This is a genomic window from Anaeromyxobacter sp. SG17, assembly GCF_022690695.1.
In the GTDB taxonomy this organism is placed as follows: Bacteria; Myxococcota; Myxococcia; order Myxococcales; family Anaeromyxobacteraceae; genus Anaeromyxobacter; species Anaeromyxobacter soli.
The window spans coordinates 1-55382 of sequence record NZ_JALCYX010000004.1 but is presented as its reverse complement, the minus strand read 5'-3'; the positions used below and the strand labels follow the sequence as shown (position 1 = coordinate 55382).

Genomic DNA, 55382 nt, shown 5'->3' with positions numbered 1-55382 from the left:
CGGACGAGCGCGCTGCGGACGACGAGCAGGGTGTCGGCGCCCGGGGTGAGGGTGACGAGCGCGGCGATGCCGGTGAACGCGAGGACGCGGGCGTCGAGCATCCCTCTGCCATACACCGGCGACCTCGAGCGGGGAAACCCCGCCGCGCGCGGCGCTCGCGCCGGTTAGACTCGCCTTCTGTTTCCAGGCTTCCTACCGAGGAGCGCCCATGTCCGGCGTACCGATGACCGCAGCGATCCAGGGCCTCACCTGCCAGCTCGCCCACGGCCCTTCCGGCTCGAGCCTCACCACCGTGCCGCCCCGCGACAACGGCGGCGACGGCTCGAGCTTCTCGCCGACGGACCTCGTGGGCGCGGCGCTCGCCGCGTGCGCCCTCAGCACGATGGCGCTCGTGGCAAAGCGCGAGGGGCTCGCGTGGGGCGACGCCCGCGCCGCGGTGGAGAAGCGCATGACGCCCCCGCCGCGGCGCATCGGCGAGCTCGTGCTCGTCATCGACATGCCTCGGGAGGCGCGCCCCGAGGAGCGGGCGCGGCTCGAGGAGATCGCGCGCACCTGCCCGGTGGCGCGGAGCCTCCACCCGGACGTGAAGGTGCCGATGGAGTTCCGGTACCCGGCCGGCGACGGCCCCGTCCGCTGAAGCTGGACGAGGCCGTCCCGGGCGAGCGGGCGCGTCAGTACGCGACGACGCCGTACGGCGCGAGCAGCCCCGAGCTGGCGTCCACCTCGAAGAGGACGAAGCGCCGGGTGCCGTCCCTGGAGAAGAACGCGAACCGGCCGTGCGCGAGGAAGCCCTTGCCGCCCACGCCGACGCGCGGGAACGCGACGGTGTCCTGCCTCGCGAGGAAGTCGTCGCCGAAGACGCGGAGCTCCGTATCGCCCGCCGGCTGCGGAGGATACGTCCACGAGTCGACGGCGGGGATGGCGAGGACCTGGCCCGCGGCGAGCGAGTGGTCCACCCAGCGCACGCGCGTGGTGGCCTCCAGCGCGCCGGCGTAGGTCATGTCCGCGCCCGACGTCGAGCCGGTCGTCGTGTTCGAGTGGAAGGTGTTCCCGCAGGCGGTGAAGATCCGCAGCCCGTCCTCGGAGATCCAGAGGTCGCCGCACATGGCGTAGTCGCCGTGGTACGGCGAGTCGTAGAGGTACTTCGCGGTGCCCGCGGCGATGTCGTACTTCTCGATGTCCGCGGGGGAGAGGCCGTTGTCGGCGCCGTAGATGAACGTTCCCCCGGGGTGCAGCTTCGCCTTGGTGCCGGCACGGATGGACCAGCTCGAGCTCAGCGTCTCGGCTCCGGTCGAGACGTTCAGGCAGTGGATCTCGACCCACTGATCGACGCGCGGGAAGGCGTAGACGAAGCCGTTCCCCGCGAGCACCACGTCGAGGACGTCCGAGGTGGTGGGGATGACCTTCTCCACCGCGAGCGGCGCGGGGGAGAGCCGCACGTACGAGACGTAGCCGTTGTGGCCGACGGCGGCGTGGAGCCCGTCCGGCGAGACGCTCACCGAGGTGGGCGCGAGCGAGAGATCCACGGACTGCTCGGTCCCTGCGACCGGATCGGCGACGTAGAGGCGGTTGGGCGTGGTGCCCACCGTCACCACCCGATCGAGCGGCCGCGAGTACTCGGCGTCCACGACCGAGTGGCCCAGCAGCCAGACCTTCTTGTGCACCGTGACCTGGACGGCGTCGGCGGCCACGCTCTGGAGCGAGCCGTCGCTCACGAGGAGCGAGAAGGCGTAGACGCCCTCCGCGTCGAAGGTGACGGTCGGGGCGCACGCGGTCGGATCGGAGAGCACGGCGGCGCTGCCGGTCGGGCGCGCGGTGAGGGTCCAGGCGCAGGTGAACGTGTCGCCGTCCGGGTCTGACGAGGCCGCGGCGGAGAGGGCCAGCGTGGCGTCTTCGTTCGACTCCAGGTCCGGGCCGGCGTTCGCCACGGGGGCGTGGTTGCGCACCGTGATGGTCACGTCGTCGAAGGAGGACACCACGCCGTCGCTCACCGTCAGCCGGACCACGTAGGTACCGAAGACGTCGGGGGTGAGCGAGGTGGTGGCGGCGGCCTGGGCGGACAGGGCGGCCGCGCTGCCGATCGGCCGCGTCACGAGGGTCCACCCGAGGACGAGGGGATCGCCGTCGGGGTCGTAGCTCGCCGAGCCTGAGAGCGACAGCTCGAGGCCGCGGCTGCCCTCGCGGTCCGCGCCGGCGCTGGCGACCGGCGCCTGGTTCTCGCAGGTAATGGTCACCTCGTCGTTCACGGGCGGGTTCACGCCGTCCGAGACCTGCAGGCGCACGACGTACGCGCCCGGGACGTCCGCCGTGAACTGGGTGACGTCGGAGGTGGGGCTCTGCAGGCGCGCGCTGCTCCCCGCCGGCCGCGAGACCATCGTCCAGAGGTGCGCGATCGGGAACCCCTCGGGGTCCACGCTCGCCGAGCCGTCGAGCGTGACGACGGCGTTCTTGCCGACCGAGCGATCGAAGCCGGCCTGCGCGATCGGCGGCTGGTTCCCCGGGACGACGGGGGCGGGCTTGCTGTCGCTGCTGCTGCAGGCGACGAGCGTGCAGAGCGCGAGGGCGGCGGCGCCGCGACACGTGACGTTCATGTTCTCTCCCAGGGGATGCGCGGCTCAACGCGTCGGGCGTTCCGCGCACGGACGGTTGCTTTCGACCGCCCGTGCATCGTAGCCGAGCCGGTCCGGGCTCGGCGAGCAAACGGCTCCGCGCGCGGAGCGCACGCGATCCCACCCGGACCCACCGGCGCGCACCCTCCGGAGCTCCCGGCGCGCCGGGGACGTCAGCTCGCCCGGCGTCCGCCGGAGGCCTGCGTCCGCTCGATGACCTCGGCGGTGTCCATCGCGATCATGAGCTCCTCGTTCGTCGCGACGACGGCCGCCATGGGCCGCGTGGTCCGCGTGATCCGGCCGCACAGCGCCTTGCCATGGGACGCGTTCGCGTCGGGGTCGAGCACGAGGCCGGTGAAGGCGAGCAGCTCGACCACCTGGGCGCGCACCTGCGCGGCGTTCTCGCCGATGCCCCCCGTGAAGACGAGCGCATCGAGCCGGCCGAGCGCCACGGTCATCCCCGCCGCCGCCTTCGCGACGGAGTGGCAGAACTTGTCGATGGCGAGCGCGGCGCGGGCGTGCCCGCCTTCGGCGGCGCGCTGCAGGGTCAGCATGTCCGCGCTGAGCCCCGAGAGGCCGAGCAGGCCGGAGCTCTTGTTCAGCTCGTCCATCACGTGGTCGGCGTCGCACCCGAGCGACGTCTTCATGTGCGCGATGATCGACGGGTCGATGGAGCCGCTGCGCGTGTCCATGACCACGCCGTCGAGCGGCGTGAGCCCCATCGTCGTGTCGAGGCTCTTGCCGTTGCGGACCGCCGCGAGGGAGCAGCCGTTGCCGAGGTGCGCGGTGACGATCGCGTGGTCGTCCGGATCCAGGCCGAGCTGCGACACCGCCCGCAGCGACACGTAGTGGTGGCTCGTGCCGTGGAACCCGTAGCGCCTCACCTCGTGCTGCTCGAACCACTCGTAGGGGACCGCGTAGAGGTACGCGCGCGGCGGCATCGTCTGGTGGAACGCGGTGTCGAACACCGCGACCTGCGGCACCCCCGGGAAGAGCTGCTGCGCGAGGCGGATGCCGAGCAGGTTGGGCGGGTTGTGGAGAGGTCCGAGGTGGACGCACTCCTCGATCTTGGCGACGACCTCCGGGGTGATGAACCTCGACCCCGAGAACCTCGCCCCCCCATGCACGACCCGGTGTCCGATGCCGAGCATCCGGTCGGCGAGCCCCACCTCGCGCAGGACGTCCACCACCGCGCGCAGGGCCGCCTCGTGGTCGCCGCCGGCGAGAGGCCGCGACCGCTTGCGCCCCTCGTGCTGGAGCTCGAGCATCGCCTGAGAAGTCCCCAGGTGCTGCGCCGTCCCCGAGACGTGCTCGTGGCCGTTCGACGAGTGGACGACGGCGAACCTCACAGAGGTGCTGCCGCAGTTCAGGACGAGTACGTTCACCGGCTCTCCATGGGCGTGGCGAGGCGCCACAGTCGCACCCCGGGACGCCGCTTCGCAAGCCACGTCGGCGCGCTCCGTACGGCTGGAATGACACTGCGGGCTGCGTGCTCGGGTCGGAATCACGGCGTCGCGCAGTCTCTGCGCGACTCATGCGTCGCGGTTATCGTCGCCATAGCCAGAATGACTTTTCCTTATCGGGCGCTGGTCGCTATGTTGCGCCTGTCGCGGGTGGACCCGCGCCGAGGAGAACGGTCGCCATGAACGTCGAGGACCTGCTGATCGCGTACGAGCCCGCGATCGTGGACGAGGCTGTGCACGCGACCGAGGAGAACGAGCGCTACGGGCGCGACGGCGACGAGGCGACGCGGCGGCGCATCGAGGAGCTCTATCACCGGCTGACCGCCGCCGTGCGCGCGCGTGACGTGAGCGAGCTGCTCGCCTACGTGCGGCGGATCGCGCGCGAGCGGTCCGCGGCGGGCTTCGAGCTCTCCGACGTCCAGGCTGCGTTCGACGCGCTCGAGGAGGCGATCTGGCACGGGGCGGTCGTCGAGCTGCCCGCCTACGACCTTCCGTTCGGACACGGCCTCGTCTTCACCGCGCTCGCGCACGGCAAGGAGACGCTGCGGCACGCCTTCGACCCCGCCGCCCCGCACGTCCCGGCGCCCTTCCCCGACCTCACGCCGCTCTACAAGGGCACCGAGGCGGTCCTCGCGCCCTGCCCCGCGGAGGAGATGGTCTTCGCCGCCTGAGCCTCCCGGCTCCGACGGCGAGACGCTCGGGCGGCCTACGCGGCGGGAGCGCCGTCGAGCCGCGCCGCCACGTACACCCCCTCGTACGTACCGCCGACCCCCGACTGCGAGTGAATGGCGCCGCGGACGCGCACGCGCGCCTTCCGCCGCCGCGCGAGCGTCGCGAGGAAGCGCTCCCAGTCGGCGGAGCCCGGCAGGGACGCCGTCGCGGTGAAGTCGCCGTCGACGGGCTCGTCGAAGTCCACCTCGCTGCGCTGGATGACGAGGCGCGCCTCGATGCCGCGCTCGCGGAGGGCGAGGTGCAGCAGCGTCCAGCCCGCGAGGATGGCGAGCGCCGAGAGGCTGCCGCCGAACGCGGTGCTCCGGTGGTTCAGGTTCGGCGCGAGCGGCGCCGCGAGGCGGACGGAGGTCCGGTCGTACGCCTCGACCACGGCCCCGAGGTGGCGCGTGAGGGGGATGTGGTCGTGCAGGTAACGCGTGGTCTCGTCGAGGGTCATGAGCGAGCTCGGAAGCGCGGCGGGCCTCCAGCATAGCGCGCGCCGCGCCCGGTCGCCGCTCAGGCCGCTTTCGCGCCAGCGAGCGAGCGGATCCAGCTCGCGGTCTCGGCCACCGCCTGCTCTCGAGCGGTCGGCTCGACCCCGAAGGCCTCGCGGAAGCGCCGGTCGTCGATGACGTAGGGCACCTTCCACTGGTAGGTCATCTCGGCGGCGGCGCCGAGCACGGGGCTCACGAGGCCCGCTGCGCGCATGACCCAGTCCGGCACTGCCCGCACCCGGCCGCGCCGGCCCAGCGCCGCCCCGATCGCCTCGACGAGGCCGCGCGTGGTGCCGGTCCAGGCCAGCGGCAGGTGCCACACCCGGCCGTCCGCCGCCGGGCTCGTTCCGAGCACCGCGAGGCCCCGGGCCACGTCGGGTCCGTAGCTGTATCCGTGGGGCTGGTCGGGGTCGCCGCCCATCTCGATGGGCTTCCCCGCGAGGATCCGCTCGGCGAACCGGGCGCCGAGGAGCGCCGTCGGCACCTCCGGCCCGAAGTAGTCGGAGGCGCGCCCGGTCGTCGCCCGGACCTCGCCGCGCGCGTGCGCCTCGACGAGCTCGCGCGCCAGCATCGCCCGCAGCTCGCCCTTGTGGCTGCAGGGGTTCATGGGCGTGTCTTCGTCGAAGGGCGCTCGGTCCGGCCGACCGTACATGTACAGGCAGTCGAGCACGACGAGCCGCGCGCCGGCCCGGGCGGCGGCGTCGCGCACGCCGCGCTTCAGCGGGGGGAGCACCTCGTCCCAGCGGTGGTAGTCCGCGGGGTTGGCGCAGTCGTAGACCACCGCCGCGCCGCGGGCGGCCTCGGTCGCGGCCTCGCGATCGGCGGCGTCGGCGCGCCGCCACTCCACGCCAGGGAGCGCGCGACCGGGCTGGCCACGCCGCACCATCCGGACCCGCAGGCCGCGGGAGAGGAGCTCCATCGCGAGGCGCGTACCGATCTGGCCCGCGCCGAAGACGACGTGCAGCGGGGGCGGGGCGAGCTCCACGGGGCCGTCGGCGTGAAGGGGGGACTGCGAGGGGTTCCGGAGGAGCGTCATGGGTGGAGGTCCTTTCGAGGTCCTTTCGTCTCCGATCTGACCTCCGCGCGAACGCATGGCAACGCGCAGTCCTGCGGGCTACCTCTGCATCCATGCAAAGGCTCCGCTGGGACAACGCGCAGGTCCTGCTCGCGCTCCTGCAGGCGCGCTCCTTCTCCGGCGCCGGCGCGCGCCTCGGCGTGAACGCCTCCACCGCCTCGCGCCGGCTCGACGCGCTCGAGGCGGCCCTGGGCGCCCACCTGTTCGATCGGACGCCGGACGGCGTCCTCCCCACCGCGCTCGCAGAGGAGCTGGGGCCACACGCGGAGGCGATGGAGCGGGCCGCCACCGGGCTCGCGCTCGCCGCGCAGGGGCGCGAGGCGCTGGCGGAAGGCGAGGTGCGGCTGACCGCGCCGCCCGGCGTCGTGGAGTTCCTCGTCGCGCCCGCGCTGCCGCGGCTGCTGCGCCGTCACCCGCGCCTGCGGCTCTCCGTCGACGCGAGCGTGACGTACGCGGACCTGACCCGCCGCGAGGCCGACCTGGCGCTGCGGACGACCCGCCCGGCGTCGGGGGACCTCGTCGTGAAGAAGCTCGGCGAGACGCGGGGAGGCGTGTACGGCGCCCCCGCCTACGCGGTCGAGCTGGGCGTGCTGCGCCGGCTCGACGAGGCCCGCTGGATCACCTGGGGCGACGACCTCGGCCACCTGCCGCCCGCCCAGCTCGTCACGCAGCGGGTGCCGCCGGCGGCGATCGTGCTCAGGACCAGCCACATGGGGGCGCAGCTCGCGGCCGCGGCCGCTGGCGCCGGGGTCCTCCTGTCCGATCCGCACACGGCGAAGGTCTGCGGCCTCGTGGAGATCCCGCTCGCGCCGGCGCTCCGGCGCTCGCTGCCGCCGCTGCGCGGGGGCGCGCTCTGGCTCGTGGCGCACCGCGCCTTGCGCGACGTCCCGCGCATCGCGGCGCTGTGGGCGTTCCTCGAGGAGGAGGCGCGCGGGGCCGGGCTCGTCCCGGATCGTGCCGGCGCGGGCACGGTCGGGCCGTAGCGCGGCGCTCCGGCGCCATCCCTCCGGGCGAGCGTCCGGCGACGCGCCTTTCGCTCAGGGTCGCGCGGGCCGGGGCCGGTGCCGGTGGTTAGGGTGAGCGCCGGGGCAATGTCATGGACGTCGGATTCGTCGGGCTGGGCTCGATGGGGCAGCCCATGGCGCGCAACCTCCTGCGCGCCGGTCACCACGTGACGGTCTGGAACAGGACCCGCGCGCGCGCCGAGGCGCTCGCGGGCGACGGGGCGACCGTCGCGGGCACGCCCGCCGAGGCCGCCCGCGGCGGCGTGGTGCTCACGATGGTCTCCGACGACCGCGCGCTCGAGGCGGTGGTCTCCGGCCCGGACGGACTCCTCGCCGGGCTCCCCCGCGGCGGGCTCCACGTGTCGATGAGCACGATCGGCGTCGCCACGGCGGAGCGGCTTTTGCGCGGGCACGAGGAGGCGGGCCGGCGGCTCGTGTCGGCGCCGGTGTTCGGCCGACCCGACGCCGCCGCGGCGGCGAAGCTGTCCATCGTCGCCGCGGGCCGCGAGGCAGACATCACCCTCGCCAGGCCGCTGTTCGAGGCGATGGGCCGGCAGGTGCTCGTGGTCGGCGCGCGCCCGCCCGAGGCGAACCTCGTGAAGCTCGCGGGGAACTTCCTCATCACCGCCGCCATCGAGGGGCTGGCGGAGGCGACCGCCGTCGTCGCGAAGGGGGGCGTCGATCGGCGCAAGTTCCTGGAGGTCCTGCTCGGCACGCTCTTCGATGCGCCGGTCTACCGCGGGTACGGCAGCCTCCTCGTGGAGGAGCGGTTCTCGCCGCCGGGGTTCGCCCTGCCGCTCGGCATCAAGGACAACCGGCTGCTGCTCGAGGCCGGCGAGCGGCTCGCGGTCCCCCTCCCCCTCGCGAGCCTCGTGCGCGATCGCATGCTGGCGGCGCTCGCGCGCGGCTGGGGCGACCTCGACTGGTCGGTCTTCGCCCGGATCTCCGCGGAGGAGGCGGGGCTCTCCGACGCCCCGCGCGCGGCAAGCTCCGGCGCGACCTCGCCCTGAAGCCGCCCTGCCCTCTCCCGCGCAGGCCCGGCCTGAAGCGAAGAGGCCCCGGCCGCCTTTCGGCGACCGGGGCCTCGAGCTTCGTTCGTCGCGGGAGCGCGCTACTTCATGCTGCCGACGAGATCCCGGACCGCCTTCACCGACTTGTCCATCATCGCCTGCTCCTCCGCGTTGAGCTTCAGCTGGAGGATGCGCTCGGCGCCGCCCGCGCCGATGACGACCGGAACGCCGACGTAGAGCCCGTCGACGCCGAACTCGCCCTTGAGGAACGCGCAGGTCGGGAGGACCCGCTTCTGGTCCTTGAGGAACGACTCGGCCATCGCGATGGCGCTGGAGGCCGGCGAGTAGAAGGCGCTGCCCGTCTTGAGCAGGGCGACGACCTCACCGCCCGCGCCACGGGTCCGCTTCACCATCGCGGCCATGACCTCGGCGGCCTTGGCGGCGCCGTACTTCTGCTCGAGGAGCTCCATCACCGGGATGCCGCAGACGCTGGTGTACCGGACGAGCGGCACCATGTCGTCGCCGTGGCCGCCCAGCGTGACCGCCGTGACGTCCTTCACGGAGACGCCGAGCTCCCAGGCGATGAACGCCGCGAAGCGCGCCGAGTCGAGCACGCCGGCCTGGCCGACCACGCGGTGGTGCGGGAACCCGGTGATGCGCTGGCAGAGCGTCACCATCGCGTCGAGCGGGTTCGAGATCACGATGACGAAGGCGTCCGGGGCGTACTGCTTGATGCCCTCGGCCACCGACGTCATGATCTTCGAGTTCACGGCGATGAGGTCGTCGCGGCTCATGCCCGGCTTGCGCGGCAGGCCGGCCGTCACGATGACGACGTTCGAGCCCTTGATGTCCTCGTAGCTGTTCGTGCCCTTGAGGCTCACGTCGAAGCCGTCGACCGGCGCCGCCTCGGCGATGTCGAGCGTCTTGCCCTGGGGCAGCCCCTCGACGATGTCGAAGAGGACCACGTCGCCCAGCTCGCGCAGCGCGGCGAGCTGCGCCAGCACGCCGCCGATCTGACCGCCACCAATCAATGCAATCTTCGGTCTAGCCATTTCTATCTCCTCGAGAAGATCTGGTTCGATTCCCTGCTACTACGCCATAGCGTCAACGATTGCATTCAACGTCGGGCTGGGGCGCATCGCCGCAGCCGTCTTCTTGGGATCCGGCCGGTAGTAGCCGCCCGTGTCCACCGGCTTCCCCTGGGCCGCGATCAGCTCCGCGTCGATCTTCGCGGCGTTCTCCCCGAGCTGCTTCGCCAGCTTGGCGAAGCGCGCCTGGAGGTCCTTGTCCTTCGTCTGCTCCGCGAGCGCCTCCGCCCAGTACAGGGCGAGGTAGAAGTGGCTGCCGCGGTTGTCGATCTGCCCCACCTTGCGGGCCGGCGACTTGTTGTTGTCGAGGAACTTGCCGATCGCCTTGTCGAGCGCCTCGGCGAGGACAGCGGCCTTCTCGTTCTTCGACGTCGCCGCGACGTGCTCCAGCGAGGCGCCCAGCGCGGAGAACTCGCCGAGCGAGTCCCAGCGCAGGTAGCCCTCCTTCACGAACTGCTGCACGTGCTTCGGCGCCGAGCCGCCCGCCCCGGTCTCGAACAGGCCGCCACCGGCGAGGAGCGGGACGATCGAGAGCATCTTCGCGCTGGTGCCGATCTCGAGGATCGGGAACAGGTCCGTGAGGTAGTCGCGGAGGGCGTTGCCCGTGACCGAGATCGTGTCCTGGCCCTGGCGGATCCGCTTCACCGAGAAGCGCATCGCCTCGACGGGCTCGAGGATGCGGATCTCGAGGCCGACCGTGTCGTGGTCCTTCAGGTACTTCTCGACCTTCGCGATGACCTGCGCGTCGTGCGCGCGAGCCTTGTCGAGCCAGAACACCGCCGGCGCGCCGGTGGCCCGGGCGCGGGTGACCGCGAGCTTCACCCAGTCACGGATCGCGGCGTCCTTCGCCTGGCACATGCGGAAGATGTCGCCCTCCTCGACCGACTGCTGGAGCAGCGTCGCGCCCGTCTCGTCGTTCACGACGCGGACGGTGCCGTTGCCCTGGGCGATGAAGGTCTTGTCGTGCGAGCCGTACTCCTCGGCCTGCTGCGCCATGAGGCCGACGTTCGGCACGCTGCCCATGGTCGCCGGGTCGAACGCCCCGTTCTTCCGGCAGTCCTCCATGATCTCCCGGTACATCGTCGCGTAGCAGCGATCCGGGATGACGGCCTTCGTCTCCTTGAGCTTGCCGTCCGGGCCCCACATCTTGCCGGACTCACGGACCACGACCGGCATCGACGCGTCGACGATGATGTCGTTCGGCGCGTGGAGGTTCGTGATGCCCTTGTCGGAGTCGACCATCGCGAGCGCCGGGCGCTTCGCGTAGACGGCCTTGATGTCGGCCTCGATCTCCGCCCGCGTCTCCGCCGGCAGCGCCTGGATCTTCTTGTAGAGGTCGCCGAGGCCGAGGTTCGGGTTGACGCCCGCCTGCTTGAGCGCGGCCGCGTGCTTCTCGAACACGTCCTTGAAGAAGACGGTCACGGCGTGGCCGAACATGACGGGGTCGGAGACCTTCATCATGGTGGCCTTGAGGTGCAGCGAGAAGAGGACGTCGTTCTTCTTCGCGTCCTCGATCTGCTCCTCGTAGAACTTGCGCAGCGCGCGAATGCTCATGACGGTCGAGTCGATGATCTCGCCCGCCTTGAGCGGCGCCTTCTTCTTGAGGACGGTGGCCTTGCCGTCCGCGGAGACGAACTCGATCCGGTAGTCCATCGCCTGCTGGACGGTCATCGAGGTCTCGTGGCCGTAGAAGTCGTCGCTCGTCATGTGCGCGACGTGGGCCTTCGAGTCGGACGTCCAGGCGCCGAGCTTGTGCGGGTGCTTCTTCGAGAACGCCTTCACGGACAGCGGCGAGCGGCGATCGGAGTTGCCCTCACGGAGCACCGGGTTCACGGCGCTGCCGAGGCACTTCGCGTAGCGCGCCTGGATCGCCTTCTCGGCGTCGTCCTTGGGGTTCTCGGGGTAGTCCGGGAGCTTGTAGCCCTTCCCCTGCAGCTCCTTGATCGCCTCCTTGAGCTGGGGGATCGAGGCGCTGATGTTCGGCAGCTTGATGATGTTGGCCTCGGGCGTCCGCGCGAGCTCGCCGAGCTGGGCCAGGTAGTCGGGGATGCGCTGGCTCTCGGTCAGGTTCTCCGGGAAGTTCGCGATGATCCGGCCGGAGAGCGAGATGTCCCGCGTCTCGACGGCGACGCCGGTACCCTGGGTGAAGGCCTGGACGATGGGGAGCAGCGAGTACGTGGCCAGCGCAGGCGCTTCGTCAATATCCGTCCAGATGATCGTGGAGGTCTTCGTCGTCATGTCCTCTTCCTTGGTGCCCCTGCATCTCACGAGCGGGGAACCTTCACTGTTCGTACTCGACTGCTTCTGATCTTCGCCCGGGGCGATTCTTCGGCCCAGAGAGCTGAGGCTCCGGCACCCGCCCCTGGGCTGCTTTCACGTCTGCGCCGGACAGTTCCTGGAAGCCGTGGAAATTACACGATGTGTCAGGCGACTGTCTTCACGTCGGCCGGCGGATGTGGACTTCGCGCGTCCGCGAGCGCCAGCGCGCAGGGGATGCGCCGCCGACGCTGCCCGCCGAGGCCGTCGATCTCCCCGACGACCGCCGGATGGAGCCGATCCGAGGTGCCCGGGCGCCGCGGCGAGCGCAGCTTCTGCGCGATGGACACACCGGTGCCGGGGGCGAGGACTGCTCCTCGACCCCGCACCGGCCGCCGATCGGGAACGGGCCGCCGACCCGGAATAATCCGCCCTCTCGGGTGTGGCGTCCCGTTACGCCCGCGGCGCCCCCTGCCCCGGCGCGGCGGCGATCAGCCGCCGTCCCAGCGTGCGCGGCGCGCGTCCAGCGCCGGGACGAGCGAGCGAGCGCCGAGCTCGTCGCACCACGCCTCGAAGCGCGCCCGCGGGATGCCCTGCCAGCGCACGTCCTCGAGCGACTCTGCGAGCGGCACGTCGCGGACGAGCGTGGCGAGCCGCCGGTAGAGGATGGCCGCCTCCCGTCCCGCGTCCAGCGCGCGCACGAGCGTCGCCGCGCCGCGGATACCGGCGGGCCAGCGCCCCGGGTCGAGGGGGATGTCCTCGAGGTGGACGAACCGTGCGAGCAGCGCCGAGGCGGTCCTCGCCCCGAACCCGGCGAGCCCGGGGATCCCGTCCGCCTCGTCGCCCACGAGCGCCAGGTAGTCGGGGACGCTCTCGGGCCGGATGCCGCGACGGGCGAGGAGCGCCTCCTCGTCGATCTCGCGCTTGCGGATGCGGTCGACCTGCACGACCTGGCGTCCCCACAGGCACTGCCCCAGGTCCTTGTCGGGCGTGAGGATGCGCACCTGGACCGCCGCGTCGCGGAAGCGGGCGGCGCCGGTGGCCAGCGCGTCGTCGGCCTCGAACTCGCGCATCGACCAGACGGTCACGCCCAGCGCACGGACCGCCGCCTCGGCGGCGTCGAATTGCGCGAGCAGCTCCCGCGGCACCCCGTCGTCGGTCTTGTACCCCGGCCAGAGGTCGTTCCGGAAAGAGCGGATGGGATTGTCGAACGCGACCGCGACGTGGGTGACCGCCTCGCCCTCGTCGTGCAGGAGGGCCAGGAGCGAGCTCGCGAGCCCGACGGTGGCCTTCGCGTCCCAGCCCGCCGGCGCGACGTGGCCGGGCCGCTTCGAGTAGTGCGCCCGGAAGAGCTCGAAGGTGCCGTCGACGAGGTGTACCCGCATCGCGGCCGAATATAGGAGCCCACCGGGAGACGCGCGGCCCGACGCCCGCAAGCCTGTCGGGGCGTGCCGCCGCAAAAAACCGTTCACCTGTGAGCGCAAGCTGCTGCTCGAGCGCGCGGCGGCGTGTGAGCGCGCGGCGCGGTGACAGAGGGGGGCGGCGGTCCGGCTACCTCAGGAGCCCGCGCCACCAGCGCCACGCGCAGACGTTCGCCTCGTGGCTCATCGCCATCGCGGTGCCGTCCGCCCCGACGAACGCCCAGGCGCAGCCTTCGAGCGGCAGCTGGATCTTCCCGCACGACGTGCCGGACGGCGTCAGGATCTCGATCTCGGCGGTGGAGGGACACGCGAGCTGGGGCCCGACCACCGCGTTCGCGCGCCCTCCCCGCACCACGTACACCCGCGTCCCCGGCCGATCCGCGAGCCACTGCGGGGCAGGAGACGCCGCCGCGTTCCCCGGCGCGAAGACGTGCGTCCAGACCCCGCTCACGCGCAGCGCCACCGTCCCGTCCGCGAGCGAAGCGGTGTCGTCGCCGACGCTCGTCGCTCCGAGCGGCGGCGTGAGCGGGAACCAGCCCGTGAGCGGGGCGGCGTCCCGCCCGAACCAGCGCGCGCCGTCGAGAGCGACGACGAGCGCCTCGCCGGTGCGGGCGACGCCGAGCTGATAGGGAGCGCGATCGAGCTCCGCCGCTCCGGCGCGCGACCCGTCCTCGCGCACGTACTCGAGCCGCAGGATGGGGCTCCCGTCCGGGTGGCGGTCGTTCGTGATCATGCCCTCCGTGGTCGTGAGGAGCGCGCTCCCGCCTCCCGGGACCGGGTGGAGCTGGCGCACGCGGCCGAGCGGCCCGTCCCCGCCGAGGAGGGCTCCGCGCGCGTCACGACGCTCGAAGAGGCCCGGCAGGTAATCGCCGCCGTGGTTCAGGTGATAGCCGTGCGGCTGCGGCGCGATGGGGAAGCCCTCTGCGAGCAGCGACACCTGGAAGGCGACGGTGTCGTCTCCCGCGCCGGTCGCGGCGTCGAGGAACCGGTACGCGCTCTGCTTGTAGCCGGTGCCGACGCCGATCCAGTCCCCCGTCCCGTCGGTGATCGGCTCGCGGCAGAAGTAGAAGCCGTCGAGCGGCAGGCTGTGCTCGACGGCCTCGCCCAGCGCGGCGGGCACGAGGCCCGCGCACGCGTCGGCGGCCGGCGCCGGCGGAGGGGGCGACTCCGGAGACGACGGCGGCGTCGCGGCGGGAGGCGGCGACGGCTGCGACGCCGGCGGCTCCGGCGTTGCGCTCGGGCCGGGCGCGGTCGGATCCGGGGACGGAGTCGGCTCAGGCGTGGGCTCGCGTGTCGAGGGACCGCCGCCGCACGCGGCGAGGAGGAGAACGACTGCCCAAAGCCCGACGCTCGCCGTGCCCCTCGCCATGCCTGCGCCCCCTCGCCCGAGCCTCCTGCAGCCCCGCGAAGCGAGGCGCCCCAGAGTGAATGTGCGCTCCCGGCGAATCCCGCGCCAGGGGCGCCCGCGGCGGGGCGCGGCGAGGACGGGAGTCGGGTCCGGGAAGTTGGGATCGGTCCTCTACTTCGACTTCCACAGGCCCAGGGCGGCGCCGGTCGGATCGACGATCAGGCTGAACCAGCCGGCGCCGGGCACCTCGGTGACGTCCTTCAGGATGGTGGCGCCGAGCGACTGAGCCTTCTTCGTCGCCGCGGCGACGTCGTCCACGAGGACGTAGGCGAGCCAGGACGAGGGCGCCCCGGGCATCGGGTGCTTCATGAGCCCGCCGCCCGTCCCCTCACCCACGTTGATCATCGTGTACGACCCACCGTGTCCCATCGGGACGTCTTCCAGCTTCCAGTCGAACAGCCTGCCGTAGAACGCCTTCGCCTTCTCGGGATCGGTCGTGTTCAGCTCGACGTGTACGAACGGGTTTCCCATCGCGGTGTCCTCCTCTCCGGCGCCTTGTATGTGCGGTGGCGCGATCACGCCGACGCTTCGCGGGGCCTGCCTCGTGAAGCCGGGCCCATCGCGCGCGGCGACGGTGCGCGAGCGGCGATGCCGGCGCCGGGAGGACCGCGCGCCGTCGGAGCGTCCGGTCCACGAGCGGCGCGGCGCCCACGCCCCCGCTCAGCGCGTCGAGGGAGACGCCGCTCCGCGCGCGAGCGCGTTGATGTCGCGGGTCTCGAGCACCGGGCTCTTCGCCCCGCCCTTCGCGACGGCGAGCATCGCCCGCCCGAGCCGCTCCGTGGTCGTCACGAGGTCCGGGAAGAGCGCGTTCATCACCGGGAAGAGCGGCGACAGCAGCGGGTAGAGCGCACGGTAGAGCCTCGTCCGCGAGGTGATGCCGTGCAGCGCCTGGATGAAGCCCGGCCGGAACATGTACGCCGACGCGAACGGGAGCCGCAGCAGCGCGTTCTCGGTCTCCCCCTTCACCCGCGCCCACATCGACCGCCCGCGCTCGGTGCTGTCCGTCCCCGCCCCCGAAACGTAGACGAACGTCATGCGGGGATTGCACGCCACGAGCGTCCGCGCGACCGCGAGGGTGAGCTCCTTGGTGACGCGCCGGTAGTCGCGCTCCGACATCCCCGCCGACGACACGCCGAGACAGAAGAAGCAGGCGTCGCAGGCGGCGAGCTCGCCCTCGAGACCGGAGAGATCCGAAGGATCCGCCCGGACGACCTCGCGGAGCTTCGCGTCACGCCGACCGGTCGGGCTGCGCCCGATCGCGAGGACGCGCTCGACGTCGGGATCGCGCAGGCACTCCCGGAGCGCACCCTGCCCTACCATCCCGGTCGCCCCGAAGAGAACGATCTTCACGTTGCCCCCTCGTCGCCGGGCCGTCCGCCGACCCGTTCCGGTGGGATGGTACACCCGCGAAGAGATGGCCGACGGCGCGTGGCGCGTGAGGAGTTGCGCGCCCCCGTCACGAGCGCAGCAGAGGGCGGGCAGGACCCACGGTACGTGGAATCCGGTGGGGTCACCTCGCTTGCGGGCTCCGCACGCTCCGTGCAAGCATTCCGCCGCTCGAGCACCTCCGGAGGAGACCTCCCATGCCCAGCTCCCTGGCCCGCGCGCCGCGCCTCCCTGCTCTCCTGCCGATCGCGATTGCGATCCTCGCGGCGACCGCGGCGTGCCACTCGTCCGGCGATGGCGCCTCGCTTCCGCCCTCCACGGAGTTCGCGGCGCGATGTGCCGCGCCGCGAGCCGGAATCGACCCCTCCACCGGCGCGCCGTACGCCGACCGGCAGGGGACGCTCGCCGACGAGAAGGCCTGGCTCCGCTCCTGGATCGACGAGCTCTACCTCTGGTACCGCGAGGTCCCGGACGCGGATCCCGCGCACTACGCGACGGCCGTGAGCTACTTCGACGTGCTGAAGACGCCCGCGTTGACCGAGTCGGGGCGCCCGAAGGACCGGTTCCACTTCACCTATCCGACCGACGCCTGGGTGGCGCTCTCCCAGTCCGGCGTGGAGGCGGGTTACGGCGTGCAGTGGGTGGTCCTGGCGCCCGCCCCGCCGCGCCGGATCGTGGCCGCGTACGTGGAGCCGGGCTCGCCCGCCGCGCTGGCCGGCATCGCGCGCGGCGCCGAGGTCCTCGATGTGGACGGCGTGGATCTCGTCAACGGCAGCGACGTCGCCACGCTGAACGCCGGCCTGTTCCCGGCGGCGGCGGGCGAGACCCACAGCCTGACGTTCGCCGACGCGCTCGGCACGCGCACGGTGTGGATCACCTCGGCGAACGTCGAGAGCGCGCCCGTCCCCACCACCCTCACGATCCCGACCAGCGGCGGCACCGTCGGGTACGTCCTCTTCAACGACCACTTCGCGACCGCCGAGTCGCAGCTCGTCGCGGCGATCGAGCAGCTCCGGGGCGCGGGGGTGGCCGATCTCGTGCTCGACCTCCGGTACAACGGCGGCGGCTATCTCGCCATCGCGAGCGAGCTCGCCTACATGATCGCGGGTCCCACCGCGACGTCCGGAAAGGCGTTCGAGCGCCTCGTGTTCAACGACAAGATCGCCACGCGGGATCCGGCCACGGGGCTGCCGTTCCCCCCCATGCCGTTCCTCGACGCGACGCAGGGCTTCTCGAGCGCGCCTGGCGCCGCCCTGCCCTTCCTCGGGCTCGACCGCGTCTTCGTCCTCACCGGCTCGGGGACGTGCTCGGCGAGCGAGTCCATCATCAACGGCCTCCGCGGCATCGGCGTGAGCGTGATCCAGATCGGCGCCACGACCTGCGGCAAGCCGTACAGCTTCTCGCCGCAGGACAACTGCGGCACGACCTACTTCGCCATCCAGGTCCAGGGCGTGAACGACCAGGGCTTCGGGAGCTACGGCGACGGCTTCGTGCCGGGCGGGAGCGGCGGCGCAGGCGTGCCCGGCTGCGCGGTGTCGGACGACTTCGACCACGCGCTCGGCGACGCCCGCGAGGGTCGCCTCGCGGCGGCGCTCGCGTACCGCGCGACCGGGAGCTGCCCGCTGACGGCGGCTGCGACGACGGCCGCGGCGCGGGCGCTCGTGTCGCAGGAAGCGCTCGCGGGCGAGGGCGAGGTGGTCAAGTCGCCCTGGCGCCAGAACCGGATCGTGACGAGGTGAGCGCGATGCGCGCCCTGACGACTCTCCTCGTGCTCGCGCCCGCGCTCCTCGCGGCCGGCTGCCGGACGGTGCGCTCCGAGCCCCACGAGGTGCCGGCCGTGATCGTCGAGCCGACCCCCGCGAGCCGCGCCGCGCTCGCCGCGGCCGTGAGCGCCGCCCTCCACGGTGCGCCGGTCACGCTCGCGGACGACGCGCTCACGCGGTCGAGCGCCCTCAGCGTCGAGCGAGCGCCGTTGCGCGATCCCTGCGGCCTGCCGGTCTCCGGACGCGAGCTCGGGATGCCCGAACGGTTTCGCCTCGTGATGCGCGGCGACGCGTGCCTGCTCGTGCACGAGGGCACCGGGCAGGCGGTGACGCTCGACTCGACGCGGTGCGTGCCGAGCGGGGACTGACGTTCGCTTCCCGCGCTCCCGCCGTTACGTCTCGAGCGGCGCGAGCGTGGCTCCCTCGCGCAGCCGGGCTCGCTCCGAGGGCGCGCCGCCGAGCGCGCGGGAGGCGTGACGATGCCGAGACGGATGTTCCCGCGCGCGAACGGCGCGCGCTCCGAGCGGCCCGCCGAGGGCGACCCCGAGCTCGGGTCCGGGCGCTCGGGCTCGCCGGTGCGGGTCACGATCTCGACGCACATCGACGCTGCAGCCGAGCAGGTGCTCGCGCTGTACGCGGACCCCGCCCGCTGGCCGACGATCTTCCCGGCGACCATCGTGGCGGCGCGCGTGGTGCGCGCCGAGGGCGGGGAGCTAGTCGTGGAGGTTCAGCACCGGCGCGAGGGCAAGGTGCCGAACCGGCTCCGCCAGGTCTCCCCCACCTGCCTCGCGCTCGAGGAGTCCAAGCGCCGCTACGACGCGACCTTCGTGAGCGAGTTCATCCCCGAGCCAGGCGGGATGCGCTACACGCTCCACGGAGCGGTGCGGATGAAGGGCGCCTACCGCCTCCTCTCCCCGTTCCTGCGGCCCGTCATGCGCGCGCAGATGCGCCGCTACGCGGTCGAGCCGCTCCGCGCCGCGGCCGAGCAGGAGGCGAGCGCCGCTCGCAGGAGCTGACGTTCGTCGGATCGCCCGGAGCCGCTCGATGGTCCGAGCGCGGCGCGGCGCACCCGACCCGGGCGCCGCGCAACCGCGCTCACGATCGCGGCAGCCGGAGCGTGAAGCGGGTCCCCTGCGCGTCGGACTCCGCGGTGAGCGCGCCGCGGTGCGCCTCGGCGATCGACCGCGCGATGTACAGGCCGAGCCCGAGGCCGGAGCGGTGCTCGCGGTCGGGCTGGTGGAACGGCTCGAACAGGCGCGGGAGCGTCTCGGGCGCGATCGGCGGACCGCGGTTCGCGTTCGCCACCACCAGGACGGCGTCGCCGCCGTCCGAGCGGAGCGTCACGCGCGCCGGGGGCGCGCCGTGCTCGATCGCGTTCGCCACGAGGTTGTGGACGAGCTGCTCGAGCCGGTCGCGATCCCAGAAGCCCGTGCACGCCGGACCGAGCGCGAGCTCGAGCGTCGCCGGCGTGTCGGAGACCGCGGCGTCGGTGGCGACCTCCTCGCACACCTCGCGGAGGTCGAACGAGCTCGGGTGGAGCGCCATCGTCCCCGACCGGCTCCGCGCGAAGTCGAGGAGCTGCGAGATGAGGCGTGTCATCCGGCTCACGCTCCGCACGGTCCGAGCGGCGATCCGCTGGACGTCGGGCTGCAGCGCCGCGGACGAGCGGAGGAGGAGATCGGCGCCGGTCCGGATGACGCCGAGGGGGCCGCGCAGGTCGTGGCCCAGCGCGGCGAGGAAGAGGTCGCGGTCCTGCTCGGCGCGCTGGAGCGCCTCGAGCGCGCGCTCGACGTTCACCTGGTCCGTGACCTTCAGCGTGAACGCGACCCCTCCGACGACCTTGCCGTCGTCCGCGATCACCGGCGTGAAGCCCCAGCGGTAATGAACGGTCTCCTCGCCCTCCCGGTGCGTGTAGTCCTGCCACTCGACCGGTCGGCCCGAGCGAAGGCGCTCCAGCTGCTCCCGCTCGGCAGCCACGCTCTCGGGCGTACCCCACACCTCGCTGGCCGTCTTCCCGACGACCTCCGAGGGCGAGCGGCGAGTCTGACGGCACCACTCCGCGTTCACCGCGCGGTGTCGCCCGTCCCGGTCGAGGATGGCGATCCCCACGGGGGCGTTTTGCAGGAGGGCGCGGACGAGCGGTGTGTCGAGGTCCAGGGAGGCCACCGCATGAGTCCTAAGGCCCGGCGGCCCCGCATGCATCGCCCCCGGGCGCTCTCGTGCCCGAGCGGGCAGCGAGGAGGCGGGAGCGAACCGTGGGTGGCCGGCAGCCTCCACGCAGATCCCGCGCGGGGCCCTCCTCGCGAGTGGGGCGGCGCGCGCGCACGGTCCGTCGCATGACTCCTGGTCGGTCTCTCTCTCTGGAGGTTCCTCGTGATGACGAAGCGTGTCGTTCCGCTCCTCGCAGCGCTCACCGCCGCCGCGCCCGCGGCGGCCGCGAACTCGGTGACGCTCGGGTTCGTGAACTCCGTGACCGGGCCTGAGGCACCCATCGGCGAGGCGCTCACGAACGGCGCCGACCTCGCGATCTCCGACCTCAAGGCGAAGGGCATCGACGTGAAGGCCATCCGCCAGGACGACACGGGGAAGCCTCAGGTCGCGATGAGCGCGACCGAGCAGCTCGTGTCCGGCGACGAGGTGCCCGCCATCGTCGGCCCGTACTCGTCGGCGCCCGCGAACGCGATGGCGAAGCTCGCGCAGCAGTACAAGGTTCCGCTCCTCATCCCGGTGGCGTCCAAGGAGGACATCACGCGGCAGGGGTACGACTGGGTGTTCCGGCTCTGCGCCCCCGCGCACGAGTACGCGGAGACGCTCCTCGACGCGGTCCTCGCGGCCGGGAAGCCCAAGACGATCGCCTTCATCTACGAGTCGACCGACTTCGGCACGTCCGTGAGCACGCTCGGCAAGGACCTGGCGCAGAAGAAGGGGCTCAAGGTCGTGGCGGACGAGGCCTACCAGAAGGGCGCGCCCGACTACCGCTCCACGCTCACGAAGATCAGGGCGCAGAACCCGGACCTCGTCTTCATGGTCTCGTACGTGGCCGACGCCATCCTGCTCATGCGCCAGTCGCGCGAGGTGGGCCTGAAGCCCCAGGCGTTCCTCGGCGGCGGCGCCGGGTTCGACACCGCGCAGTTCGAGAGCGAGAAGGACATCTCGACGAACGTGTTCTCCGTGACGCAGTGGACGCCGGACACCGGCTGGCCGGGGGCCGCCGACTTCGCGAAGCGCTACGAGGCGCGGTTCAAGAAGCGGCCGACCTACCACGCGGCGACCGCGTACGCAGCGATGACCATCATGGCGGAGACCGTCGCGAAGGTCGGACCCGACCGGAAGAAGATCCGCGACGCCCTCGCGACGGGCACCTGGTCGAGCATCATGGGCGACGTGAAGTTCCAGACGTACGAGGGCTTCACGAACCAGAACCAGCACAAGATGCCGGTCATCCAGTACCAGGGCGGCAAGGCCGTCACGGTCTACCCGCCGCAGATCGCGAAGGCGAAGCCGGTCTACCCGTTCCCGGGCTGGAAGTGAGGCGGCGCCCCGGCGCGTGAGCTCCGTCGTTCGCGGCGCCGTCGCCTCGCGCGCACGGCGCCGCGGACCGGAGGCTCCACCTTTCGCCGCCCGGGCGTGATCCTCTCGATGCGGCTCATCGAGAGGCGCCGGCGGCCCGTGTCGATCTTCAGGCCTCGCGTTCGTCGCGAGGGTGAACCTCGGTGAGCCGCGGAGGACCCCTTGAACGTTCCCGGTCCGGACACGCGCTGGCGATCCTGGACGCCGCAGTTGCTCAGCGTCCTCAGGATCGTCACCGCCTTTCTCTTCATTCAGGTGGGGACGGCCAAGCTGTTCGCGTTCCCGGGCGCCATCATGCCGGAGGGGGGAACGGCGCCGGTCGCGTCGCTGGCGGGCATCGCCGGCGTGCTGGAGACGTTCGGCGGCCTCCTGCTGCTCGTCGGGCTCTACACCCGGCCCGTCGCGTTCCTGCTCTCCGGTGAGATGGCGGTCGCGTACTTCTACGCGCACGCCCCGCAGGGCTTCTGGCCGGTGCTCAACCAGGGCGCGCCCGCAGCCCTGTATGCGTTCCTGTTCCTGTACCTCTCCGCGGCCGGCGGCGGACCCTGGAGCCTCGACGCGTTTCGCCGCCGCGAAGGGAAGGCCTAGCGAGATCATCGCGCCGCCCGCAGGGCTCGACGAGAGAGCGCCCGCTGCGGGCGCCCGCTCTCTCCGCCGCAGCCGCGGGCGCAGCGCCGCGAGCACGCCGCTCGAAAACTCTTGACCCCACCCCGGTTCGCCAGTAGAAACGCGCCTCGTTTCGACCTTCCCAACTGACGCGGGGTGGAGCAGCCAGGTAGCTCGTCGGGCTCATAACCCGAAGGTCGCAGGTTCAAATCCTGCCCCCGCAACCAACCGAACGCCGGTCCAGCTCACTGGGCCGGCGTTCTCGTTTTGGGACGCGCGGCGGCGCTCGCGCAGGCGCTCCCGGGACCCGGCGACGGACTCGCGCGTGCTCGCCGTCTGCGGCACCGGCGCGCTGCTCGTCGCGGCGATCGGGCTGAACCTCGTGCTCGCGGGGATCGGCGTCGAGGACCGGCGCCGGTCGGGGCGATGCTGCCCGCACTGGTGATCGCTCCGTTACTGCAGGTCGTGCTCGCCGGCGGGTGACGGTCGGTCCAACACGGGCAAGATCATCATCGCGTCCGATGCCCTGTACACGGCGACGAAGTACGGCCCTCCCCTCCGCATGCCGGGGATCGTCTACGACACGCTTGGTTACGTCCGTACCGCGAAGCGACTCAGGGAGCTGGCCAACCGCGAGAAGGCGACGATCTGGTTCGGCCACGGGAAGGCCCAGTTTGCGACGCTGATGAAGTCGCACCAGGGCTTCTACGACTGAACACGCGCCAGCTGTCGCCGTCGCGGTGCAGTCGGGGAACACCGAGCGAGCTGACAGTTCCCGATGTGCGCGCGTACGCACCCGCCGCGACGCCGATTCGCATCGCGAGGGGAATGGCCGAGCGCACTCCGCGTTGCAAGCTGGGCAGGCGTCGCGCCGAGCCGAAGAGACGCGACCTTCAACCCCCATCCTCGAGGAGTCCACACGTGACCAAGACGATCTCGGCGGCTGCGCTTCTGACGATGATCTCGCTCGGATCCCCCGCTCTCGCCCAGGAGCCGGCCAAGGCGGAGGCGCCGGCCGCCGCGCCTGCGCAGGCGGAACCCGGCGCCGTCCAGCCCGACGCCGCTCAGCCCGGCGAAGCCGCGCGCGCCGACGCCGCGCCGGACGTGAAGCCTGCGGAGGCAGCCCCGGTCGCGCCCGCGAAGGAGGCGAAGCCGGCGAAGACGACGAACCAGTCGAAGAAGAAGGCCCCGAAGAAGGCCCAGGCCAAGCCGGCCGAGGCGGTCCCGTCGGCGAAGTAGTCGCGGACACGCATCGTGGCGGGGCGGTGCAGCGGCTGCCGATTGCAGCACCGCGACCATCCAGGCGCCGGCCCAGTTCGCTGGGCCGGCGTTCTTCTTTTGGGCGACGTCGTACTCGATTCAGTCGCGAGACTCGAGCTCGTCGGCGCGCGAGAGCTCTCCGCGGTCGCGCGCACATCGGGCGCGTCGCGACACGATTGGATGTCAGCGCGCCGTGTCCGCCGGCGACGGACGTGTTGCCCTGAAACGCCGCGCTCGTCGCTCCAGCTCGCGCTTGCCGAGCGGGTGACGGACGGTCGCTCCCGCCGCCGTATCACCCGACTCGCGCGAGCGACGCGGCGGGCAGCCGGGGTAAGCGTGTGGCACTTGAAATCGTCCTCGGACCGGCGTGGCGCGCGGGCTCACTCGGGAAGGACATCGAGCTGACCACATACCAAGGTCGCGTTACGTTCCGTTCGATCGGTGCTGACAGCGATGCGCTTCTCCAGACACTTGACGAGCTCTACGGCACGAACTTGAGCCTGTCTTCCTCCGGAGCGGGCACCGACGGGCGCTCATCGCTCTCGCGCGAAGGTCGCGCCGATTCGCAGGCGCCGATATCAAGGGAAACCCCATCTCCCCCGCAGGTGTGGCGCGCGCGCTGCGACTGCCGCTGCCGGGTCATTTCGGCGCCGCAGCCGCTGGCCACCTTGCGTGCCCTCACCCGGAGGGCGGCTCGAAAGCGAGGTCAGCCCGCCGGTTCGGGCAGCGCCGCGTCGGCTCGCAACCGCCAGCGTCCAGCCGTGCCGCGTTTCCGGACCACGAGATGGCGTTCGGTAGGCGTTGGCCGGGGACTCCGCCTGCCTGGACGATGACCTGTTCGGCCCGCGTGACTTCCCGCGACGAATGCCGCGTCTGGCATTTTTGAAATTGAAGACGGTCGCGGCTGCGCATTGGCCGCCCCTATGGCGCGCGCGAACTTCGCCGCTCCCCGACGCCAGCGTGACCGCGGGCGGGGCCGCTCCAGGAGCTTCACACAGCGAAGAACTCTGCTGAGCGAGGCCTTACTCGTCCTCGATGGCTTCGGGGTTTTGCTCCGAGCTCCGGGGTTGGCCCGGAGGCGCGGGAGGGCACCGGGTTTCCGGGGCGCGCCCTGCGGTGGTGGCGTATCATCGCGTCACGTGGTGTGAACGCGCGGCTCCGCTCGCCCGAGGGCCGCGCCCGTTTACGAAGGGGACACGGCATGAACGGGATGAGGGTCGCTCGCGCTCTCCGCGCTCGCACGCACGGGCCAGAATCCAGGATGAGCCGCGCCCTGTCACTGTCGATCCTGCTCGCGCTCGTGCTCGGCTGCGCGGAGCCCCCTCGCAGCGAGGCGACGGTCCCGGCGGTGTGCGCTCCGCAGGCGAGCCTGAGCTGCGTCGACGACCACCTTTACGACGTCGATTCCTGCGGGAAGGTGGATGCCGCGCCGGCGTCGACGTGCATCTGCCCCTGCGCTCAAGGCGGGACCGGGTGCCCGCGATGGATCGAGCCGGCACTCCTCACGCCCTGGGCGTCGTGCAACGTCGCCACGTCGTGCCTGCACGTGGAGGACGTGCACTGCGGCGAGCTCTCCGGCGAGTGGGTGCACGGGTATCGTATGGTGAACGTCTGCGACTTCCCGATCCGGTGTTACGCGTACCAGCGGACCGACACGACGATGAGGATGCTCGACGGCGGGCTCCTGGAAGAGGTCTGGAGGCAGTACTCCGGTCCGCCGTGGGTGCCGGAGCTCGATCCCGGGCAGCAGGAGTTCGGGCTGCGGTTCAGCTTCGCCACCGAGGAAGCGTGCCGAACTGTGTGGGACGCTCCGACGGTGACGGAGCTCAGCTACCACGTGTGCGTGCGGGCCGACGATCCGGTCGCGACGTGCCTGCCGGACCTCAGCGATCCCCTCGTCGACCTCTCGCCGGTCTGCCCGTAGGCCCAAACGCGAACGGCGCAGCGACGTGGCCCCCGGGTCAAGCCTGGTTGGCTTCGATATGGCGTCCGAGGCGGCGCTCGACCGACCTCCTGCCGGCACCGTCATGGCTGTGGCGTTGCGCCGCGCCTAGATCCCGCGGCTAGGAGGGCGGCCATGGAGCAGCAGCATGCGGCATCCACGCGGGCCACACCGGACCCGCAGGCGGTGGAGGCGTTCGGGAGCCGACTCGTCGCCATGCTCGACGACGCCGGGACGGCGCTCATGACCTCGATCGGCCACCGCACGGGGCTCTTCGACGCGATGGCGCGCCTGCCGCCCGCGACGAGCGAGGAGCTCGCGCGCGAGGCGCGGCTGGACGAGCGGTACGTTCGCGAGTGGCTCGGCGCGATGACGACGGCGAGGATGGTCGAGTACGAGCCGCGAGGCGGACGGTACCGCCTGCCCGCCGCGCACGCGGCGCTCCTCACGCGCGCCGCCACGCCCAACAACGTCGCGGTCTACGCCCAGTACGTGGCGCTGCTCGGGTCCGTCGAGGACAGGATCGTCGAATGCTTCCGCAGAGGGAGCGGCGTCCCGTACTCCGCGTTCGACCGCTTCCACGAGGTGATGGCGGAGGACAGCGGGCAGAGCGTCGTGGGCGCGATCGAAGCGATCGTCGCCCTCGTGCCCGGGCTCGAGGAGGACCTGCGGAGCGGGATCTCCGTCCTCGACGTGGGCTGCGGCTCAGGGCGGGCGCTCGTCGCGCTCGCGCGGGCGTACCCGCGGAGCCGGTTCACGGGGCACGACTTCTCAGAGGAGGCGATCCGCGCTGCGCGCGCAGCCGCCGCCGAGCAGGGGCTCACCAACGTCGCGTTCGAGGTGCGGGACGCCGCCGGGGCGGTCGGCGACGAGCGGTACGAGCTCGTCACCGCGTTCGACGCGATCCACGACCAGGCCGATCCCGCCGGCGCACTGCGCGCGATCCAGCGGCGTCTCGCGCCGGACGGGATCTTCCTGATGCAGGACATCCGCGCGTCGAGCGCCCTCGAGCGGAACGTCGATCACCCGCTCGCGCCGTTCCTCTATGCCGTGTCGGTCATGCACTGCATGACCGTCTCGCTCGCGCAGGGCGGGGCCGGGCTCGGGACGATGTGGGGCGAGGAGCGCGCCCGGGCGATGCTTGCGGATGCCGGCTTCGGCGAGGTGTCGGTCCACACGCTGCCGCACGACATCCAGAACTGTTTCTTCGTGGTGCACGCGGCTGGGTGACGGACGCGCCCAAGGGTTCAGTCGTCAAAAGTGGGAAGTGGAAGGTCTTGACCCTCGGTCGACTCGCATCGAGCAGTGTAGGGGGCCTAACCAGCCGACCGCCTGAACCCGACCCGCGCGAACGTCTTCCAACTCGTCGAACACCGGGCGGTCCTTCGCTCTCCGACCTCCTCGTATACGGGTGGGCTCGTAAGTAGCCCGCGCGCCACGACGAGGCGCTTCACGAGGGCCCGCCGGTGCCTAGCGGATGAGCCGGCGAGGTCTCGCTACCAGCACGGACAGGCGTACAAGGCACGGTGCCGCAACCCCAGATGATCGATACCCCGCTGCGACGGAGCCGCGCGTAATTCGTAGGGCCAAACGCGGAGGTGACCGATGAGGCGCGTGATCTGGGCGATGGGGGCTGCGCTCCTGCTCGTTGCTTGCGGACAGGAGGTGGCGCAGGAACAGGGCGTGGGGCTGGATCAGCAATCAGAAGCGCTGACGGTCGAGCCGGCCGGTATCGCAACGAATCCGCATTGCGCGAAGGTGGGTCACATCTACTGGTGCTACGACCCGGACTACAGCACCGCCTCAACGGTCGGGTGCACGGACATGTGTGCATCGATCGGACAGCGCCTGATGCGCAATGACTCGAAGTGGTTCAACGCGCAAAACTCGTTGGCTGAATGCAACGCGATTGCGACCGCTCTCGGGCTCACGACGGACGTCGCCAATTCCTACAGCAGCTATGCGTACGCATGCGCCGAGTACCTCCCTACGCTGGGCGCCCGGATGCTGCAGTGCTCTTCGGATTCGACCTGCCCGGACAGCGTGAAGACCGCTCACGACGGCGGCCAGGGGCTGGTCTGTCCTTGCCATTGACGGGTCTCGTCACGACGGAACACCGTGTGTTGCACTCGCGGCGCAACCTCGTGCTGCGGGTGCAGCCGCTGCCGGCCCAAACGGCCCGCCTCGCGTTCGACGCCGAGCACCTGTGATTGCGCGCCACCTGAGCCCACGACAGGCCCTGCTCGGGCAGCCGCTGGACGTGGATGCGCGCCAGACGCAAGTGGCGGTTGCGTCATCATCGGCCTCAAGAACAAGCTCCGCACGCGTGGCGTGCAGGCGGCTCCAGACGACGGCCGCCGATTCGACGGCCCCTCGGCGAGGAGGGAGGGCGCGTGCGTCGAGTCACGCGCCCTGGGTCGCCGTCCACGCGGAGGCGGCGCCGAACGCGAAGAACAGGCCGGCGGCTCCGATTCGGATCCACCTCATGGGCGCGCGCTCCGCGAGCCGCTCTCCGAGGAACACGGCGAGACCGTCCGACGCGAGCATCCCGAGCGTCGTGCCCGTGGTGACGAGCAGGACTGACCCGAACCGCGCGGCCAGGGCGACGGTCGCGAGCTGCGTCTTGTCCCCCATCTCCGCGAGGAAGAACAGGAACGTCGTCGTGAGAAACGGGCCGAAGCGATCCGGCCGCGCGTTCTCCTCGAGCGTGTCCGGCTTCAAGGTCCAGAGCCCGAACGCGATGAACGTCGCTGCGAGGATCCCCGCCATGACCCGCGGCGGGACGTGCGCCGACGCCCACGTCCCCACGGTCGACGCGAGCGCGTGGTTGAGGAGGGTCGCCGCGAGGATCCCGCCCATCACGACCCACGGCCGGCGGTACTTGGTCGCGAGCGAAAACGCGAGGAGCTGAGTCTTGTCGCCCATCTCGCTGATGGCGACCAGGAAGAAGGAGCTGACGATCGCTTCCAAGTACGACTCCCGGCGGGCGTGCCCGCGTAAAGTGGCTGGCCGGGGTCGGATGCGGCGGACGAACGACCTCGGCCAGGGTGTGGTTACCCCGTCCGAAGGTCTCGTTCGTCTCGCGCGTGGCGAGGTGGGGGACCGGCCCGAAGGCGGTGTGTCGATCACCCCTCCGCCGCTCGTGCGGCGGGAACTACTCCCCTTGCGACCGCGGAACGTAACAGCGGTCGGGGCGTGACGGCAACCGCTTCGTTCCGACGCTCCCGGATGAAGTCGCGTCGCTCATCAGGCCTGGTGCGGAACGCCCGATCATCCAACCAGCGGCTGGGTCGCGTTCCGCGCGTGGCTCCGGAGCGCTGCGGCGGTCCAGAGCGCGCCGGCGAAGTCGATCACGCCGACCAGGATGAGGATCGGCTTGGCGAGCCCGGCGAGTACGAACGCGACCAGGAAGACGAGCACCGCCATGCGCGCGTGAACGGTGAGCCGCGCATGGGGGAGGAACTCCTCGCGCCCGAGCCGGACATTGAAGTAGGCGATGACGAGCACCAGCACCCCGACGACGCGGATCCAGACCTCCTCGGTTGGCGGCAGGCCGAAGATCCCGAGCAGGACGTTCGGAATGAGGACGAGCCCAATTCCGAAGCCCGCGAGATACCAGCCGAAGACGATGAGTGAACGAGCGACTCCGGACATGTACGCCTCCCATGGACGAACACGACACGCTAGCAGGAGAGCGCACGATGTGCCGCATCGGGGCGGATCGAGCAGGACTCCGGGCGCCAGCACCGACTCGACCGCGAGCCTGGAAGATGGTCCGCAGTGGGTCTGGAAGTTTCCTGGCTGGTGACCTCGCCGCCGCGAAGGCGACGTGTGAAGCCTGGCTCAAGGCCGTCGAAGGCCACACGCGAGCCGAAGGTCACAAATGCCTCGCGAACGTCGAGGTCGGGCTCGCAGCGCGCGCGGCCGGTGACGCGAAGGCGGATGGCCGGGGCGGCGCGGACCAGGAGCTCGCGGGCTTCCGTCGCGCCGTGAAGCACCTCGACGCGGCCATCGAGCTCGCGCCCGGCGACCTGAGCATCCATCAAGGGAGGCTCCACCTGCTCCGGATGGCGGGGCTGATGGCAGAGATGACGACCGCGCTGGAGGACAGCATCCGGCGTCATCCGGGATCGGATTGGCTCGGCGTGGAAAGCCTATCCGCGCGAGTACTACCAGAGCGTGGCGACCGCAAGCGCGCGTGCGAGCTCCAGCGGAAGGCGTCGTGTCCGTCGCAGACGGCGTGCGTGGTGTTGCCGGCGAGTCGCTGACGCGGAGGCGCCCGCAAAGATGTCGTGTCTCACGACGTCGCCCATTATGAGGAGGCGTTCATCCGGCCGCTCCACGGGCAACGCGGCCTGTCGCGAACGAAGGGCGGGACGATGAAGAGTCATTCACAGGCAGCAGGCGAGGCGGCCTCGAGACTCATCAGCGAAAGGATCGCCGAGCTGGGTGACTGGAGAGGCGATACGCTTGCGAGGATGCGTGCCCTCATCAGGGAGGCCGACCCTGAGGTCGTGGAAGAGTGGAAGTGGATGGGGACCCCGGTGTGGTCCCATGACGGGGGCATCTGCACGGGAGAGTCGTACAAGTCGACGGTGAAGCTGACCTTCTTCAAGGGCGCTTCGTTGAAAGATCCTGCCAAGCTCTTCAACTCGAGCCTCGACGGGAACGCAAGGCGCGCCATCGACATTCACGAGGGTGAGGAGGTCGACGCGAATGCGTTCAAGGCGCTCATCCGCGCGGCCGTCGCTCTCAATGGTTCTGGCGGAAAGAAGTCCCCCCGACGCAAGTGAGCATCTCGGGGAGTCCCACCCTGAACAGGTCCGGTGTCGGGCCCGGCAGAAGAAGCTCGCGGAGCTCCTCCAGCCAGCGAGTCCAGCTCGCGCACGACAACGGTTGGCGGCGTCGCCGGCGACGGGTTATCAAGTGCGACCCGCGCCACGAATCCCTCAGAGAAGGTCACCTCGCGCCCCCGCACCCCCTCTCGATCGGCACGGTCACGTCGCTGGCCGGGCAGCCGCTCTCGCGCCTCGGAACGTGCTCGCCCCTGCTGGCCGGGCGTCCGGCGGACGCGGGTCGGAAGAGACGAGGTCGCCGCGGCGGGCGCGCCGGAGAGCCGCATGCCCCATCTTCCGACGCTCTACGCCATCGACTTCGGCACGAGCAACTCGCTCCTCGCCGCCGCGAACGGGGATCGGGTGTTCGACCCGGTGCCGCTCGATCCCGACGCGTCCGATCCGACGATCCTGCGGAGCATCCTCTGCTTCCCCGACGCCGGCGGGGTGTTCGTAGGCGGCGAGGCGCTTCGCCAGTTCGTCGAGCACGGCGGCGAAGCCCGCCTGCTGCGCTCCATCAAGCACCACCTCGGCTCGCGATCCTTCCGCGGGACGATCCTCCGCGGGCGCCTCGTCTCCGCGGAGGAGCTGGTCGCCGCCCTGCTGCGCCACATGCGCGTGCGGGCCGACGCGCACTTCGGGACGGAGGTGCGGCGGGCGCTCCTGGGGCGCCCGGTCCACTTCGACGGAGAGGACGACGCCTTCGCCGAGGCCCGGCTCCGCAAGGCGGCGGAGCTCGCCGGCTTCGAGGAGGTCCACTTCCTGCCCGAGCCGGTCGCCGCGGCGCGCGCGTTCGGCGCCGCCGCGCAGCGCGAGGAGCTGGCGCTGATCGGCGACTTCGGCGGCGGCACCTCGGACTTCACCGTGCTCCGCATCGGGCCCCGCGCGCTCGAGCGAGGCGACGTGCTCGCCGTGGGCGGCGTGGCGGTCGCGGGCGACGCGCTCGACGCTTCGCTGATGCGGGCACAGGTCGGCCGGCACTTCGGCGCGGAGGTGCAGTACCGGGCGCCGTTCGGGAACAACGTCCTGCGGATGCCTCGGGGGATCGTGCAGCACCTCTGCTCCCCCGCGCACCTGTCGATCCTCCAGCGGCGCGACATCGCCAGCTTCCTCGCCGACGTGCGGCGGTGGTCGCTCTCCGAGGACGATCGCCGCTCCATGGATCAGCTCGCGATCCTCGTGGAGGACACGCAGGGCTTCCATCTGTTCGAGGCGATCGAGCGCGCGAAGCGCACGCTCTCCTCGGCGACGAAGTCCGAGATCGTGTTCTCCTACCCTGGCATCGAGGTGCGGGAGCGGGTCACGCGCGCGGGCTTCGAGGAGGCGAGCGGCCGGGAGGTGGACGCGATCCTGGGCAGCCTGGACGAGACGGTGCGCGCGGCCGGGGTGGAGCCCGCGGACATCGGCGTCGTCTGCTGCACCGGCGGCACCGCGAAGGTCCCCCGGATCGCCGCCGAGATCCGCCGCCGGCTGCCCGCGGCGCGCATGGAGCAGTTCAAGGGCTTCCACTCCGTGGTGGAGGGTCTCGCGCAGGAGGCGCGTGAGGTGGCGCGGCGCGGCCGCGACGCCTGAGCACGCTTCTCCATCCGCTACAGAGGTGACCGGAGACCGCCAGGGTAGCGCCACCGCCATTTCGCCGCGTACCGCAGGCTCCGCGCATCGCCGGCACGCTCGTCCGGTCCTCCGCCGGGGGCAGACCTCTCAAGGGATCGGTCATGACCCCCGACGGACCGCATAGGACCGCGGTGCCCTCCGAGCTCTGCGACCTCCGCCCCTCCGAGCGCTCGGCCGCCGCAGCGAGCCGCGAGTACGTCCGGGAGTGATCGCGTGCTCGCCGAGTTCCGCGCCATCGCAGAGCTCTTGCCGGACGCGCTCCTGCTCGTCTCGCGCGCGGGGGTGGTGCTCGGGGCCAACGAGGCCGCGGGCGAGCGGCTCGGCGCACCCGTCGCGGCGCTCGAGGGGCGAGCGCTCGTGGAGCTCGCCGGCGATCCCTCGCTCGCCGAGCTCGTGGCAAGCTGGCTGCGATCGACCGGACCGCTCCCCGGCGCGTTCACGCTCGCGGGGCGCGCCGAGCGGGTGCGCTGCGAGGGAGCGCGGCTGCCCGGGCCGGAGGCGCTCCTCCTCCTCCGCCTCGTCGCCCCGGAGCAGCCCGGCAACTTCGCCCTTCCGTCGGAGAAGCTCGCCGCGCTGAACCGCGAGGCGCTCCACCGCCACACCGCCGAGGCGCAGCGCGAGCGGCTCATCGACGAGCTGAACCGCGCGGTCCGGCTCTCCGAGACGTTCGTCGCCGTGCTCGGCCATGATCTCCGCAACCCGCTCGGCGCGGTCGTCGCCGGCGCGACGCTCGCGCTCAGGCGCAGCGAGGACGCGAAGGTGCGCGGCCACCTCGAGCGCGTGCTCCGCAGCGCCCGGCGCATGGCGCGCATGGTCGAGCAGCTCCTCGACGTCTCCCGCGTCCGGCTCGGCCGCGGGATCCCGCTCACGCGGGCCGAGATCGACCTCTGCGAGCTCGTCCGGCAGGCGGCGGCCGAGACCGAGCCCTCCCACCGGCAGCACCGCTTCGACCTGCGGCTCCCCCCGCGGTGCGAGGGAGACTGGGATCGCGATAGGCTCGCCCAGGTCCTCTCGAACCTGCTCGCCAACGCGTGCGAGCACTCGGAGGCGGAAGCCGTCGTGACGGTCGAGCTTCGCGCCAGCTCGACGAGCGCCTCGGTGGCGGTCCACAACCCCGGGCCGGCGATCCCGCCCGAGCTCCTCCCCTCCGTCTTCGACGCCTTCGCGAGCGGCGCGGAGGGCCGTGGCCTCGGCCTCGGGCTCCACATCGCGCGCGAGATCGCGCAGGCGCACGGCGGCGACATCGCGGTCGAGTCGGCGCCCGACCGCGGCACCACCTTCACGGTCACCCTGCCCCGCCGCTCCGCCGGGGCCACGGCGCGCACGATGACGCCGCTGCCCCAGCTCCTCGACGACGCGGCCGGCCCGGGCCGCGCCGGCGGGGCCCGCTGATCACCGCGCGAGGCGCCGCAGCGCGGCGGGCGCCGCGAGGAACGCGGCGAGCGCGACCATCGTCGCGCCGGTGGGGAGCTCCCAGATCCAGGAGAGGACGTACCCTCCCGCCGCCGCCACCACGCCGAGCGCCGCCGCGAGCGGGAAGGCGACGCGGAAGCGCGCCCCGAGGAGCAGCGCCCCCGCCGCGGGCAGCGTGAGGAACGCGAAGACCGGCAGCGCCCCGAGCGCCCTCGCCGTGACCGGGATGGCGAGGCCGATGGTGAGGAACAGCACCGAGTCCCACAGCTGCACGCGCATCCCCACCGCCTGCGCCGTCTCCGCGTCGAACGACGTGAACGCGAGCTCCTTCGCGAAGAGCTGGTGGACCACGGTGCAGAGCACCGCCACCCCGGCGATGACCGCGAGGTCGCTCGCCGGCACCGCCACCGCGTTGCCGAAGACCATCCCGCCGAGATCGTGCGCGGCGTGCACGAGGCGGCTCGCGCCGAGGACCACGAGCGCCGACGACACCACCCAGGCCGTGCCGACGGTCGCCTCGGCGGGGAGCCGGCGCGACCGGAGCGCGCCGAGCACGAGCGCGCCCACCACCGAGAACGTGATCGCGACGAGCAGCTGCTCGGAGGCGTGCTCGGTCTCGATGTGGAACCGCTCCTCGGCGAGGAGCGTCGCGACGAGGCCCAGCGTCGAGAGCTGCGTGAGGGCCGCCGAGACGAACACCGTGCGCCGGAGGACGACGTACACCCCGAGCGCGCCGAGGAGCGCGCCCGCGACGACGGACGCGGCGAGCGGGACCTGCCAGATCTCGCGCGCGGCGAGGAACTCCTGGAGCGCGCTCACGGGAGCACCTCCTCGCCGTTCGAGGAGAGCGGGTACACGAGCCGCCGCCCCGCCTCCTCGCGCACCGCCACCGCGCGGCCGTAGAGCGCGCCGAGCGCGTCCGGGCGGAGCATCTCGTCGAGGCTGCCCACCCGGAACAGCCTCCGGTCCTTGTCCACGAACGCGAGCGCGCGGGCGTAGTTGGCCACCGCCTCGAGGCGGTGCGAGACCATCACGATCGTGAGCGCGCCGTTGCGCTGCAGCTCCCGCAGCAGGTCCATGAGGCCCAGCTCGGCGGCGGGATCCATGCCGCTCGTGGGCTCGTCGAGCGCGAGGAGCTCGGGATCGGCGACCAGCGCCCGCGCGATGAGCGTGCGCTGGCGCTGTCCGCCCGAGAGCTCGCCGAAGCGCTTCTCCGCGAGGTGCTCCACGCCCACGCGGGAGAGCGCGCGCCGGGCCTCTTCCCGGTCGGCGCGGCGGGGCCGCCGCCAGGGCCCGAGGACCGGCACGCGGCCCATCAGCGTCACCTCCCCCGCCGTGAAGGGCCAGATGGTGTCCACGTGCTCGCGCTGCGGCACGTAGCCGACGCGCAGCCCCTCCCGCCGCACCACGCGGCCCGCCACCGGAGCGTGGGCGCCGAGCAGGGTCCGGAGGAGCGTCGTCTTCCCGCCGCCGTTCGGGCCGACCACCGCCAGGAACTCGCCCGGTCCGACGGCGAGGTCGAGCCCCTGGAGGAGCGGCCGGCGGCCGTACCCGATCGCCGCGCCCTCGAGGCGCACGAGCGCGCCGCTCATCGCGCCGCCCCGGCCACGCGCGTGACGAGCATGTCCACGTACTTCTCGTAGCCGTCGAGCCCGGGCTCGCCCCCGACGTCGCCGGGGATCTGCACCACCTTGGCGCCGGAGTACTTCGCCACGACGTCCGCCGACCGCCGGTCGTAGTAGTTCTCGAGCACGATCGCCTTCACCCCCTCGCGCTTCGCCAGGCCGACGAGGTCGGCGAGGTGCGCGGGCGGCGGCGGGACGCCGGGGCGGGGCTCGAGCTCGCCCACCGACTGCAGCCCCGTCCACTCGAGGAAGTAGGGCAGCGTCCGGTGCTGGGTGATGATCTTCCGCCCCTTCACGGGCGCGAGCGCCGCCTGCCAGCGTGGGATCGCCGCCTCGATCCTGCCGCGGAACGCGGCGAGGTTCTTCTGGTAGCGATCGGCGCCGCCGGGATCCAGCGCCGCGAGCCGCCCGGCGATCGCCTCCGCGACCTTCAGCGCGCGGCGCGGATCGGTGAGGAAGTGCGGGTTGCCGCCGGGGTGGAGGTCGCCGCGGCTGCGGTCGACGACGCCGGTCGGCACGTCGAGCACCTGGATCACGCTCGCGGCGGTGAGCCGCCGCGGGCCGCCGGGCTGGATCTGGGCGTTCCGGGACTGGTTCACGAGCGGCGGCAGCCAGCCGATCTCGAGGTCGAGGCCGACGTCCACGAGGAGGTCGGCGTTCCGGAGCTTCACCGCGAGGATCGGGTTCGCGTCCACGAAGTGCGGGTCCTGCACGCCGCGGGAGAGGCTCTCCACGCGGGCGCGATCGCCGCCGACCTCGCGCGCGAGCGCGGCGAGCCCCTCGGTGGTGGCGACGACCTTGGGCTCGGCGGTGGCGAGCGAGGGCAGGAGCAGGGCGAGCGATGCGAGCAGCGAGGTGCGCATGGTGATCTCCTAGAACGGGTGCGCGCCGTGCGCGCCGATGCCGAACTCGAGCTGGACGAGCGTCTCGAGGCCGTCCTGTCCGCCCGGCCGCCGGTCGTACGCGACCTGCAGCCGGAGCCGCTGGAACTCCGAGGGGAGCCAGGCGGCGAGCGCGGCCACGCGCTGCTCGGTCCCGGGCTCCGCCTCCCCTGCCGACGGCGCCCACTCGTAGCGCGCGCCGTAGCCGAAGTAGCTCCCCTGCCGCCAGAACGCCTGCGCCCAGCCGCCGGTGTCCGTGCCGCGCGGCGCGTCCGGGACGCCGCGAAAGCGGCGCGCGTACAGCTCGCCGGAGACCGCGAGGTAGGACCGGCTCTCGAGCGGGCGGAAGCGCAGGTACAGATCCACGCCGCCGAGGTCGCGGAACGCTCCGCCGCCCGGCTCGTCCCGGCGCGCCGCGGAGAGCCCGACGCCGAGCGTCGCCGTCGCCGCGAGCGGGAAGAACTGCTCGACGCGCGCGATGCCGGTGAGCGCCTCGGCCTCCCCGGCCCCGGGCGCCGTGCTCTGGGCAGCGAGGTGGAGCGTCGCGAACCAGGGCAGGGGCGCGAGCCAGCTCGCGTCCACGCCCGGGCCCGAGAGCACCTCGTCGGCGAGGAGCCGCGAGCGCGCGAGCGGCGCGTCCACGAACTCCCAGACGTGCGGGTGCTGCTGGTTCTGGCGACCGAAGGGGCTGAAGAGCTTTCCCGCGCGGAGCTGCAGGCCGGCGGGGAGCGAGAGCGTCGTCAGGTACGCCTCCTCCACGTCGGCGCCCTCCGGCGTGAACGAGACGAACGCGTCGGCGCGCGCGTAGGGATCCACGACGGCCTGGAGCCCGAGCTCGAGCTCCTGGAACTGGAAGCCCGGCTTGTCCGCCGGGCCGAAGGGCCCCGAGCGCGGGGAGAGCTTCCCGATGTCGTAGGTCCCGAAGGTCGCGGCGCCGCTGCCGATGGCGCTCACGTCGGGCAGGAGCAGCACGCGCGCGTAGCGGGCCGCGTCGGAGGGCGCGGCGCCCGCCGTACCCGGGGCGGCCGCCCCGCCCTGGCCCGGGGTCTCCCCGCCGCCGGCCGCCGGCTGCCCGCTCGAAGCGGGCGCACCGCCCAGCTCGCGCGTGATGTCCTCCTCGAGCTTCTTCTTCTCCGCCTCGGACTGCCCGGCGGGTGCTCCGGGAGGCCCCTGCGGCGCGCGCGCCGGCGGACTCGCCTCACCGCTCGCCGCGCCGGTCGAAGCTGCCGGCGTCTCCTGCGCGCCGCCTTGCTGCGGCAGCGCGAGGACTGCGGCGAGCACGCTCGCCGCGATCGTCGTTCTCATGTCGTCCTGCTCCCGGGCGCGCGAGGCGCCCCTGGCCCGTCGTCACGGCTGCGCGACGCACCCCTGGTGAATGGGGCGGCCGCGGTTCGCGAAAGGCAACCGGCTACGCGGGGACGGGAGGGGACTGACCGGGGACTGCGCCGAGCGGAGCGCCGGCCAGAGGCGGGAGCCCGGGCGGGAGGATCACCTCGCCCGTGACCAGCGGCGAGGGCCTGAGCTCGGGGGTGGCGCGGGTCGCGACGTCGCCGATGCGCGAGACGCACACCGCGCACGGGTGCCCGCCGCTCCCGGGGTCCTCGAGGTGGACGTGCGGCGCGATCGCCGTGAGCGCCAGGTAGGCCGCGAGGGCCGCGGCGATGAGCGCGCGCATCGGCGGGAGAGGATGTTCGGGCGACCGGGGTGCTGTCAAGCCAATCGCCCGGACGCCCGGACGGGCCGCGGGCAGTGTCGTCACGGACCGAGCGCGCCGGCCGCCCGCAACGACGCGAGCTCCTCCTCGGAGAAGCCGGCCTCGCGCAGCACCGCCTCGCCGTGCTCGCCCATCCGCGGCGCCGGCCTCCGGGGCGCCTCCTCACCGCGGAGCCGCACCGGCGTCGCGACGCCGCGGATCGCCCTGCCCTCCCACGGCGTCGGCACCTCGACGAACGCGCCGCGCGCGGCGAGGTGCGGATCGGAGCAGGGCTCGTCGCCCTCCAGCACCGGCGCGACGCACACGTCGTGCGCCGCCGCGAAGGCCGCCCACTCGTCGCGCGTCCGCGCCGCGAAGATCGCCTCCAGCTCGGCGCGCGGGCCCGCGCCGCCGCCCTCGAGCTGGCGCGGCCCGAGCTCCGGCCGCCCGACCGCCTCGCAGAACGCCGCGAAGAACTTCGGCTCGAGCGCGCCGAGCGCCACGAAGTGCCCGTCCTTCGTGCGGTACACGCCGTACGTGGCCGCGCCGCCGGAGAGCAGCTCCCGCCCCCGGACGGTCGGCGCGCCGCGCGCCCAGGCCAGGGCGAGCGGGAGCGTCATGAGGGCGAGCGCGCCCTCCGCCATCGACACGTCCACGTGAGCGCCCTCCCCGGACGCCGCGCGCCGGACGAGCGCCGCGAGGATGCCCGCCACCGCGGGCCAGGCCCCGCCGGCGAGATCGGCGATCTGCACACCCGGCAGGACGGGCCGCTCCGGCTCGCCGTTCAGCCCGAGCACGCCCGCGAGGGCGCAGTAGTCCACGTCGTGCCCGGCCCGCCCGGCGTACGGGCCGTCCTGGCCGTAGCCGGTGATCGAGCACAGCACGAGGCGCGGGCTCGCGGCGCGGAGCGCGGCGTAGCCGAGGCCCATGCGGTCGAGGACGCCGGGGCGGTAGGACTCGACCACCACGTCGGCGCGGGCCGCGAGCCGCAGGAACGCGGCCACGCCCTCGGGGCGGCGCAGGTCGAGGGCGAGCGAACGCTTGTTGCGGTTGAGCGCGTGGAACGCGCCGGAGGCCTCGCCGGCGAGCGGCGGGAGCGAGCGGAGGGCGTCGCCGTCCGGCGGGGCCTCGATCTTCACCACGTCGGCGCCGAGATCCGCGAGGACGAGCGTCGCGAACGGCCCCGGGAGCAGCCGGGACAGATCGAGAACGCGGAGTCCCTCGAGCGGCGGCACCGCTACAGGATCTGCTGGAGCTTCATCGCGAGGCCCATGTCGCCCTGGATCTTGAGCTTGCCGGACATGAAGGCCATCTGCGCGTTGAGCTTGCCGTTCACGATGTTCAGGAAGTCGGCGTCGGTGGCGGCCACCGTGCACTTCGCGTTCGGTGCGTGCCCCTCGGCGACCCGGCCGCCCGGCGCCGTGCAGTCCACCGTCCAGACGCCACCGCCCGGGCCCGAGATGTTGAACTGGTACACGGCGCTGATCTTCTGCACCACGTCCGGCTTCGCCTGGAAGCGACCCGGGATGTGGCGCTCGAACACGTCCTTCACGCTCGTCACTTGCTCGGCCATCGGGCGGGGCCTCCTCGGCGCGCACCGATTCGGAAATCGGCGCGGCGTCGATGATACGTATTGGCCCGCGGAAGGGCTGTCAAGCGAGGGCTGCAGCGCTACGGGCGAGGGCGGGCGCGGAGCACGTCGGCCACGGCGGAGGTGAGCGCGTCGGGATCGACGGGCTTGATGAGCACCGCGTCGACCTCCCGCCCGCGCGCTCTCGCGATGTCGTCGCGCTCCGCCCAGCCCGTGACGATCACCACCGGGACCGTGGGGGCGATGGACTTCGCGGCCTTCGCCATCTCGAGCCCGCCCATCCCGGGCATGCCGACGTCGGTGACGACGACGTCGATCGAGTGCTCGGAGAGCGTCTTCAGCCCTTCCTGACCGCTCGCGGCCGGAAGCACCACGTAGCCCGACGCCTCGAGGACCTCGGCCATCAGCTCCCGGTTGTCGTCGTCGTCCTCGACGAGGAGGACTCGAAGGCCGCTCTGGTCCACCTGGCCCCCCATGGGTTGGCTCGGCCCCCGCTGACCTGGTGCCGGCGACAGTAGAGCAATGCTCCCCCCGGGCGCGAGCGCCCGTGGGGGGGAGCCCCGGCTACTCCAAGTAGAACGAGTCGAGGAGGTCCTTGTAGTTCTGCGTGACGACCTTGCGCTTGACCTTGAGCGTGGGCGTCAGCTCCCCCGACTCCTGCGTGAAGTCCCGCGGCACGATCGCGAACTTCTTGATGGTGGAGTAGCTCGCCTGCTTGGCGTTGAGCGCGTCGATCGCCTTCTGGATCTGGGCGCGCACGCGCGGGTCCTCGTGGAGCGCGGCGCCCGCCGGGACGCCGGCGTCGGTCGCCCACTTGCGGGCGTTCTCCTCGTTGAGCGCGACGAGCGCCGAGAGGAACTTCCGCTTGTCGCCGTGCACCATCACCTGCGAGACGAGCGGCTCCGTCTTGAGCTCGTTCTCGAGGTTCTGCGGCGCGACGTTCTTCCCGCCCGCCGTGACGATGATGTCCTTCTTGCGGTCGGTGATCCGGAGGTGGCCCGCCTCGTCGAGGTAGCCGATGTCCCCCGTGTACAGCCAGCCATCCCGCAGCACCTCCGCGGTCGCCGCCGGGGCGTTGTAGTACCCCTTCATCACGCCGGCGCCCTTCACGAGGATCTCGCCGTCGTCCGCGATCCGCACCTCGGTCCCGGGCACCGGCGGCCCGACCGTGCCGATCCGGTTCTCGCCCGGGCGGTTCACGAACGTGCCGGCGGACGACTCGGTGAGGCCGTAGCCCTCGAGGATGGTGAAGCCGAGCACGCCGAAGAAGTGGGCGATCTTCGGGGAGAGCGGCGCGCCGCCGGACACGAAGAGGCGCATGCGCCCGCCGAACTTCTCGTTGAGCGCGTGCGTGAGCTTCGGGAACACCAGCTTCTTGCCCACGAGGAAGCCGAAGGACGAGTAGCTCTTCCCCTGCTCGGCCGCGGTCGCGTACTGCTCGAAGCTCTCCATGGCGAGCTGGAAGAGCTTGCCCTTGAGGCCCGGCGTCGCGAGGCCCTTCGAGATGACCGTGTTGTAGGCCTTCTCGAAGATGCGCGGCACGGAGGGCATCACCGTCGGCCGCACCTCCGAGGCGTTGTCGAGGATCTTCTCGAGCGACTCCACGAACGCGCAGGTCGCGCCCGTGGCGAACCAGACGGCCTCGATGACCTTCGCGAACGAGTGCGCCATCGGCAGGAACATGAGGACGAGGTCGTCCGGGCCGATGAGCCGGATCTGCTCGATCGCATACCCCTCGTAGACCCAGTTGCCGTGGGTGAGGACGACGCCCTTCGGGTTGCCGGTCGTGCCGGAGGTGTAGATGAAGCTCGCCGGCGCGTCCGGGCCGACCACCGCGAGGCGGGCGGCGTGCGCGTCGGGGTTCGCGCGCCGCCACTCCGCGCCCGAGCGCTCCAGGTCCGCGAGCGTGCGCTCGAACGGATCCGCCGCGATCCCGGTCGCGCGGATGATGCCCTCGAGGGCGGGCAGCTTGCCCCGCACGTCGCGGATCTTCGCGACCTGCACGTCGGTGTCGCAGAAGACGAAGCGCGCCCCGGAGTCGGCCAGGATGTACTGGCACTCGGCGGCCTTGTTCGACTGGTAGATCGTGACCGTGATCCCCGCGGCGCCGAGGATGCCCAGATCGGCGAGGATCCACTCGATGTTGGTCTCGCCGATGATCGCCACCCGGTCTCCGGGGTGGAGCCCGATGGCGGCGAGGCCGTCGGCGACGTCGCGTGCCCGGCGGGCGAGGTCCGCCCAGGAGACCTCCTGCCAGCGCCCCTCGCGCTTCATCTTCACGGCGGTGCGATCGGCGCGCGCCTTCGCCTGCGCCTCGAACAGCGCGACCAGGTTGCGCGCGGCGGGCGACCCCGTCTTCAGCTCGGCCTCGGCGATCATCGCGTTCTCCTCACTCGGCGAGCTTGCGGCGGGCGATCCCCTGCCAGCGCCGCTCCTCGGCTTCGTCATAGCGTCCGGGCGCGTCCGCGGCAGCCTTCTCGAGCTGCTCGCGCGCCTCGCGCTTCCGCCCCTGCTTGCGGTAGGTGTCCGCGAGGTAGACGCGCGCGCGGACGTTGTCCGGGTTGCGCCCGAGCGCGTCCTTGAGCGCCCGCTCGGACTTTCGCGCGTCGTACTTGGGCCAGGGCAGCTCGTACCAGAAGCGGCCCCAGGCGGTCTGGATGGCGCCTCCCCCGAACCCGGGGTCGATCTTCTCGGCGTGCGAGAGCCGGTCCTTGAACTTCCCCTCCAGGCCCTCGCGCAGCGCGCGCAGGATGCCGAGCCCCAGCGCGTACTGCCCCATGCCCGCGGCCGCGTAGTTCCATCCCTCGACGCGCGCCGGGTTCGCCCGGATCGCCCGCTCGCCGTAGTCCCAGGCGCGCTTGCCGAGCCGCGTCTGCTCGTCCTTCGGCAGCGAGGGATCGTCCGCGAGCCAGACCTCGAGGCGCGCCCGCCGCCAGAGCACCTCGTAGTCCTCGGGCCCGAGGCGCTCCGCCTCGTCGAGCGCGGCGCCCACGGCCGCGAGCTCGGCGGGATCCGCGCGGCGGACGTACGCGGCGTCGGCGCGCGCGACGAGCGACGCGAGCGTCTGACTCGACGCAGCGGCCGCCGGTCCTGCCGGGGCGGCCGAGGAGAGCGCGGTCGCGAGAACGAGCGCGAGGGCGGGGACCATGAACGAGTTGTTGCACACCCGCGCCCGGCCGCGCAGGCTCCGGACGGAGGTCTTCACGATCCGTCACCCGGCGGGTGCGGATGACCCGGTCAGCCGGCGCAGATCAGCTGGAGCTGCACGCGATCGCCCTGCTGGAGCCGGCACGCGTTCTGGAACGTGACGGTCGCGGGGCGCCCCGAGAGGGGGGGCGTGTAGACCGCGCCGGCAGTGGCCGCCTCGGCCGTACCGTCGAGCGCGACCGTGCAAGGGATGGTCTCGAGCCCCGCGCGATCCACTCCGACCGCGAGCATGCGCCAGTCCGCGGGGGTCCCCTGGAGCGGCACCGACTGGGCGACGAGCAGGCCGGCGATGTCCTCGAGGATGCTCTTGAAGCTCGCGTCGCAGATGGAGCCGGTCCGGGTCCGCACGCTCCCGAGCGCGCTCGCGAGCTCCGTGAAGCGGAGCCCGCCGTCGAGCGCGGTCCCGCACACGTCGTTCGCGCAGGTGGCGCACGACGGCTCACCGCTCGCCGGGTCCACGCCGACGATGGATGCGACCACGACCTCCCGGCGCTCTCCGTCGATCGGGTCGCGGAGGAAGGTCACGACGTCGCCGATCGAGTCGAGGCTCGAGGCCTTGAAGCCCGGGTTGTGGCAGTCGACGTCGTCGACGGCGAAGGGCGCGGCCGTGTCGGAGCAGTCGTCCTCGTCGGAGACGAAGACGACCGCGAGCCGCGCCCCGCTCCGCAGGAACCCGGCGTTCGTGCCGTCCGCGATGCGATCGGAGAGCGCCAGGCGCGCCGCGCGGAACGGCTGCTCCTTGAACGTGCCGTAGGTGCCGACCCGCACGTTCGCCTTGAAGTCGTCGACGAGCGAGGGCGAGGAGGCGGTGAGGATGCGCGTCCCCTCGAAGCCCGTGCCGGACTTCCAGAGGATGTCGCCCGGCACCGCCACCCCGGGGGAGCTCTGCTGGATGGCGATGAGCGCGCCGTCCGGGAACGGCTTCCCCGTGGCCGGGCCGCTCGTGTACGCCTGGCCGCTGGTGGCGGTGGCGCCGTAGTCCTCGACCGACGTGGAGGTGATCCCGATCTGGAACTCGTTCGCCACGGGCGCGGCGACGAGCGCGGTGATGAACGCGTTCAGGTTGTCGCGCAGGTTCGTCTGCTCCTCGTCCATCGAGATCGAGTCGTCGATGACGAAGAGGATGTCCGTCTTCACCGCCGCCGGAACGACCTGCGTCGACTCGCAGCGGGTGACCGCCTGCGAGGGCACCTGCTCGCAGGCGGCGAGCGCGAGCGCGCCCACCGCGAGGAGCGAGCCGGCGCGGGCCGCCCGGCTCACGGCTGGCACTCCAGCGCCGTCGAGCCAGGCGCGCAGCACACGCAGGTGCCGCGGCCGGTCCCGGGCGGCGTGTAGCAGCCCCAGTCCTCGACCCGACCGCCGAGCGCCTGTTGGCATTCGGTGCGGGTCGTGCAGCCGCTCCGCGGGTTCAGGGCGATGTAGTCGGCGGAGTAGGTCTCGCCCGGATCGGCCTCGCAGTTGTTCGTCGCATGGTTGATGTAGATGAACGTCGAGACCGCGACCGCGTCGCCGGCGTCCTTGGTGGCGGTGAACCACCAGTCGCACCGCACCGCGGCGCCGGTCGCGTCCTTGCAGAGGTTCTGGTCCTGCGCCGCGGCGAACGCCGTGCCGGCAGGCGCGGGCCCGTTGCAGGTCTTCCTCGGCTGGCCGTTCGCCTTGGCGATCCGGAGCAGCGCGATCTGGCCCTCGGCGGGCTCGGTATTCAGCTCCAGGCCTGCGGGCGGCTTCAGGATGTCGGCGACCGACTCGAGGAGCGTGCCGAAGTCCGGGTCGCACACCGAGCCCGTGATGACGTCCGCGCCCTTGCCGCGCAGCGCGTGGGCGGCGTCGAGGAGCCGGTTGCCGGGAGCCTGGGCGCCGCAGTTCGCAGAGCCGCAGGCGCAGTCGGTCTGGCAGCAGAGCCCCGCGGTGCACGAGTCCCCCGAGCAGGAGGTCTGCGCCGCCGGCAGGATGAACGCCGCGCCGAGCGGGCGGCCGAGGCTCGCGAAGTAGTCCACGATCTCGCCGACCCCGAACTCCTTCTTCTTGGTCGGGTCCGTCGACTCGTAGTCGCGCACGCAGGCGTCGGCGCCGGTCGGATCCGCGCGCATGACGATGCCCGCGCTGGCGTCGTTGGGGGAAGAGCAGTCGTCCTCGTCGCCGACGAACACGAGCACGAGCTTCGAGTCCTTGCGCGGCCACTCCGCCGGCGCCGTCGCGTTCGTCCCGTCCCACGCCGGGGCGCCCGACATCGTGTACGCGTCCTTCTGCTGTCCCCCGAGCGCCTTCTGCAGCGCGAGCCGCGCCGCCTGGAGCGCTTGCTCCTGGCCGGAGCCGCAGGTGCCGACGATCACGTTTCCGCCGACGCTCGTGCCGCCGACGAACCAGTCGATGAGCTGCTGCCGCGTGAAGCCCTGGCGGTTCTTCGCTCCCGCGCCGTAGAGCTCCTTGTCGAAGTGCAGGACGCGCGGGTTGCCGTGCCAGCCCACGAAGTCGCCCTGCGGGTAGCGGGCGCCCTCCACCGCGACTCCGACCGGGCTCTGCTGGCTCGTGCAGAAGGAGAAGTCGTAGGTGTGCGTGAGCTGCCCGCAGCCCGCGGCGCCGTTGGCGCCGAGCTGGTCGGCGAGCACGCTCGTCTCGCGGGTGCACTTCACCACCTGCCCGTCGTCCCCGAGCAACGGGGTGCCCGACGAGTTCACGCAGGTCCCCGCCTGGCACGTGTACGCGAAGGAGCTCCCGTACTCCGGGTTCCAGAACACCGACGTCGTGGTGACCGCGATGTGGAAGTCGATCGGCAAGCGCCCGGCCGCCGCGCGCTCCGCGTTGAACTGATCGATCCTGGAGACGAACCGGGTGAAGTTCTGGGCGAGCTTCGCCTGCTCGGCTGCCATCGACCCGGAGTCGTCCACGACGAACAGGATGTCCGCCGACGAGAGATCCGAGAGCGTGACGCGCTCGTTGCCGGGCTGCACCAGGCAGTGGCCGACGGGGTTGAAGTTGTAGTCCTGACACCCGGCCGCCGCGAGCATTGCCAGCGGGGCGAGCGCGCGGACCGCGGACGATCGCGCCATCTTGGAAGCCTCCGATCCGGCGGGATGATAGCCCTCTGCCGCCAGCCGGCAAACTAAGGAAGCGAGCAACCTCGCGCCTACACCGGCGACCGGGTGGGCGCGCCGCGCCTCCTCTGCGAGGCGAGGCCCCGGCGGTGCCGGGGCGCTTCCCGGCGCGCGCTACTCCCACTCGATCGTGGCGGGCGGCTTCGAGGAGATGTCGTACACGACGCGGTTGATGCCGCGGACCTCGTTGATGATGCGCGAGGACATGCGCCCGAGGAGGTCGTAGGGCAGGCGCGCCCAGTCGCCGGTCATGCCGTCCGTCGACTCGATGGCGCGGATGGCGCAGGTGGCCTCGTAGGTGCGCTCGTCGCCCATGACGCCGACGCTGCGCACCGGGAGGAGCACCGCGAACCCCTGCCAGAGCTTCTCGTAGAGGCCGGCCGCGCGGATCTCCTCCTGGACGATGGTGTCCGCCCTGCGGAGCACGGCGAGCCGCTCCTCGGTGACCTCGCCGAGCACGCGGATGGCGAGCCCCGGGCCGGGGAACGGCTGGCGCTGGACGATGTGCGGCGGCAGCCCGAGCTCGATCCCGAGCCGGCGCACCTCGTCCTTGAAGAGCTCGCGCAGGGGCTCGACGAGCCCGAGCTTCATCACCTCGGGGAGGCCGCCGACGTTGTGGTGGCTCTTGATGGTGGCGGACGGTCCCTTGAAGGAGACCGACTCGATGACGTCGGGGTAGAGCGTGCCCTGGACGAGGAACTGGGCGCGCTCGCCGCCGGCGGCGAGGCCCTCCACCTGCTCCTCGAACACCGCGATGAACTCGCGGCCGATGATCTTGCGCTTTTGCTCGGGGTCGGTGACGCCGGCGAGCTTCGCGAGGAAGCGCTTGGAGGCGTCCACGGTCACGAGCGGCAGGTGGAACATCCGCCCGAAGACCTCCTCGACCTGGGCGCGCTCGCCGGCGCGGAGCACGCCGTTGTCCACGAAGATGCAGCGGAGCCGGTCGCCGATGGCGCGGTGGACGAGGAGCGCCGCGACGGCGGAGTCCACGCCGCCCGAGAGCGCGCAGAGGACGTGGCCGTCCTTCACCTGGGCGCGGATCTGCTCGACCGCGATCTCCACGTAGGCCCGCATCGACCAGCTGCCGGAGCAGCCGCACACGCGGTAGGCGAAGTTGCGGAGGATGTCCTTGCCGAGCGGCGTGTGGACCACCTCGGGGTGGAACTGCACGCCGAAGAAGCGCCGGCGGCGGTCCTCGACGGCGGCGAACGGCGCCGAGGACGTCGCGGCGATGGGCTCGAACCCGGGCGGCAGCGCCTCGACGCGGTCGCCGTGGCTCATCCAGACGTCGAGCTTGCGCGGCAGCCCCTCGAACAGCTCCGCGCCCTCGCGCGTCTCGATGGTCGCCGGGCCGAACTCGCGGTGCGCGGCCTTGTCCACGCGCCCGCCCAGCTCATGGGCGAGGAGCTGGAGGCCGTAGCAGATCCCGAGGACGGGGACGCCCAGCTCGAAGGCGAGCCGGTCGGCGCGCGGGCTGCCCTCGGCGAGCACCGACATCGGCCCGCCGGAGAGGACCACGCCCCGGGGCGCGAACGCGCGCATCGCCTCGGGCTTCATCGTGCACGGGTGGATCTCGCAGTAGACGCCGAGCTCGCGCAGCCTGCGCGCGATGAGCTGCGTGTACTGCGACCCGAAGTCGAGGATGAGGATCTTCTCTGCGTGGATGTCCAACGCGGGCCTCCGGCTCCGACGTCAAAGACCGCTCGCCTCGCCGCCTGTCGGGTGCGAGCGGCAAAAGCCGCGCTGCGCCGGCTCGTGGTCCGACAGGCTCACCACGAGCGGAGGGAATCAGTCCGCCCGGTAGTTCGGCGCTTCCTTCTCGATGATGACGTCGTGCACGTGGCTCTCGCGCAGGCCGGAGGTGGAGATCCGCACGAAGCGCGGCTTCACCCGCAGCTCCGCGATCGCCTTGCAGCCGAGGTAGCCCATGCCGCTGCGCAGGCCGCCCACGAGCTGGAAGAGCGTCATCTCGACGGTGCCCTTGTACGGCACCCGCCCCTCGATGCCCTCGGGCACGAGCTTGTCGGCGTCCGAGACCTCGGCCTGGAAGTAGCGGTCCTTGGAGCCCTGCTTCATCGCGCCGAGCGAGCCCATGCCCCGGTACGACTTGTAGCTGCGGCCCTGGTAGAGGATCACGTCGCCGGGCGCCTCCTCGGTGCCCGCGAGCAGGGACCCGATCATCACGCTCGACGCGCCGGCCGCGATGGCCTTCACGAGGTCGCCCGAGAACTTCACGCCGCCGTCGGAGATGACCGGCACGCCGTACTTCTCGGCGGCGCGGGTGCAGTCGTCCACCGCGGTGATCTGGGGGACGCCGACGCCGGAGACCACGCGCGTCGTGCAGATGGAGCCGGGGCCCACGCCGACCTTCACCGCGTCCACCCCCGCCTTGCAGAGCGCCTCGGCGGCCTCGGCGGTCGCCACGTTGCCGGCGACGAGCTCGACGTTCTTGAAGTTCGTCTTGGTCGCCCGCACCGCCTCGAGGACGTCCCGGTGCGCGCCGTGGGCGGTGTCGATGGCGATGACGTCCACGCCCGCCTTGAGGAGGGCCTGGATCCGCTGCTCGCGATCGGCCCCCACCCCCACCGCCGCGCCGCAGAGGAGCCGGCCGAGCTTGTCCTTGGCGGCGTTCGGGTGCTTCTGGATCTTCTCGATGTCCTTGATGGTGACGAGGCCGCGCAGCTCGAACGCCTCGTTCACGACGAGGAGCTTCTCGATCCGGTGCCGGTGGAGGAGCTCCTTCGCCTCCTCGATCGTCACGCCCTCGCGGGCGGTGACGAGGTCCTTCGTCATCACCTGCTCGACGCGCTGCTCGAGGTTCTTCTCGAAGCGGAGGTCGCGGTTCGTGAGGATGCCGACCAGCCGGCCCTTCTGGACGACGGGGATGCCGCTGATCCCGTTCTCGCGCATGAGCGCGACGGCGCGGTGGATGGGCGCCTCGGGCTCGATCGTGATCGGGTCCCCGACCACCGCCGACTCGTACTTCTTGACCTTGTGGACCTCGGCCGCCTGCTGCTCGACGGTGAGGTTCTTGTGGACGAAGCCGAGCCCGCCCGAGGAGGCCATCGCGATGGCCATCCGCGCCTCGGTCACCGTGTCCATGGCGGCCGAGACGATCGGGATGTTGAGCTGGAGGTTGCGGGTGAAGCGCGTCGACGTCTCGACCGACTTCGGGAGGACGTCGGATTCCGCGGGGAGCAGCAGGACGTCGTCGAACGTCAGCGCGAGGCGGAGGTCGTCGCGGTTGAGCATGGGGACGTATAATCGAGCGCGCTCGGACCGGTCAAGACGCCCGGTTCCCCTACGGATCCGGCGGGAGCGGGCCGGGCGCGGGTCACCCCGGCGCGAGGGGCCGGCGCTCGACGCCCGCGCGCCTCGCCCCCAGCGCCTCGGGAGGTGCGCGGGGGCCCACACACGCCGCGCGGACGCTGCGCCGCAGGGTGAACACCCGCTTGCCCGCCCGTCCGCCGGAAGACGATAATCGCCGCGGTGGAGGGGCCACACGACAAGCGCGGCGGGGGCCGCACGCCGGTGGGCCTCGCCGTCCGGCTCTCCTACGGCACCATCGACGAGCTCGTGGAGCGCTTCGCGGTGAACATCTCCCGCGGCGGCGTGTTCATCCGCACGCGCGCGCCCAGGCCGGTCGGCACCCGGCTCGCCCTGGAGCTCCGGCTCTCCGGCGGCGAGGCGGCGATCCGGGGCGAGGGCGTCGTGCGCTGGATCCAGGCCGAGGATCCGGCGGCTCATCCGCGCCGCGCGCCGGGCATGGGCGTGCAGTTCACGAGGCTCGACGACGCCTCGCGGGCGCTCGTCGAGCGGATGGTGGAGCTGAAGGAGCGCCGCGGCGTCGCCCCCGGCGTGATCGCCCCCGCGCCCATCGCCGCCCGGCCGGACGGGACCCCCGCCCCCACGCGCGCGCCCGATGCGGCGCTCCCGACGGCGCTCCCCACGCCGCCCCCACCGTCCGCGCCGCCGGTGCTCACGCCCCTCCCCGCCGCGCCCTCGCCCGCCCAGGCGGACCTCGCCGCGAGCCACCGGGTGGAGCAGCTCCAGGCCGGACCGGCGCGCATCGACCTCGGCCTCCCGGACGCGCCGCGGCCGGTCACCCGCCCCTCGCGCGCGATCATCGGGATCGACCTCGGGACGTCCAACTCGTGCGCGGCGGTCGTGAAGGACGGGCGGCCGTACGTGATCCCCTCGCGCGAGGGGCACGCCACCGTGCCTTCGATCGTCGGGCTCAACGCGCGCCAGCGCGTCGTCGTCGGTCACCTGGCGAGGTCGCAGCTCCTCACGAACCCCAAGACGACCGTCTCGGGCGCGAAGCGCCTCATCGGGCGGGCCTGGGACACGCCGCTCGTGCAGGAGATCCGCGAGAAGTACCCCTACGAGATCGTGCCCGGCGACGAGGGCCTCGCGGCGGTGCGGCTCGGGCCCGAGACCGTCTCGCTCGAGCAGATCTCCGCGCTCGTGCTGGGAGAGGTCCGCGACGTCGCGCAGAACCACCTCCGCGAGGAGGTGAACCGCGCGGTCGTCACCGTGCCCGCGTACTACAACGAGCGGCAGCGCGCTGCGGTCCGCCACGCGGCGGCGCTCGCGGGGATCCAGGTCGAGCGCATCCTGAACGAGCCGACCGCGGCCGCGCTCGCGTACGCCTACGGCCGTCACCTGAACCAGCGCGTCCTCGTCTACGACCTCGGCGGCGGGACGTTCGACGCCTCCGTGCTCGAGCTGTCCGACAACGTCTACGAGGTCGTCTCGACCGGCGGCGACACCTTCCTCGGAGGGGTGGACTTCGACGACCGGATCGTCGAGCGGCTCCTCGCGATCTGGGAGGAGCGGACGGGTGCGCCCTTCCCGGACGACCGCGTCGCGCTCTCCCGCCTCGTCGACGCCGCCGAGCGCGCCAAGTGCGCGCTCTCCGAGCGCGCCGAGTTCCCGGTGAGCCTGCCCTTCCTCGCCCTGCGCGACGGCGCGCCCGTCGCGCTCGAGGCGGTGCTCACCCGCGACGAGATCGTCGCGCTGGTCGAGCCGCTCGTCGACCGCACCCTCGACGTGTGCCGGGAGGTGCTCCTCGCGAAGGGGCTCGGGACGAAGGACATCGACGAGGTGCTGCTCGTCGGCGGGCAGTCGCGGATGCCGCTCGTGCACCGGAAGGTGGCGGCGTTCTTCGGCCGCCCGCCCTCGCACGCGGTCCACCCCGACGAGGCCGTCGCCCTCGGCGCGGCGCTCCTCGCCCACTCGCTCGGCAGCGCCGAGGGGGTGGTCCTCATCGACGTGCTGCCGATGTCGATCGGCATCGGCCTGCCCGGCGGCCGCGTGAAGACCATCATCGAGCGGAACACGCCCCTCCCCGCCCGCAAGCAGTACGGGCTCACGACGACGCGCGACGGGCAGACCGAGTTCGAGCTCGCCGTCTTCCAGGGCGAGAGCCGCGCGGCGTCGGAGTGCGAGTACCTGGGGACCCTCCGGCTCGAGGGGCTCCCGCCCGGCCCGCGCGGCATGGTCAAGATCGCGGTCAGCTTCGAGCTCGGGCCGGAGTGCCTGCTCACCGTCACCGCGCGCGAGCTCAACACCGGCCGCGAGGTGCAGGCGGTGATGTCGGCGGGCGAGGGGGCGGAGGCGGCGCGGCGCAAGCTCGAGCAGGGCGGCGGGGCGGACGCGGCGCGGGCGCAGACCGGGAACTTCCCGGCGCCCGGGAGCCTGGCCGCGGGCGCTGCGGATCCCGCCGTCGCGGCGGCGAGCGCCGGCGGCGCGCTCGGCGGCCTCTTCCGGAGGATCTTCGGCCGGCGCCCGGAAGCGCGCTAGAGCCTCGAGTCCGGTCGGTTCCGCTACTCCCGCTCCGCCTCGGACGCCAGGGCGGGCGGGGCGGAGCGACGTCCTTGCGCCCATCGGAAGACGAGGGCGAGGAGCACGACGAGGACGCCGAGCAGGATGTAGTTCGAGAATCTCCCGGCGACGCGGGTCGCGGCGTGCAGGTCGGAGCCGAACCAGAAGCCGACGCAGACCCACAGCGGCGCGGAGACGAGCGCCGCGACGCCGTCGAAGAGCAGGAACTCCCAGTACGGCATGCGGGCGTGGCCGACGGTGAAGAAGGTCGGCGCGCGCAGGCCGGGCAGGAAGCGCGCGAACATCACGACCACGTTGCCGCGCGTCCGCACCTTCCGCTCCACGAGCTGGAGCTTCTCCGGCGTGATGAGCCGGCGGAGCGGGCGGAAGTCGGCGATGCGCGCCCCGAACCGCCGCCCCGCGAAGAAGATCACCGAGTCGCCGGCGAGGATGCCGCCGAGCCCCATCACGATCATCGTGAGGAGGCCCTCGTCGTGGAGCATCCCGGAGAAGGTCGCGTGGCTCAGATCGGACGCGAGCCAGGCGAGGACGCCGGCGGTCACGAGGACCACGTCCTCGGGCATCGGCAGGCCGAACCCGCAGAGGACCAGCATGACGAAGACGACGCCGTAGCCGACGTGGAGGGAGTGGCCTCCCAGGATGGCGACCAGGCGTTCGAGCATGCGGCCTTCCGTTCTCCCCGAATTACCCCGAAACCGCCCGAGCGTCACGCGCTAGCCGCGCGGCGCGCGCCTCGATATCGCGGGACCCCCGACGAGAACGATGCGCGCGCCCCGGCGCTTCCCGCCCGCTCGCCCGGAGGGCGGGCAGGGAGGCAGCCCGCGCGTCCCTAGCTCATACGACGGGCGGCGAGCTCCCGGAGGGCGTCGCGGTTCTCCGCGACCTTCTCGGCGAGATCGCCGCCGATGGCCAGCGCGAGCTTCAGGCAGGCCTGCGGCTTCTGGGGCTGCAGCCGCACGAAGTCGCGCTGCGTGATCTCCACCACCTCGCAGGCGGTCCCGGCGACCGCGGACACGAGCCGGACGCTCCGGCCGAGCAGCGCGAGCTCCCCGAGGTGCTCGCCCGCGCCGAGCACGGCGAGCTCCTTCTCGCCCTCGGGCGTGCGCTGCGTGACGCGGACGGTGCCGGACTTCACGATGAAGAGCGACTCGCCGACCATGTTCTCGACGAAGAGCGGCGTGCCCGCCGGGATCGCCTTCTCGAGCGCGATGCCGGCGAAGATCCTGAGGCCCGTCTCGGTGAAGTCCTTGAAGAGCGCCGCGCGCCGGAGCGCCTCGAACGCCGTCATCCCCCACCCCCCTCGCCGCGGTAGCTCGCGGCGTACCCCGCGTACCGCTCCGCAGAGGTCCGGAGGAAGGCGCGCTCCTCCGGCGTGAGCTCGCGGCGCGGCCGCGCCGGCGAGCCCAGCACGAGCGTGCCCGGCGGCACGATGGTCCCGGGCGAGACGAGCGCCCCCGCGCCGACCATCGCGTCGGGGCCCACCACCGCGCCGTCCATGACGATCGCGCCGATGCCGACGAGGCAGCGCTCGCGGATGGTGCACCCGTGCAGCACCGCGCGGTGACCCACGGTCACGTCGTCGCCGATGACGGTCGGGTGCGTCCCCGAGGTGACGTGGACGACGGTGAGGTCCTGCAGGTTGGTGCGCGCGCCGATGCGCACGTGGTTCACGTCGCCGCGGACCACCGTGCCGAACCAGATCGACGAGCCCTCGCCGATCTCCACGTCCCCGACCACGACCGCGTTCTCCGCCACGAACACGGATCCGTGCAGGCGGGGCGCCCGCCCGGCGTACGGCGCGATGATCGGCATCAGCCGTCGATGCTAGCCCGCGCACCTACACGCCGCAAGATGACCGCCGCCACCGCCGCGCCTGCCGCGACGCCGAGCGCATCGGCCGCGAGGTCGAGGAGATCGGGCGAGCGGTTCGGCACGAAGGCCTGGTGCCACTCGTCGGACGCCCCGTACGCGGTCCCCAGCGCGATGGCGAGCCCGAGCGGCACCCAGGCCGGGAGCCGCCACCCGCCGAGCGCCGCGCGCACGAGCGCGCCGAGCACCGCGTACGCGGAGGCGTGCAGGAGCTTGTCGTGCTCGAAGAGGCCCTGCGGCAGCTCGGGGAACGGGTGCGACTGGGAGGACGCCCAGAAGATGAGCGCGGCCCAGGCGACCGCCCCCGCGGCGAACAGCGCCGTGCGCGGGCGCGCGGTCACGCGAGCGTACCGGAGAGCGAGCTCCCGCCGGCGCGCGTGATGCGCGCGTGGACGAGCGCGCCGGTCGGCGCGGCCTGCTCGTCGGCAGCGAGGTGGACGACGGTGTTCTCGGGCGTGCGTCCGAGGCGCTCGCCCGGCTCGTCGGAGGGTCCCTCGACGAGGACCTCGACCACCTTCCCGAGCGCGGCCGCGAGCGCCTCCGCGGCGATGCGGCGCTGCGCGCCCTGGAGCCGCTCGAGCCGCTCGACCGCCACCGCGCGCGGGACCTCCTGCCACTCGGGCCCGGAGCCGAGGCGCAGGCCCGCGACCGTCTTCGGGCGCGGGCTGAAGAGGAAGCTGAAGCTCTGCTCGAAGCGCGCGCGCTCGAGGAGCGCGAGCGAGCCCTCGAAGTCCGCGTCGGTCTCGCCGGGGAAGCCGACGATGAAGTCGGTGGTGACGGCGATGCCGGGGCGGGCGGCGCGCAGACGATCGAAGCGGTCGAGGTACTCCGCGACCGTGTAGTCGCGGCGCATGCGGGCGAGGACGGGATCCGAGCCCGCCTGCACCGGCAGGTGGAAGTGGGGCATGACCTTGGGCTCGTCGCGGAACACCTCCACGAGCGCGTCGGAGAGGTCGTGCGGGTGACTCGTGGTGAAGCGGATCCGCGCGATCCCCGTCACGGCCGCCACGCGGCGGAGCAGCTCCGCGAAGGTGCAGCCGCCCGCGTAGGAGTTCACGTTCTGGCCGATGAGCGTCACCTCGCGCACGCCCACCTCGGCGAGCGCCGCGCACTCGGCCACGATCTCCGGGAACGCGCGCGACACCTCGCGGCCGCGGGTGTGCGGCACGATGCAGAACGCGCAGACGTTGTCGCAGCCCTTCATGGCGGTGACGAACGCGGTGGGCCGGCCGCGCGCGGCCTCGGGGTCCGCCTGCGGGAACACGTAGTCGTGCGAGTCCATCCAGCCCGTCTCGGCGAACCGCTCGCGCTCCGCCCGGGCGACCATCTCCGGGAGCTTGCCGATGTTGTCCGGGCCGAAGACGAAGTCCACGTACGGCACGCGCGCGAGGAGCCGGTCCTTCTCCTGCTGCGCGACGCAGCCGGACACCGCGATGAGCGCGCCGCGCCGCGCCTTCACCTCGCGGTAGCGCCCCAGGGCCGACAGGAGCTTCTGCTCCGCCTTCTCGCGCACCGCGCAGGTGTTGAGGAGGATGAGGTCCGCGTCTTCCGCGGTGTCGGCGCGCTCGAACGCGTGGCGGCCGAGGAGCTCGACCATCCGGTCGGAGTCCGACGCGTTCATCTGGCAGCCGAAGGTGTGGACGTACACCTTGCGGGGGGCGGCCGGGCGATCGCCGGGCGCGGAGGGGGCCTTGCGGGAGAGCGAGACGAGGTCGGACACGCGGGCGGAAACTAAGGAAGACCGGGGCGCGGAGTCAACCGGCGGCTATCCGCCCTCGCGCACCGCGACGAGCTCGATCCGGCTCTTCGCCTTCCGCTTCAGGGGGTAGACGAAGCCCTTCGGCTTGAAGTTCGCGTCGAAGGCCACGCCCGCGACGGGGACGGGCGGGATGACCGAGAGCTCGGTGACGAACGCCCACTCCGTCGTCGTGCCCGCGAGCCGGCGCGAGGGCGAGCGGCCGATGAGCCCCCGCGCCTGCGCGAGCGCGAGGCGGTCGTGGGCGGGGTTCCCGCTCGACGCGACGACCCTCGCTTCCGTGACGACGCCGTCGCCGTCCTCGGTCACCGCGACCACCGTGACGAGCGCCTTCGACCACGCGAGCCCCTTGCCGCCCGTCGCGGCGAGCGCGTCGATCCCCGCGACGAGGGACTCGCGCTCCCGGTCGCCCTCCGCCGCGGCGTGCACCGTGGCGTCCGTCCCCGGCGCGACGCGCCCGGGGGCGTCGGGTCCGTTCTCGAACGGCCGCCCCGAGCGGCCGTAGGCCTCGGCGGCACCGAGGTAGGCGCCGGCGGTGTCCGCGAGGAGGTCGCGAGTCCCCTGCCCGCCTCCGCGCAGCACGCCGAAGTCCGGCGCGAACCCGCCAGCGAGCGCGTCCCGGAGGTCCATCCACGACGCGTCGGGGTAGCGCGCGAGATCGCGCGCGCGCATCTCGGCGAGCATGCCGTCCACGCGCCGCTTCGCGCGCGCGGCGGGCGCCTCCTCGCCGTCGCCGCCGCCCGGGGAGAAGAGCGACGCCGGGGGCGAGACCGCGAGCGCCTCCCGCCCGGCCGGCGCGCGCTCCGCGCCGAGCCCCTGCGCCTCGAACCAGCCGCGCGCCGCGGCGGCGTCGCCGGGCGGGAGCTCGCCCTGCGTCGCTGGCGGCGCCC

Annotated in this window: 53 protein-coding genes and 1 tRNA gene (1 of these 54 running past the window's edge); 20 read left to right on the top strand and 34 right to left on the bottom strand. The window is 72.6% G+C overall.

The features are described from left to right. Nucleotides 1-101, bottom strand: the beginning of a protein-coding gene (locus tag MNY60_RS03065; RefSeq protein WP_242333764.1) for a LysE family translocator. Its footprint begins 523 nt before the window's first position; the window shows 101 of its 624 coding nt (coding positions 1-101); its start codon is at nucleotides 99-101; its stop codon lies beyond the left edge, outside the window. A gap of 107 nt (nucleotides 102-208) precedes the next feature. Between MNY60_RS03065 and MNY60_RS03060 the strand changes: the two genes are divergently transcribed. Further along, entirely contained in the window at nucleotides 209-637 is a 429-nt protein-coding gene (locus MNY60_RS03060; protein WP_242333767.1) for an OsmC family protein, read from the top strand. A 34-nt stretch (nucleotides 638-671) separates the two neighbouring features. Here MNY60_RS03060 and MNY60_RS03055 read toward each other — a convergent pair whose 3' ends face one another. Both MNY60_RS03055 and MNY60_RS03050 read right to left on the bottom strand, forming a co-directional pair. Beyond that, a complete protein-coding gene (locus tag MNY60_RS03055; protein WP_242333769.1) occupies nucleotides 672-2591 on the bottom strand; it encodes a PKD domain-containing protein in 1920 nt (639 codons plus the stop codon). Between the two features lie 191 nt (nucleotides 2592-2782). After that, nucleotides 2783-3994 (bottom strand): acetate/propionate family kinase, encoded by a 1212-nt coding sequence (locus tag MNY60_RS03050; protein ID WP_242360016.1) that lies wholly within the window; start codon nucleotides 3992-3994, stop codon nucleotides 2783-2785. Between the two features lie 257 nt (nucleotides 3995-4251). Between MNY60_RS03050 and MNY60_RS03045 the strand changes: the two genes are divergently transcribed. Continuing rightward, a complete protein-coding gene (locus MNY60_RS03045) occupies nucleotides 4252-4743 on the top strand; it encodes an RsbRD N-terminal domain-containing protein (protein ID WP_242333775.1) in 492 nt (163 codons plus the stop codon). Nucleotides 4744-4778: 35 nt separating this feature from the next. Here the strand turns inward: MNY60_RS03045 and MNY60_RS03040 are convergent, their stop codons facing one another. Both MNY60_RS03040 and MNY60_RS03035 read right to left on the bottom strand, forming a co-directional pair. Continuing rightward, complete coding sequence (locus MNY60_RS03040; RefSeq protein ID WP_242333778.1) at nucleotides 4779-5240, bottom strand: YiiD C-terminal domain-containing protein; 462 nt, start codon at nucleotides 5238-5240, stop codon at nucleotides 4779-4781. 59 nt (nucleotides 5241-5299) lie between these two features. Continuing rightward, the gene (locus MNY60_RS03035) at nucleotides 5300-6313 is read right to left on the bottom strand and encodes an NAD-dependent epimerase/dehydratase family protein (RefSeq protein ID WP_242333781.1); all 1014 of its coding nucleotides are present in this window, start codon (nucleotides 6311-6313) and stop codon (nucleotides 5300-5302) included. A gap of 92 nt (nucleotides 6314-6405) precedes the next feature. Here MNY60_RS03035 and MNY60_RS03030 point away from each other — a divergent pair, with 92 nt between their 5' ends. Both MNY60_RS03030 and MNY60_RS03025 read left to right on the top strand, forming a co-directional pair. Continuing rightward, nucleotides 6406-7335: a LysR family transcriptional regulator gene (locus MNY60_RS03030; RefSeq protein WP_242333784.1), complete on the top strand. Its 930-nt coding sequence runs from the start codon at nucleotides 6406-6408 to the stop codon at nucleotides 7333-7335. A gap of 113 nt (nucleotides 7336-7448) precedes the next feature. Beyond that, nucleotides 7449-8366, top strand: coding sequence for an NAD(P)-dependent oxidoreductase (locus MNY60_RS03025; protein WP_242333787.1), 918 nt, complete (start codon nucleotides 7449-7451; stop codon nucleotides 8364-8366). Between the two features lie 101 nt (nucleotides 8367-8467). On the opposite strand, the gene mdh is transcribed toward MNY60_RS03025, so the two are convergent. From mdh to MNY60_RS02995, 6 genes are all read right to left on the bottom strand, one after another. Further along, complete coding sequence (gene mdh, locus MNY60_RS03020; protein WP_242333790.1) at nucleotides 8468-9418, bottom strand: malate dehydrogenase; 951 nt, start codon at nucleotides 9416-9418, stop codon at nucleotides 8468-8470. Between the two features lie 39 nt (nucleotides 9419-9457). Beyond that, nucleotides 9458-11692 carry an NADP-dependent isocitrate dehydrogenase gene (locus MNY60_RS03015; RefSeq protein WP_242333793.1) on the bottom strand — a complete coding sequence of 745 codons (2235 nt, stop codon included), beginning with the start codon at nucleotides 11690-11692 and terminating at the stop codon, nucleotides 9458-9460. 509 nt (nucleotides 11693-12201) lie between these two features. Further along, a complete protein-coding gene (locus tag MNY60_RS03010) occupies nucleotides 12202-13095 on the bottom strand; it encodes a 5'-3' exonuclease H3TH domain-containing protein (RefSeq protein WP_242333796.1) in 894 nt (297 codons plus the stop codon). Nucleotides 13096-13261: 166 nt separating this feature from the next. Then, on the bottom strand, nucleotides 13262-14251 hold the full coding sequence (locus MNY60_RS03005) for a hypothetical protein (protein ID WP_242333799.1): 990 nt from the start codon (nucleotides 14249-14251) through the stop codon (nucleotides 13262-13264). A gap of 399 nt (nucleotides 14252-14650) precedes the next feature. Continuing rightward, nucleotides 14651-15010 (bottom strand): VOC family protein, encoded by a 360-nt coding sequence (locus MNY60_RS03000; protein ID WP_242333802.1) that lies wholly within the window; start codon nucleotides 15008-15010, stop codon nucleotides 14651-14653. A 189-nt stretch (nucleotides 15011-15199) separates the two neighbouring features. Then, nucleotides 15200-15889, bottom strand: a complete 690-nt coding sequence (locus MNY60_RS02995) for an NAD-dependent epimerase/dehydratase family protein (protein WP_242333805.1) — start codon at nucleotides 15887-15889, stop codon at nucleotides 15200-15202. Nucleotides 15890-16122: 233 nt separating this feature from the next. Here MNY60_RS02995 and MNY60_RS02990 point away from each other — a divergent pair, with 233 nt between their 5' ends. The 3 genes from MNY60_RS02990 to MNY60_RS02980 all read left to right on the top strand — a co-directional run bounded on the left by MNY60_RS02990 (nucleotide 16123) and on the right by MNY60_RS02980 (nucleotide 18704). Continuing rightward, a complete protein-coding gene (locus MNY60_RS02990) occupies nucleotides 16123-17664 on the top strand; it encodes a S41 family peptidase (RefSeq protein ID WP_242333808.1) in 1542 nt (513 codons plus the stop codon). Nucleotides 17665-17669: 5 nt separating this feature from the next. Beyond that, the gene (locus tag MNY60_RS02985; RefSeq protein WP_242333811.1) at nucleotides 17670-18056 is read left to right on the top strand and encodes a hypothetical protein; all 387 of its coding nucleotides are present in this window, start codon (nucleotides 17670-17672) and stop codon (nucleotides 18054-18056) included. A 111-nt stretch (nucleotides 18057-18167) separates the two neighbouring features. After that, nucleotides 18168-18704, top strand: a complete 537-nt coding sequence (locus MNY60_RS02980) for an SRPBCC family protein (RefSeq protein ID WP_242353496.1) — start codon at nucleotides 18168-18170, stop codon at nucleotides 18702-18704. Nucleotides 18705-18783: 79 nt separating this feature from the next. Here the strand turns inward: MNY60_RS02980 and MNY60_RS02975 are convergent, their stop codons facing one another. Next, nucleotides 18784-19854, bottom strand: coding sequence for a PAS domain-containing sensor histidine kinase (locus MNY60_RS02975; RefSeq protein ID WP_242333817.1), 1071 nt, complete (start codon nucleotides 19852-19854; stop codon nucleotides 18784-18786). 210 nt (nucleotides 19855-20064) lie between these two features. On the opposite strand from MNY60_RS02975, the gene MNY60_RS02970 reads away from it, so the two are divergent. The 8 genes from MNY60_RS02970 to MNY60_RS02935 all read left to right on the top strand — a co-directional run bounded on the left by MNY60_RS02970 (nucleotide 20065) and on the right by MNY60_RS02935 (nucleotide 27160). Next, nucleotides 20065-21219 (top strand): ABC transporter substrate-binding protein, encoded by a 1155-nt coding sequence (locus tag MNY60_RS02970; RefSeq protein ID WP_242333820.1) that lies wholly within the window; start codon nucleotides 20065-20067, stop codon nucleotides 21217-21219. Between the two features lie 201 nt (nucleotides 21220-21420). Then, nucleotides 21421-21846 carry a DoxX family protein gene (locus MNY60_RS02965; protein WP_242333823.1) on the top strand — a complete coding sequence of 142 codons (426 nt, stop codon included), beginning with the start codon at nucleotides 21421-21423 and terminating at the stop codon, nucleotides 21844-21846. Nucleotides 21847-22014: 168 nt separating this feature from the next. Next, nucleotides 22015-22091: transfer RNA gene (locus MNY60_RS02960), tRNA-Met, on the top strand. Nucleotides 22092-22426: 335 nt separating this feature from the next. Then, entirely contained in the window at nucleotides 22427-22579 is a 153-nt protein-coding gene (locus MNY60_RS02955; protein ID WP_242333826.1) for a hypothetical protein, read from the top strand. A gap of 206 nt (nucleotides 22580-22785) precedes the next feature. Next, nucleotides 22786-23103, top strand: a complete 318-nt coding sequence (locus tag MNY60_RS02950) for a hypothetical protein (protein WP_242333829.1) — start codon at nucleotides 22786-22788, stop codon at nucleotides 23101-23103. A 1282-nt stretch (nucleotides 23104-24385) separates the two neighbouring features. Further along, complete coding sequence (locus MNY60_RS02945) at nucleotides 24386-25048, top strand: hypothetical protein (protein ID WP_242333832.1); 663 nt, start codon at nucleotides 24386-24388, stop codon at nucleotides 25046-25048. Between the two features lie 153 nt (nucleotides 25049-25201). Beyond that, entirely contained in the window at nucleotides 25202-26296 is a 1095-nt protein-coding gene (locus MNY60_RS02940) for a class I SAM-dependent methyltransferase (protein WP_242333834.1), read from the top strand. Nucleotides 26297-26671: 375 nt separating this feature from the next. After that, nucleotides 26672-27160, top strand: a complete 489-nt coding sequence (locus tag MNY60_RS02935) for a hypothetical protein (RefSeq protein ID WP_242333836.1) — start codon at nucleotides 26672-26674, stop codon at nucleotides 27158-27160. A 309-nt stretch (nucleotides 27161-27469) separates the two neighbouring features. On the opposite strand, the gene MNY60_RS02930 is transcribed toward MNY60_RS02935, so the two are convergent. Both MNY60_RS02930 and MNY60_RS02925 read right to left on the bottom strand, forming a co-directional pair. Further along, nucleotides 27470-28036, bottom strand: a complete 567-nt coding sequence (locus MNY60_RS02930) for a TMEM165/GDT1 family protein (RefSeq protein WP_242333839.1) — start codon at nucleotides 28034-28036, stop codon at nucleotides 27470-27472. A gap of 300 nt (nucleotides 28037-28336) precedes the next feature. Next, nucleotides 28337-28720, bottom strand: a complete 384-nt coding sequence (locus tag MNY60_RS02925; protein ID WP_242333842.1) for a hypothetical protein — start codon at nucleotides 28718-28720, stop codon at nucleotides 28337-28339. A 116-nt stretch (nucleotides 28721-28836) separates the two neighbouring features. Here MNY60_RS02925 and MNY60_RS02920 point away from each other — a divergent pair, with 116 nt between their 5' ends. The 4 genes from MNY60_RS02920 (at nucleotide 28837) to MNY60_RS02905 (ending at nucleotide 32907) form a co-directional block, all read left to right on the top strand. After that, a complete protein-coding gene (locus tag MNY60_RS02920; RefSeq protein ID WP_242353492.1) occupies nucleotides 28837-29334 on the top strand; it encodes a hypothetical protein in 498 nt (165 codons plus the stop codon). A 111-nt stretch (nucleotides 29335-29445) separates the two neighbouring features. Then, complete coding sequence (locus MNY60_RS02915; RefSeq protein WP_242333917.1) at nucleotides 29446-29859, top strand: DUF1801 domain-containing protein; 414 nt, start codon at nucleotides 29446-29448, stop codon at nucleotides 29857-29859. Between the two features lie 327 nt (nucleotides 29860-30186). Then, nucleotides 30187-31473: an Hsp70 family protein gene (locus MNY60_RS02910; RefSeq protein WP_242333848.1), complete on the top strand. Its 1287-nt coding sequence runs from the start codon at nucleotides 30187-30189 to the stop codon at nucleotides 31471-31473. A 255-nt stretch (nucleotides 31474-31728) separates the two neighbouring features. Then, nucleotides 31729-32907: a sensor histidine kinase KdpD gene (locus MNY60_RS02905; RefSeq protein ID WP_242353490.1), complete on the top strand. Its 1179-nt coding sequence runs from the start codon at nucleotides 31729-31731 to the stop codon at nucleotides 32905-32907. Here MNY60_RS02905 and MNY60_RS02900 read toward each other — a convergent pair whose 3' ends face one another. From MNY60_RS02900 to guaB, 14 genes are all read right to left on the bottom strand, one after another. Then, entirely contained in the window at nucleotides 32908-33747 is an 840-nt protein-coding gene (locus MNY60_RS02900) for a metal ABC transporter permease (protein ID WP_242353488.1), read from the bottom strand. Further along, entirely contained in the window at nucleotides 33744-34520 is a 777-nt protein-coding gene (locus tag MNY60_RS02895) for a metal ABC transporter ATP-binding protein (protein WP_242333856.1), read from the bottom strand. Before MNY60_RS02895 ends, MNY60_RS02900 begins: the two co-directional genes overlap by 4 nt. Then, on the bottom strand, nucleotides 34517-35416 hold the full coding sequence (locus tag MNY60_RS02890; protein ID WP_242360015.1) for a metal ABC transporter substrate-binding protein: 900 nt from the start codon (nucleotides 35414-35416) through the stop codon (nucleotides 34517-34519). The genes MNY60_RS02895 and MNY60_RS02890 overlap by 4 nt, the downstream gene beginning before the upstream one ends. 9 nt (nucleotides 35417-35425) lie before the next feature. Beyond that, on the bottom strand, nucleotides 35426-36739 hold the full coding sequence (locus MNY60_RS02885) for a hypothetical protein (RefSeq protein ID WP_242360014.1): 1314 nt from the start codon (nucleotides 36737-36739) through the stop codon (nucleotides 35426-35428). Between the two features lie 103 nt (nucleotides 36740-36842). Further along, nucleotides 36843-37109, bottom strand: a complete 267-nt coding sequence (locus MNY60_RS02880) for a hypothetical protein (RefSeq protein ID WP_242333864.1) — start codon at nucleotides 37107-37109, stop codon at nucleotides 36843-36845. Between the two features lie 80 nt (nucleotides 37110-37189). Beyond that, nucleotides 37190-38362 (bottom strand): CaiB/BaiF CoA-transferase family protein, encoded by a 1173-nt coding sequence (locus MNY60_RS02875; RefSeq protein WP_242360013.1) that lies wholly within the window; start codon nucleotides 38360-38362, stop codon nucleotides 37190-37192. 2 nt (nucleotides 38363-38364) lie between these two features. Continuing rightward, nucleotides 38365-38700 (bottom strand): SCP2 sterol-binding domain-containing protein, encoded by a 336-nt coding sequence (locus tag MNY60_RS02870; RefSeq protein WP_242333870.1) that lies wholly within the window; start codon nucleotides 38698-38700, stop codon nucleotides 38365-38367. Between the two features lie 98 nt (nucleotides 38701-38798). Beyond that, nucleotides 38799-39194 (bottom strand): response regulator, encoded by a 396-nt coding sequence (locus MNY60_RS02865; RefSeq protein WP_242333872.1) that lies wholly within the window; start codon nucleotides 39192-39194, stop codon nucleotides 38799-38801. 88 nt (nucleotides 39195-39282) lie between these two features. Beyond that, the gene (locus MNY60_RS02860) at nucleotides 39283-41097 is read right to left on the bottom strand and encodes a long-chain fatty acid--CoA ligase (RefSeq protein ID WP_242333875.1); all 1815 of its coding nucleotides are present in this window, start codon (nucleotides 41095-41097) and stop codon (nucleotides 39283-39285) included. Between the two features lie 10 nt (nucleotides 41098-41107). Then, nucleotides 41108-41923: a tetratricopeptide repeat protein gene (locus tag MNY60_RS02855; protein ID WP_242333878.1), complete on the bottom strand. Its 816-nt coding sequence runs from the start codon at nucleotides 41921-41923 to the stop codon at nucleotides 41108-41110. 32 nt (nucleotides 41924-41955) lie between these two features. Continuing rightward, on the bottom strand, nucleotides 41956-43185 hold the full coding sequence (locus MNY60_RS02850; RefSeq protein ID WP_242360012.1) for a hypothetical protein: 1230 nt from the start codon (nucleotides 43183-43185) through the stop codon (nucleotides 41956-41958). Beyond that, complete coding sequence (locus tag MNY60_RS02845; RefSeq protein WP_242333884.1) at nucleotides 43182-44975, bottom strand: hypothetical protein; 1794 nt, start codon at nucleotides 44973-44975, stop codon at nucleotides 43182-43184. Before MNY60_RS02845 ends, MNY60_RS02850 begins: the two co-directional genes overlap by 4 nt. Nucleotides 44976-45134: 159 nt before the next feature. Next, complete coding sequence (guaA, locus tag MNY60_RS02840) at nucleotides 45135-46691, bottom strand: glutamine-hydrolyzing GMP synthase (protein WP_242360011.1); 1557 nt, start codon at nucleotides 46689-46691, stop codon at nucleotides 45135-45137. Nucleotides 46692-46808: 117 nt separating this feature from the next. Then, complete coding sequence (gene guaB, locus MNY60_RS02835; protein ID WP_242333890.1) at nucleotides 46809-48272, bottom strand: IMP dehydrogenase; 1464 nt, start codon at nucleotides 48270-48272, stop codon at nucleotides 46809-46811. 237 nt (nucleotides 48273-48509) lie between these two features. Between guaB and MNY60_RS02830 the strand changes: the two genes are divergently transcribed. Beyond that, nucleotides 48510-50825 (top strand): TIGR02266 family protein, encoded by a 2316-nt coding sequence (locus MNY60_RS02830; RefSeq protein WP_242333894.1) that lies wholly within the window; start codon nucleotides 48510-48512, stop codon nucleotides 50823-50825. 23 nt (nucleotides 50826-50848) lie between these two features. Here MNY60_RS02830 and MNY60_RS02825 read toward each other — a convergent pair whose 3' ends face one another. The 6 genes from MNY60_RS02825 to MNY60_RS02800 all read right to left on the bottom strand — a co-directional run. After that, nucleotides 50849-51529 carry a DedA family protein gene (locus tag MNY60_RS02825; protein ID WP_242333897.1) on the bottom strand — a complete coding sequence of 227 codons (681 nt, stop codon included), beginning with the start codon at nucleotides 51527-51529 and terminating at the stop codon, nucleotides 50849-50851. Between the two features lie 167 nt (nucleotides 51530-51696). Further along, entirely contained in the window at nucleotides 51697-52155 is a 459-nt protein-coding gene (locus tag MNY60_RS02820) for a cyclic nucleotide-binding domain-containing protein (RefSeq protein ID WP_242333899.1), read from the bottom strand. Then, nucleotides 52152-52679 (bottom strand): gamma carbonic anhydrase family protein, encoded by a 528-nt coding sequence (locus tag MNY60_RS02815; protein ID WP_242360010.1) that lies wholly within the window; start codon nucleotides 52677-52679, stop codon nucleotides 52152-52154. Before MNY60_RS02815 ends, MNY60_RS02820 begins: the two co-directional genes overlap by 4 nt. After that, on the bottom strand, nucleotides 52679-53077 hold the full coding sequence (locus tag MNY60_RS02810; protein WP_242333905.1) for a VanZ family protein: 399 nt from the start codon (nucleotides 53075-53077) through the stop codon (nucleotides 52679-52681). Before MNY60_RS02810 ends, MNY60_RS02815 begins: the two co-directional genes overlap by 1 nt. After that, entirely contained in the window at nucleotides 53074-54456 is a 1383-nt protein-coding gene (gene miaB / locus MNY60_RS02805) for a tRNA (N6-isopentenyl adenosine(37)-C2)-methylthiotransferase MiaB (RefSeq protein ID WP_242360009.1), read from the bottom strand. The genes MNY60_RS02810 and miaB overlap by 4 nt, the downstream gene beginning before the upstream one ends. A 45-nt stretch (nucleotides 54457-54501) precedes the next feature. Beyond that, nucleotides 54502-55382: TonB C-terminal domain-containing protein (locus MNY60_RS02800; RefSeq protein WP_242360008.1), on the bottom strand; the 881-nt coding region annotated here is incomplete at its 5' end.

Excerpts from the sequence above, each read along its gene's own strand:
- MNY60_RS03060 (WP_242333767.1), top strand. The coding sequence starts at position 209 with ATGTCCGGCGTACCGATGACCGCAGCGATCCAGGGCCTCACCTGCCAG.
- MNY60_RS03055 (WP_242333769.1), bottom strand. The coding sequence starts at position 2,591 with ATGAACGTCACGTGTCGCGGCGCCGCCGCCCTCGCGCTCTGCACGCTC.
- MNY60_RS03045 (WP_242333775.1), top strand. The coding sequence starts at position 4,252 with ATGAACGTCGAGGACCTGCTGATCGCGTACGAGCCCGCGATCGTGGAC.
- MNY60_RS03040 (WP_242333778.1), bottom strand. The coding sequence starts at position 5,240 with ATGACCCTCGACGAGACCACGCGTTACCTGCACGACCACATCCCCCTC.
- MNY60_RS03035 (WP_242333781.1), bottom strand. The coding sequence starts at position 6,313 with ATGACGCTCCTCCGGAACCCCTCGCAGTCCCCCCTTCACGCCGACGGC.
- MNY60_RS03030 (WP_242333784.1), top strand. The coding sequence starts at position 6,406 with ATGCAAAGGCTCCGCTGGGACAACGCGCAGGTCCTGCTCGCGCTCCTG.
- MNY60_RS03025 (WP_242333787.1), top strand. The coding sequence starts at position 7,449 with ATGGACGTCGGATTCGTCGGGCTGGGCTCGATGGGGCAGCCCATGGCG.
- mdh (WP_242333790.1), bottom strand. The coding sequence starts at position 9,418 with ATGGCTAGACCGAAGATTGCATTGATTGGTGGCGGTCAGATCGGCGGC.
- MNY60_RS03015 (WP_242333793.1), bottom strand. The coding sequence starts at position 11,692 with ATGACGACGAAGACCTCCACGATCATCTGGACGGATATTGACGAAGCG.
- MNY60_RS03010 (WP_242333796.1), bottom strand. The coding sequence starts at position 13,095 with ATGCGGGTACACCTCGTCGACGGCACCTTCGAGCTCTTCCGGGCGCAC.
- MNY60_RS03000 (WP_242333802.1), bottom strand. The coding sequence starts at position 15,010 with ATGGGAAACCCGTTCGTACACGTCGAGCTGAACACGACCGATCCCGAG.
- MNY60_RS02990 (WP_242333808.1), top strand. The coding sequence starts at position 16,123 with ATGCCCAGCTCCCTGGCCCGCGCGCCGCGCCTCCCTGCTCTCCTGCCG.
- MNY60_RS02985 (WP_242333811.1), top strand. The coding sequence starts at position 17,670 with ATGCGCGCCCTGACGACTCTCCTCGTGCTCGCGCCCGCGCTCCTCGCG.
- MNY60_RS02980 (WP_242353496.1), top strand. The coding sequence starts at position 18,168 with ATGCCGAGACGGATGTTCCCGCGCGCGAACGGCGCGCGCTCCGAGCGG.
- MNY60_RS02970 (WP_242333820.1), top strand. The coding sequence starts at position 20,065 with ATGACGAAGCGTGTCGTTCCGCTCCTCGCAGCGCTCACCGCCGCCGCG.
- MNY60_RS02955 (WP_242333826.1), top strand. The coding sequence starts at position 22,427 with ATGCCGGGGATCGTCTACGACACGCTTGGTTACGTCCGTACCGCGAAG.
- MNY60_RS02945 (WP_242333832.1), top strand. The coding sequence starts at position 24,386 with ATGAGCCGCGCCCTGTCACTGTCGATCCTGCTCGCGCTCGTGCTCGGC.
- MNY60_RS02940 (WP_242333834.1), top strand. The coding sequence starts at position 25,202 with ATGGAGCAGCAGCATGCGGCATCCACGCGGGCCACACCGGACCCGCAG.
- MNY60_RS02935 (WP_242333836.1), top strand. The coding sequence starts at position 26,672 with ATGAGGCGCGTGATCTGGGCGATGGGGGCTGCGCTCCTGCTCGTTGCT.
- MNY60_RS02925 (WP_242333842.1), bottom strand. The coding sequence starts at position 28,720 with ATGTCCGGAGTCGCTCGTTCACTCATCGTCTTCGGCTGGTATCTCGCG.
- MNY60_RS02920 (WP_242353492.1), top strand. The coding sequence starts at position 28,837 with ATGGTCCGCAGTGGGTCTGGAAGTTTCCTGGCTGGTGACCTCGCCGCC.
- MNY60_RS02915 (WP_242333917.1), top strand. The coding sequence starts at position 29,446 with ATGAAGAGTCATTCACAGGCAGCAGGCGAGGCGGCCTCGAGACTCATC.
- MNY60_RS02910 (WP_242333848.1), top strand. The coding sequence starts at position 30,187 with ATGCCCCATCTTCCGACGCTCTACGCCATCGACTTCGGCACGAGCAAC.
- MNY60_RS02895 (WP_242333856.1), bottom strand. The coding sequence starts at position 34,520 with ATGAGCGGCGCGCTCGTGCGCCTCGAGGGCGCGGCGATCGGGTACGGC.
- MNY60_RS02890 (WP_242360015.1), bottom strand. The coding sequence starts at position 35,416 with ATGCGCACCTCGCTGCTCGCATCGCTCGCCCTGCTCCTGCCCTCGCTC.
- MNY60_RS02885 (WP_242360014.1), bottom strand. The coding sequence starts at position 36,739 with ATGAGAACGACGATCGCGGCGAGCGTGCTCGCCGCAGTCCTCGCGCTG.
- MNY60_RS02880 (WP_242333864.1), bottom strand. The coding sequence starts at position 37,109 with ATGCGCGCGCTCATCGCCGCGGCCCTCGCGGCCTACCTGGCGCTCACG.
- MNY60_RS02870 (WP_242333870.1), bottom strand. The coding sequence starts at position 38,700 with ATGGCCGAGCAAGTGACGAGCGTGAAGGACGTGTTCGAGCGCCACATC.
- MNY60_RS02865 (WP_242333872.1), bottom strand. The coding sequence starts at position 39,194 with ATGGGGGGCCAGGTGGACCAGAGCGGCCTTCGAGTCCTCCTCGTCGAG.
- MNY60_RS02860 (WP_242333875.1), bottom strand. The coding sequence starts at position 41,097 with ATGATCGCCGAGGCCGAGCTGAAGACGGGGTCGCCCGCCGCGCGCAAC.
- MNY60_RS02845 (WP_242333884.1), bottom strand. The coding sequence starts at position 44,975 with ATGGCGCGATCGTCCGCGGTCCGCGCGCTCGCCCCGCTGGCAATGCTC.
- guaB (WP_242333890.1), bottom strand. The coding sequence starts at position 48,272 with ATGCTCAACCGCGACGACCTCCGCCTCGCGCTGACGTTCGACGACGTC.
- MNY60_RS02825 (WP_242333897.1), bottom strand. The coding sequence starts at position 51,529 with ATGCTCGAACGCCTGGTCGCCATCCTGGGAGGCCACTCCCTCCACGTC.
- MNY60_RS02820 (WP_242333899.1), bottom strand. The coding sequence starts at position 52,155 with ATGACGGCGTTCGAGGCGCTCCGGCGCGCGGCGCTCTTCAAGGACTTC.
- MNY60_RS02815 (WP_242360010.1), bottom strand. The coding sequence starts at position 52,679 with ATGCCGATCATCGCGCCGTACGCCGGGCGGGCGCCCCGCCTGCACGGA.